Source organism: Microbacterium wangyouchuni (assembly GCF_054072595.1).
The window spans coordinates 1-55,883 of record NZ_JBSVRM010000007.1 but is presented as its reverse complement, the minus strand read 5'-3'; the positions used below and the strand labels follow the sequence as shown (position 1 = coordinate 55,883).

Below are 55,883 nucleotides of genomic sequence, written 5' to 3'. Positions count from 1 at the left end.
CCATCGAGAACTGGCAGCACGACATGAACATCGGGTCGATCGTGCGCAGTGCCAATGCGTTCCTCGCCGACACCGTGCACATCATCGGCCGCCGTCGCTGGAACAAGCGCGGTGCCATGGTCACCGACCGCTATCAGCACGTCGTGCACCATGAAGATGTCGCCGCGTTCGCCGCGTGGGCTGCGGGCGAGGGCATCCCGATCATCGCGGTCGACAACGTCGATGGTGCGGTTCCGGTGGACAAAGCCGATCTTCCTCAGCGCTGCGTTCTGCTGTTCGGTCAGGAAGGCCCTGGGCTCACCGAAGAGGCGATCGCCGCGGCATCCGGACACATCGAGATCACCCAGTACGGGTCGACCAGATCGATCAACGCGAGCGCGGCCGGAGCCGTGATCATGTACGAGTGGTGCCGCCGCTACGCGAGCTGAGTCGCGTGGTCATGCCGCCGCACCCAGCCACTTGCCCGTCTTCACACGCCAGCCCAACGTTGCCAACCGGGCGAGCAGGTAGACGCCGAAGAAGGCCACCGCGAGCCAGATGAGCCCGGCGGCGCCGCCGACCCCGATCATCGCGATGAGTAGGAGCGCTGGCAAGAACGGGATGAGGTTCAGACCACCGGCGATGGCCAGGTAGCGCACGTCTCCGGACCCCATCAGCACGCCGTCGAGGACGAACACGATGCCGGCGACCGGTTGTGCGAGGGCGAGCACGATCAAGGCCGGTTGGATGAGGGATGCCAGAGCCGGATCGCCCGTGAACGCGAGGCCGATCACTCCGGACAGCATCCCGATGAGAAGCCCGACGGCGACTCCGAACCAGGCGCCCCACGCGACGGTGCGCGCAAGCACCTGCCGGACGCCGGCCATGTCGCCGGCGCCGAGTCCCTTGCCGATCAGTGCCTGCGCGGCGATGGCCAGGGCATCCAGAGCAAAAGCGGCAGCCGAGAAGATCGTGAACACGACCTGCCAACCGGCGAGCTCATCGGTGCCGATTCCGGTGGCCACGCCGACCGTCAGCAGCAGCGCCGCCCGCAGACTGACCGTGCGCAGGAACAGCCAACCGCCCGAGCGGGCAGAGCCCCGCACCCCCTCGCGTTGCGGGCGCACCGACGCCTCGTGCTTGCGAGCGAGGCGTCCGACCACCACGACGTAGGCGGCGACCATGCCCCACTGAGCGGTGACGGTCCCGACGGCGGATCCGGCGATGCCCCAGCCGAAACCGTAGATGAACAGGAAGTTGAGCAGCGCGTTCGCGCCGAAGCCAGCACCGGCGATCCACAGCGGAGTCATGGTGTCCTGCATTCCGCGCAGAAGCCCGGTCGCGGCGAACACGATCAGCATCGCTGGCAATCCCCAGACGCTGATCACGAGATACGTGTCGGCTTGCTCGGCGACCTCGGCGGATGCCCCGAACAACGACACCAGCCATGGCGACGACATCGCACCCACCGCGGCCAGCACGGCGCCCAGCCCCAGCGCCAGCCAGAGGCCGTCGATGCCGACCGAGACGGCATCCTTGTGCTCGCCTGCGCCGAAGCGTCGCGCGACAGCGGGGGTCGTCGAGTACGCCAGGAACACCATCAGACCGACGATGGTCTGCAGTACCGCGCTGGCGATGCCGAGACCGGCCAGCGGAACGACACCGAGGTGGCCGACGAGCGCGGCATCCACCATCAGGAAAGCGGGCTCGGCGACCAACGCACCGAGCGCGGGGACCGCGAGCCGCAGAATCTCTCGGTTCAGGGTCACCCCGCGCGCACTCACAGTCCGAGCCTACGGGCAATGCCTCCGCCATCGAGAACACTCAGATCGCCGTTCCCGGCGCTGGTTGAGGGCGGTTTGCGCGTTCTCGACCAGAAGCGCGCGCGGGACAGCACCGACATAGGGTGGAGGCATGACAGATGTTCTCCCCGCAGGTCTTGCAACTGAAGAATTCAGCTCCGATGTCCGTCCGCAAGACGACCTCTACCGGTACGTCAATGGCGCATGGATCGATCGCACCGAGATCCCGGGGGACAAAGCCCGCTGGGGATCCTTCCACCTGCTCGCCGAGCAGGCAGAAGCCGACGTGCGAACGATTATCGAAGAGTCGCAGACAGCTGAAGTCGGCACCCTCGAGCGCAAGATCGGGGACCTGTTCGCCAGCTTCATGGACACCGAGCGCATCAACACCGATGGGATCACCCCGCTCGCCGAAACGTTTGCCGAGATCGATCGGATCGACAGCATCCCCGCTCTCCTCGCCGCCTGCGGCGCGTATGAGCGTGACGGTCGTGCGCACCTGATCGGGCTGTACGTCGACGGTGACCCCGGCAACCCCGAGCGTTATTTGCCCATCCTTGTGCAGTCTGCGCTCTCGCTGCCGGATGAGAGCTACTACCGTCTCGACAACTTCGCAGACACCCGCGCCGCCTACCGTGCGCATCTCGAGCGTCTGCTCGCGCTCGCCGAGGTTGCAGATGCCGCTGGCACCGCCGAACGCGCATTCGCGCTGGAGACCGAGATCGCCGGTTACCACTGGGACAACGTCGCCAGCCGCGATGCTGTCGCCACGTACAACCTCAAGAGCTGGGATGAGCTGCAGTCTCTTGCCGGTGTCGACCTCACGCCGTGGCGCGATGCTGTTGCGCCCGCTCAAGGCGCCAGCGCATTCGCTGAGACGGTCGTCGCCCAGCCCAGCGCCCTGGAAGGTCTCGGCACACTGCTGAGCGCCGAGCGGCTGGATGACTGGAAGGCGTGGCTGCGCGCGCAGGTCGTGCACGCAGCGGCGCCGTACCTGACCGACGACATGGTGCAGGAGAACTTCTCCTTCTACGGCACGGAACTCACCGGTGTGCCGACGATCCGTGAGCGCTGGAAGCGGGGCGTCTCCGTCACCGAGGGCGCCCTCGGCGAGGCGATCGGCAAGGTCTACGTCGAACGGCACTACCCGTCCACGGCGAAAGCGGCGATGGATGAGCTCGTCGCCAACCTCACCGAGGCGTACCGGCAGAGCATCACCACGCTGGAGTGGATGAGTCCCGACACTCGCGAGCGTGCGCTGGCCAAGCTCGACGCCTTCACGCCGAAGATCGGTCACCCCGAGGTGTGGCGCGACTACTCGACGCTCGAGATCGACGCGGCAGATCTGTTCGGCAACATCCGTCGGGCGTACATTTTCGAGCACGACCGCAACGTCGACAAGGTGGGTAAGCCGATCGACCGTGCCGAGTGGCACATGCCGCCGCAGATGGTCAACGCCTACTACAACCCGTCGATGAACGAGATCGTGTTCCCAGCGGCGATCCTGCAGTACCCGTTCTTCGATGTCTCGCGTGATGCCGCCGCCAACTACGGGGGCATCGGCGCGGTCATCGGCCACGAGATCGGACATGGCTTCGACGATCAGGGCAGCCGTTATGACGGCACGGGCAAGCTCGAGGACTGGTGGACGGATGCTGACCGCACCGCGTTCGAGCAGCGGACCAAGGCCCTGATCGCACAGTACGACGCCCTGGTCCCGGAAGGGCTGGCAGCGGAGCACCACGTCAACGGCGCTCTCACGATCGGTGAGAACATCGGTGATCTGGGCGGTCTGGGTATCGCCCTGAAGGCCTATGAGCTGTCGCTCGAGGGTGCCGAGGCTCCGGTCATCGACGGACTTACCGGTGTGCAGCGCCTGCTGCTGAGCTGGGCGCAGGTGTGGCAGCAGAAGAGTCGGGATGCTGAGACGATCCGATTGCTCACGATCGACCCGCACTCGCCGAACGAGTTCCGCTGCAACCAGATCGTGCGCAACATCGATGCCTTCTACGAAGCGTTCGACGTCACCGAGGCCGATGCGGCGTACCTGCCGAGTGAGCAGCGGGTGACAATCTGGTGATTGTTACCGAAATCGCGTGACGCGGGCTCGGGGCGGGGGTTACGATTGCGGTGCCGCTGGGGAGCGCTCCCGTAGAGGCACTCCCGAAGAAGTGATCGTCCTGGGAAGGACTACGCGTGGGCACTCCCCCCGAGCCCGTTGAAGAGACATCGCAGCCAACGCTGCGCCGATCTCGTGGCACCACCCGGCGTTTGCCGCGCCGTGCGGCGATCGGCAAGCGCACGTTCACGTCCACGATGCGCGCTCTCGAGCAGTTAGCGGATGCCGGAGCTCGGGTCTCCGTGCATGTCAGCGACCTCGACAATGGCGGCGAAGTGCTCGCCGGAGATGACCACGTGACGCTGCCGATGGGTGGGGTCGGTGTCGTCCCGCTGCTGATCGAGGTCGCCGCGGGATTCGAATCGGGAGCACTCGATCCGCTGGAGATCATTGATCGGAACTCGGTTGAGGCGGTGGCAGGTTCCGGACTGTGGCGAAACCTTCGAGCACCGGCGCTGCCGCTCTCTGACCTGGCCGTGCTGGCCGCCGCTACGGGGGACCCGCTCGCGGCGAACATCCTGCTGCGCCGGGTCGGGCATCACCGCGTGCTCGCACGCCTGGATTCGCTCGGCCTGGAGCGCACCACAGTGCTCGATCAGTTCCGAGACGAACGTGGCCCGGATGACGCGCCGCATGTCGCTGTCGGCACGACGCGGGAGCTGGCCGCGCTCTTCTCAGCCCTGGTGAACGCTCAGGCCGTGGATGCCGCGGTCAGTTCGCAGGTCGCCGAGTGGTTGAGTCTGAACCACGACCTCACTTTGATCGCTGCGTCGACGGGCCTGGACCCCTTCGCGCATGAGCACGACCGGCACGGGCTGCTGTTCATCAACAAGACCGGCCGCGAGAGCGGAGTCAGGGCCGAGGCCGGGGTACTGGCCGGGCCTCGCGCCGGCATCGCCTACGCCATGATCGTTTGCTTCGACGACCTCTCCATCGCCCACCGGCTGCGCGCGCACGATGCGTTCCGGATTCTGGGGTTGGAGCTCATGGAGTACACCCACTGAGCTGGCCCCCGTGAGGCCCGGTTTCGGTCCCGTTCGGCCCGTTTCCGCCCGCTTTCAGTACAGATGCAGACTGATCGTACGGATGCAGGGGATTCCTCGGCGTTTCGCCCTGCATCCGTGCTTCGGCCCTGCAGGTGTGTCGGGCCGAAGCGCGCCGGGCCGAAGAGCGCGGGCCGGGGCGCAGGGCCACGTCTCAGACGCGCACGCGCCGGGCGCCCTCGCCGAGTGATTCCAGCTTCGCCCAGGCGATGTCGGCGTGCACGCGTCCGCCCAGCCCGCAGTCGGTTGAGGCGATGACGCGCTCGGGGCCGACGATCTGCGCGAATCGTTCGATGCGCTGGGCGACGAGGTCAGGGTGCTCCACGACATTGGTGGCGTGGCTGACGACGCCCGGGACCAGGACGAGATCGTCCGGCAGGACAGCATCCCGCCATGCGGTCCACTCGTGTTCATGTCTAACGTTCGCGGCCTCGAATGAGACCGATCCGACATTCGCCTTGAGGATCGCCGGCAGAATCTTGCCGACCTCGACGTCGGTGACGTGCGGACCGTGCCACGAGCCCCAACACAGGTGCAGGCGCAGCAGCTCCTTCGGCAGTCCTTCGATCGCGTAGTTGAGCGCCTCGATGCTCTTCGCGGTGAACGCGAGGTAGTCCTCGATGCTGGGCTCGGGATTGATCTGGTCCCAGTTCTCAGCGAGCGAGGGGTCATCGAGTTGAACGATGAGTCCGGCGTCGGTGATCGCTTTGTACTCCTCGCGCAGAGCCTCGGCCCACGCCCACAGGTGCGCATCGTGATCGGAGTAGTGCTCATTCCACACCCGCGCGGCAGAGCCCGGTGCGATGGAGGTCAGAAAGCCCTGTTCGCCCTCAGCGAGTGACGCCTTCAGGTGGCGGATGTCGGCGGCGACAGCATCCTGTCCGCGATAGGCGAGCGGGCCGGTGGTGGTCGGGAACTCGGTTGCCGGCTTGCCCGCGAAGGCGCCCGAATGCGGGTCACTGTAGACAGCGGGGAACAGGTGGCGGTCGCGACGGTCGGCGAAGCTGGTCAGCTCGATACTCCCGGGGGTGGATACCGCGGTGGGTTGCGTGAACAGGTTGTTCTCGGTGAGGGAGAGGCCACTCACGCGCTGGAACGAGTAGCTCCACCATGCTCCGTAATCGACAGCGTTCGACATCGCCTTACCGAACTCGCCGTCGCCGATCTGGGTGATGCCGGCGGCACGCTGACGTGCGACGACATCGGTCACGGCATCCGAGACCAGAGCTTCGAACTCAGGTGTGGACTCGAGCGTGAAACCATCCTCGGCCACGGTGCGGGCGGCATTCGCGGCGATAAGGGCTTCGGTGCGGGGCAGGCTTCCGGCGGTGGTGGTGGCGATCGTGCTCATGTTCGTGATGCTATCCAGCGCCGCCGGCACCGACCGATTCGCATGACGAACCGTGACAGGTCAGAACGGTCCGAACCGACGCTGCGGGTCCAGTGCTTCGACGACGGGCTCGAGCGCATCTGCCAGTGCGGTCAGCGCGTCGGGATCGAGGCGATCGAGCACGAGCTCGTGCACCGTCTCGAAGTGTTTAGGCGTCGCGAGCACCAGCTGTCGGCGTCCCCGCTTCGTGATCGTCAGCTGCACCGCACGTCGGTCTTCGGGGTTCTCCTCGCGCCCGACCAGCCCGCGGTGCTGCAATCTGCTGACGACTTTCGATGCACGGGGGAGCGTCGCATTCGTCGCGGCGGCCAGATCGCTCAACCGCATCGCTCCGCTGCGCTGCAGTGCGCTGAGCAGGATGAACTCGTAATGCGTGAGGTCGGCATCGCGCTGAAGCTGGGCATCGAGAGCTGCGGGCAGCAGTTCGGCCGTCGAGATGAGCGCGAGCCAGGCGCGGGACTGCTGCGCGGTCATGCGGGTGAGGGGGACGGACATGGATCCATTCTGTCCGGAATAGTTGCCCAGGCAAGCACGCCGGCGCGGTGCGCGCGGCATGCGTACGATCGACGCATGGACGATTGGACACCGCACCGCCGCGACGACGGCGAGCTGCTCGGCTGGATCCACCCCGAAGGCGACGACTGGGTCGCCGTCGACGTGCTCGGCCGCCCCGTCTCGGGGGCCATGGAGTGGCTGGGCGCCGAGGCCGCCTTGGAAGCGCACGGCCTTGCCTGGCTCGCTGATCCGTGGATGCTGGAGGGGGAGGCCGAACGTCCGCTCCGTGTGCGTATGGTCGAGGTCGCCCCGGACCGTGATGGTACGCCTGGCCGTATTGTCGTGAAGATCGATGACTACGGAGACATGTCCGGGTATGCGCAGCAGCACGTATTGCCGTGGCCGTTGCCGGACCGGCTACGGCCACCGCGGGCTGGCGACCCGGACGGCTTCACCGTCTGATCAGCGGCGTCCGAGCCAGAAGTCACTCAGCTCGGCAGCGACGGTCGCGGTTCGATCGAGCGGTTTTTCGGGATGAGCAGCGACAGCACCAGGGCGATGATCCCGGCGACGATCGCGAGCCAGAAGCAGACGTCGAAGGCTTCCCGCGTGGGGATCGCGACGCCGTCGACCTCGACGCTCATCGCAGCCAGCACCCCGCCCATGACAGCGGAGGCGCTGGAGGTGCCGACCGAACGGAACAGGGCGTTTAGGCCGTTCGAGGCTCCCGTCTCATTAGCCGGCACCGAACGCATGATGATCATCGGCATGGCAGCGAAGGTGAACCCGATTCCGACGCCGATGATCGCATTGGCGATGAGGATGTGCATCCACTCGCTCGACCAGACCAGCACGAATACGTACGCGATGACGATCGCGGCCGCGCCGGCGGTGAACAGTGGTCGCGGTCCGATCGTCCGCTCGAGCCAGCCGGACAGCGGTGAGATCACCATCATGACCAGGCCTGCGGGCATGATGATGAACGCGGCGGTGACCATGTCGAGCCCGAAGCCTGAGCCCGTCTCCACCGGCAGCTCGAGCATCTGCGGGAACGTGACGTTGGACGAGAAGAGCGCGAAGCCCATCCCGATGGCGGCGATGTTCGTCAAGAGCACAGCGGGACGAGCGGCAACCCGCAGATCCAGCAGTGGGTCCTTCGTTCGCAGCTGATACCAGCCCCACAGCACGAGAACGGCGACACCGCCGATGACGAGGCTCAGCCCGATGGGTGAGGTCCAGCCCCACTCGGCCCCGCGCGATACGTACAGCAGCAGGCCCGTGAGGCCTGCGGCAAGGCCCAGGGCGCCGACAATATCCAGGCGTCCGGGCGCGAGCAGAACGTCCTCGGGGACGAAGAAGAAGATCAGCACCAGCCCGATCACACCGAGCCCGGCCGCGAGCCAGAACAGCGAGTGCCAGTCGGCATTGAGTGCCAAGTAGGCGGCCAGGGGCATCCCGAGTGCACCACCGACACCCATCGTCGCGCTCATCAGCGCGACGGCGGTGCCCAGATGATTCATGGGCAGGATGTCGCGCATGATGGCGATGCCCAACGGAATGACACCGGTGACAGCGCCCTGCAGCGCACGGCCGATGATCACGCCGACGATCGACGTCGACAGAGCCGCGATCACGGAGCCGATGATCAACAGCACCAGCAGGACGAACACGACGCGGCGCTTGCCATACATGTCGCCGAGACGCCCGGAGATCGGCGTGGCGATTGCGGCGACGAGCAGGGTGATCGTGACGACCCAGGTGGTGTCTTCGCGTGATGCGTTCAGTAGATGCGGCAGTTCGGCCTGCAGCGGCACGACGAGCGTGAACATGAACGCCGAAACCAGGCCGGCGAAAGCGAGCACGGCAACCGTCAGAGCGCGATTCGGGGAGCGGGAGAGTCGCTTTCTCGCTCGCTCATCACCGTCTCGCATCATCTCAGGCTATCGGTGTCCGAAGCGGCGTCGGTCCGTGACGCTGCAATCAGCTGATCAGTCCTGGCGCAGATTCGGTGGAGCGGTGGATGCGCGCAGGATGAGGGTCGGCTCCACGCGCGGCACTTCCCCCTGAGGTTCGGTGCCTTCGATCTCGGCGATGACACGGCGGGCCGCTGCCGCGCCCACCTCCTCGAAAGGCTGGCGCACCGTGGTGAGGGCAGGGGCCGCATAAGCGGCCAGCGCGATGTCGTCGACGCTCACAATCGAGACGTCCTCTGGCACGCGGCGGCCGGCCTCGTGGAGTGCGCGGATGACACCAAATGCCATCTCATCGCTGCTGACGAACACCGCGGTCGCGCCCGGGATCGCCGCGATCGTGCGTCCGGCGCGGTAGCCGGATTCGCTGGTCCAGTCCGCGGGGATCACGGGCGGGGGCTCAATGCCGTGGCTGCGCAGCACCTGCTCCCACGTCTCGCGGCGCTGGACGCTTTCGGTCCAGTACTCGTCGCCGGAGATGTGCCAGACGGTTTCATGACCGAGCTCCAGCAGATGCTCGACGGCCAGCCGGGCGACCTCGGTCTGATCGACGGCGAACGCGGCGTCTTCTTCGGGGGAGACGCGCACGTTGTGGGTCGATGGGGTGCGCTGTGTTCGCGCTCGCATTCCGGCATGATCGAGCGACACCGGAACGCCGAGGATGATGCCTTCTGCTCCCTGGCGCTCGAGGCGATCGAAGGCCGCGAGAATCTCTTCGATGGGGGCGTGATCCGACACGGATGCTGTGCTGACAGTGAAGTCGTTCTCGGCTGCGACGCGCTCGATCCCGACGCCGAGGGCGGCTGTGGAGTAGCGGTTCGTGCTCAGCACGATCACGCCGAGGACGCGGGTACGGCCGGATGCGAGTGAGGCGGCCGCCGCATGTACACGGTAGCCGAGTTCCTCCACGGCATTGAGAACTTTTCGTGCCGTGTCAGGGCGAACATTGCTCTGTCCCGACATGACGCGTGAAACGGTCTGCGCGGAGACGCCGGCGACACGGGCGACATCGTTCTGATTGGGAGCGCGATCAGCGGGATCCCGGCGGGGTGACATGCCCCCCATGCTAGTGATCGCGGGGCTCGAAGGCGAGGCGTTCCTTGGTCATTAGTGCAATAATGTGAACGCAAACAGTTTTTGTCATGCCAGACTGCGCAGTGACGCCTCTCGGGACGGAAGAGCTCTCCAGGTGTGTCGCGCGCAGCCTCGTGCGACAGGCATCCGTCCCCGCTTCGGAGAAATTCCGGATTGGGATAGTCACGCAGGAGTCCCTGATGAATCAAGCATTCTCGCCTTCCCCGGGTCTGAACCCGGCGATCGTCTGGCGGGACGGGCAGCTCTTCCGCAACGGACAGCCGCACCGCATCCTCTCCGGCGCAATGCACTACTTCCGCATCCACCCGGACCAGTGGGAAGACCGCCTCCGTCGACTCGCCGCTATGGGCGCAAACACTGTGGACACTTACGTGGCCTGGAACTTCCACGAGCGCGTCGAGGGCGACATCCGCTTCGACGGCTGGCGCGACCTGGAATCCTTCATCCGTCTGGCGGGAGACGTGGGCCTCGACGTCTTCCTGCGTCCGAGCCCGTACATCTGCGCGGAGTGGTCAAACGGTGGCCTGCCGTTCTGGCTCACCGGGCGCACCTCGGCGATCCGAACCAGCGACTCCGCGTACATCGCCGCAGTCGACCGCTGGTACGACGAACTGATCCCGCGGATGGTCCCTCTGCAGGCGGCCCACGGTGGACCGATCGTCGCGGTGCAGATCGAAAACGAGTACGGCTCGTTCGGCAGTGACAGTGAGTACATCCGCCAGCAGCGCGATGCGCTGACCTCGCGCGGCATCGTCGAGATGCTCACCACCGCCGATGGCACGCAGCGTGACATGGTTACGCACGGAGCTACCGAGGGTGCGATGACCACATTCACCTTCGGCACCGGCGTCGCCGAGGCTGAAGCCCTCCTTCCCGCCGGCCAATCACTGATGTGCAGTGAGCTGTGGGGTGGATGGTTCGATCACTGGGGCGAGCAGCATCACGTGCGTTCGGCCGACAGCATGATGAGCACAGTCGACGCGCTGCTTGCAGCCGGGGGCTCGGTCAGCATGTACATGGCGCACGGGGGCACAAACTTTGGTTTGTGGGCTGGCGCGAACTACGACCGCGTCGTGCAGCCGACGATCACGAGCTACGACTCGGATGCTCCGATCGGCGAAGACGGATCGACCAACGCGAAGTTCGACGCGCTGCGCGCCGCCTTCGCGCCGTTCCACGACGAGGAACTGCCTGCCGTTCCCGCGCCGAACCCGGTGCAGGCGGCACAGACCGTCGCGCTGACGGCGACCATCGGCCTGCGCGCGATGCTCGAGACTCTGCCCGCAGTCGGCGGGGCCTCCCCGATGCCGCAGACGTTCGAGCAGCTGGGCGTCGAGGACGGCATCGTCGTCTACCAGGCGCAGATCGACATCCCCGCGGACAGCAAGATCGACATCGACGGCCTGCGAGACCGTGCTGTCGTCTTCATCGATGACGAGCGCATCGGCGTCATGGAGCACGACGGTGAGCACGTGCTCACCGTTCCTGGCGGCGCGCGTCGCGGCATCCTGACGATCCTCGTCGAGAGCCTGGGACGCATCAACTACGGTCCTCTCACGGGCGAGCACAAGGGCATCCTGCGCGGCGTTCGCGTCAACGGTCGCCGGTACATCCACGGCTGGACGCACCGCGCGCTTCCGCTCGAGGTGCCGACGGCGACCGGAACCCCAGATACGGCGGGCCTCGCGACTGCGACCGTCGAGGTCGAGGCCCCGGCGGACTCCTGGCTCGCCTTCCCAGGCGGAGTCAAAGGCATGGTGTGGCTGAATGGCTTCCTGCTCGGCCGCTACTGGTCGCGGGGCCCCCAGCTCACGCTGTACGCACCCGCTCCGCTATGGAATGCCGGCGCGAACGAGATCGTCGTGCTCGACACGGATGCGCTCCCGACCGCCGTCGAGCTGCGCGAGACGCCGGAGTACGGCCCTGTCGAGGAATTCATCGGTTCCTGACCGGACACACATAAAGAGGGGGAAGACGCCAGCACGGCATCTTCCCCCTCTTCTGTGTTCTGGCGATCAGCCCTTGACCGCACCGGCGGCCAGGCCCGAGCGCCAGTAGCGCTGCAGGCTGAAGAACAGGATGATCAGCGGGATGACGCCGAGCAATGCGCCCAGCATGACCGCGCCCTTCTCCGGAGCGAAGTAGCTCATCATGCCGTACAGCCCCAGAGTCACCGGCTTCAACTCGGCGCTGGAGATCATCATCAACGGCAGTAGGAAGTTGTTCCAGGTGGCTACGAAGATGAACAGGAAGATCGTGACCATCGCGGGCGACAGCAGGCGCAGCACGATGGTGAAGAAGATCCGGGCCTCGCTCGCGCCGTCGATGCGCGCAGCCTCGAGCAACTCGGTCGGCACCGAGGACTCGGCGTAGACCATGCCGAGGAATACCCCGAACGGTGAGACGGCCGAGGGGATGATGATCGCCCACATGGTGTTCGTCAGGCCCAGGGCATGGAACTCCATGTACAGCGGCACGGTCAGCAGCGCGACGGGCAGCAACAGACCCGCCATGATGACGGTGACAGCGATCTTCTTACCCGGGAAGACGAACTTGGCGATCGCGTAGCCGGCCATGATCGCAAACAGGGTACCGATGACACCGGCCAGCGTCGAGTACAGGATGGAGTTTCCCACCCAGCGCCAGAACAGGTCCTGCGTCCAGCTCATGAGGCTGGCGTAGTTGGTGTCGAGGTTCCAGTTCGCGAACCAGAATCCGAATGTGTTCGTCAGGTCGGCGTTGCTCTTGGTGGATGCGACGAAAACCCAGTAGACCGGCATCAGGAAGTACACCAGGGCGAAGACGAGCGCGATGATGCCGAAGGTCTTGGCGACCGGGCCGGGAGCGATTGAACGCGGCGGCATGTCGCCGGACGTCGCCTTCAGCGGCTTGCGCTTGACCGGTGCGGTGATCAGAGAAGTAGTGCTCATATCAGTTCGCCTTCTTACGCTGCGCGAAGGAGTACACGACGGCGAGTGCGCCGGCGATGACTGCCATCAGCAGGGAGTATGCGGATGCGGGACCGCTGCCTGACGGCGAAATCTCGCCCATCATCGAGTTGTAGGTCAGCATCATGGGGGTGTAATCCAGGCCCATCCAGGAGTTCGCGCCCTCCATGATCATCGGCTCGTTGAAGAGCTGGATCGTGCCGATGATGGAAAGCAGGACGGCGAGCAACGCGGCGCCGCGCACCATAGGGACCTTGATCTTCATGGCGATCTGGAACCCGTTGGCGCCGTCGAGGCGGGCGGCTTCGTACAGCTCGCGCGGGATCGACTGGAGGGCTGCGAGGAAGATCAGGATGTTGTAACCGGTGAACGTCCACGTCGTCATGTTCGCCATCGACGCGAGGATCGTGCCCGGGGCCATGAAGTTCGTTCCCTCGGGCAGGAACTGCATGAACGGCGACACCTCGGGGGTGTACATGTACAGCCAGATCATGGCGGCGATGACGCCCGGGATCGCAAAGGGAAGGAAGAAGGCGAGGCGGAAGAACGCCGGGCGCCGCACGATGAATGAATCCAGCAGCAGCGCCAGCGCGAGGGCGACGATGATCATCACCGGGATCTGGAATGCGGCGTACAGGACGACGCGCCCCATGCCTGCCCAGAATGCGCCGTTGGTGGCCGCCGCGGCCAGATTGTCGAACCCGACGAACGTGTCGACCAGCTCGCCGCCACCGAACAGGCCACCACCGGAGGGAACCTGCGAGAAGAACGCCGAGCGCACCGAGATGATGATCGGAATGAGGAAGACCACGGTGAACAAGATGGCGAACGGGGCCATGAACAGCCAGCCGTTGCGCGCCTCCTGCCGAGCGCGGAAGCCCTTTCTCGTACGCGGCCGTTGGCCGATGGTCTCAGCGGTAGTGGTCACGGCGTGATCTCACCTTTCGGAAGAAATAGGTCCGGCGGAGGACACACTATCGTCGTGTCCTCCGCCGGAACTGGCTGCTCAGAGAGCGGGGGAGTTACTCGGCGACTGGCAGACCGAGGTCTGTCAGAGCCTTGACCGCGGTCTGCTGCGCGGTGGTGAAGATGTCCGCGACCTGCGCGTCGCCGGCGACGACGGCGGCTGCCGTCTCGTTCATGGCGGCGAGGGTGGAGAATCCGGGAGCGTAGGGGAAGTCCGGGTTCATGTTCGCGGTGGCCGTGGCAAGCTCAGCGAGTACGTCCTGGTCGCCGAACTGGCGCAGCATCTTCTCGCTGGTCTCGGGCGTGCCCTCGGCCGCGACGACGAGACCCTGCGAGGAGAGGTCGTCGATCTGCGTGTTGAACCAGTTGTTGTACTCCATGGCCTCGGCCGGGTACTCGCAACCCTTCAGGACTGCAACGCCGGATCCGCCGTCGGGGCCGGTCATGGCGCCGGCGCCAAAGTCGGGCAGCTGGGCGATGCGCCACTGGCCTTCGGCCGGGGTGCCATCGAGCGAGTCGAGCAGGAAGCCTGCCTCCCACGCTGCGCCGATGTGGCCAATCAGGCTGCCGTCGTTGAGCGCGATCGTGAAGGGCTCGCCCCAGCGGTCGGCCTTGAGGGTCTGGTTGGTGTCGAGCAGGTTCTGCCAGAAAGCGGCGACCGTCTGCGAGCCTTCGCCCTCAGCGTTGACGACCCACTCGTCGCCCTCGGTCGAGAACCAGGTGTCGCCGGCGGCAGCGGACTGCGCGGCGAGCCAGTGCGTGGCCTCGTCCGGCGAGAAAGCGGTGAGGTACTTGCCAGCGGCAGCTGCCGTGACCGAGTCAGCGGTGAGCTCTTCGATGTTTGCGGGAGCATCGAGGCCGAGAGCCTCGAACTCTGCCGCGTTGTAGAAGTAGACCAGCGGGCCGACATCCTGGGGCAGGCCCACGACGACGTCGCCGACGCGCATGCCGGCGTATGCTCCGCCGGAGAAGTTGTCTGCGTACTTCTCCGCCTCGGCGGTGACGTCTTCGAGAAGACCCTTCACATAGAGCTGAGGAGCCTCGGAGTAACCGACCTGCGCGAGGCACGGGGCGTTGCCGGCCTTCACATCGGTTTCCAGCTTGAGGATCATGTCGGTCGCGGCACCATCGAACTTGGTCGTCTTGACCTGGATATCGGGGTGCTCTTCGTTCCAGCGCTCGGTGATCTCAGCGACGGTAGCCATGTCAGCGCCGTTGTCGAGGCGGTGCATGTACTCGATCGTGATCGATTCGCCTTCGGCGGTGTTGCCACCGGAGCCGTTACCGGTGTCGGCCGAGCTGCACGCAGCGAGCCCGAATGCCGACATAGCGCCGACGGCGACGACGGCGGCCGTGCGTGTGATTCGTGTGGTTGCCATGAGGTGTTCTCCTCTTTGAGGGTCATGTGACTGACGGTCGAGACGGATGCTGTGACACAAGCGCCGTGGAACCATTAAACCTCGAAATGTTTGCGTTCACAAGCGAGGATTGCCGTGCTGTGACTGGACTGTAATCCAAAGATGTCGTGCGCTGACATTGCTGCCGCGGGGCCGGGATGGGCAGTTCGGGGTCTGTATTGGGTTTTGCGGGGCAGACTGGAGGCGTGCGAACCATACGTGATCTAGACACCGTTGAGCTCATCATTGAGGCGCAGTCCCTGCTGGATGCTATCCGCGGGCCGGAGCGCGTGATCGATGCGGGAACCCTCCGTGCGCTGGAGCAGTCCGGAAACTACGTCGTCGGATTCTTCGACGACGAATCCGGCGTGGAGCGCATGGTCGGAGCATCCATCGCCTTCTTCGGCGTTCCCGGCCAGCGCACGATGCACTCGCACATCACCGCGCTGCTGCCCGACTATCGCGGCCGCGGGTGGGGGCGTGAGCTCAAGGAACACCAGCGGCAGTGGGCGTTCTCGCGTGACGTCGGCAGAGTTACCTGGACGTTCGATCCGCTCGTTGCGCGCAACGCTCACTTCTTCCTCACGGTGCTCGGCGCACGGGTGACGGGATACTCCGTGAACAACTACGGCATCTTCGGCGGCGGCGACGCCGGCGACGAAAGTGACCGTCTGGACGTCGAGTGGATGCTGGCCGACATCGCCAAACGGCCCGCCGATGACACCATCGCTGCGACGCTGGAGATCCCCTCGGACGTCGAGACGATGCGCGCATCAGATCCGGATGCCGCCCACGAATGGCGTCTGCGCCTGCGCGGGGAGATGGAGGAGCTGCTCGGACGCGGACTTACCCTCTCCGGCTTCGACGCCGAGCGCGGGTACCTGTTCACCGATCCGTCCTGACGGCTTCTGCTTATATGGACGGATGACATCTGACGCGGAGTCCATGCAGCATCCAGCTGACACCGACTGGCATCGTTGGGCGCCGATCGGGCAGACGCTCGACACGAGCGGTGTACCGGGTAGCGGTCCCGCACCGAGCATCGCGGCGTTCGAACTGCTGGAGCTTGCGCCGATGCTGGTTCCCGAGAATCCGCGCCATGGCGAACTCGACCCCTCGCAGTGCCATCACTGCCGACCGTCCGAGTACACGATCTGGCAGGACGATGAGTGGCAGGTCGGCGGAGGCATGCAAGGGCCTACCGGGCTGCCGTTCGTCGGCGCGATCTCGCCGCGGCGGCACGTGACGCTCGAGGATGCCCCGCTCGAGGTGCTCGCCGGACTCGGACCTGTCCTGCGGCGGGTATCCGAGGCTACCAAGGCGATTCCCGCCGTGGCACGCTGCCACTTCTCGCGTTGGAACGACGGCTCGGCGCACCTGCACCTGTGGGCGTATGCGCGTCCGGCCGGCATGATGCAGGGACGAGGGGCGATCCTGCCCTACTGGGAGCAGAGCATGCCGGCGATGCCACAGCAGATGATGAATCAGTACCTTGCCATCGTCGCGAACGCGCTCGCTGCTGGCGGTGGAGAGGCTTTCCCGAACCGCTGAGCACCCGGGGCTGATCGTCAGCGACAGCGCGGATAGGATTGAATCGCCCGTATTCACGGGCGCAACCCCCGCCGCATCCGACCATTGGAGCCACCGTGGCCGAACAGTCCCGTCTTGACAAGGTCATTAGCCTCGCCCGCCACCGCGGGTTCGTCTTCCAAGCGGGTGAGATCTACGGCGGCTCCCGTTCGGCTTGGGACTACGGTCCTCTCGGAACCGAACTGAAGGAGAACATCCGCCGCCAGTGGTGGCAGACCTTCGTTCGCGGCCGCGGCGACATGGTGGGCCTGGACTCCTCGATCATCCTCCCGAAGCGCGTCTGGGAAGCCTCCGGGCACGTCGCCACTTTCAGCGACCCGCTCGTGGAGTGCCTGCAGTGCCACAAGCGTCACCGCGAGGATCACCTGCTCGAGGCGTTCGAAGCCAAGAAGGGCCGCCAGCCCGAGAACGGGATGGCCGACATCGCGTGCCCCGATTGCGGCACGCGCGGCAAGTGGACCGAACCGCGGTCGTTCTCCGGTCTGGTCAAGACCTACCTCGGCGTCGTCGATGACGAATCGGGCCTGTATTACCTGCGCCCTGAGACCGCGCAGGGCATCTTCGTGAACTTCGCGAACGTGCTCACCGCCAGCCGGAAGAAGCCCCCGTTCGGCATCGGCCAGGTCGGCAAGGCATTCCGTAACGAGATCACGCCCGGAAACTTCATCTTCCGCACGCGCGAGTTCGAGCAGATGGAGATCGAGTTCTTCGTCCCGCCGGCTGACGCGCAGGAGTGGTTCGAGCACTGGGTCGAGGCGTGCTGGGCATGGTTCGTCGACCTCGGAATCGATCCGACCAACATGCGTCGTTTCGATGTTCCCGACGATGAGCGTGCGCACTACTCGGCTGGCACCATTGACTTCGAGTACCGGTTCAACTTCCCCGGCTCCGAGTGGGGCGAGCTCATGGGTGTCGCCAACCGCACCGACTTCGACCTCAGCAGTCATTCCGAGGCATCCGGTCAGAGCCTGTCTTACTTCGATCAGGCATCCGGTGAGCGCTACACGCCGTACGTGATCGAGCCCTCGTTCGGTCTGACGCGCTCGATGATGGCGTTCCTCGTCGACAGCTATGTCGAAGAAGAGGTGCCCAATGCCAAGGGCGGCACCGACACCCGCACGGTGCTCAAGCTCGACCCACGCCTGGCTCCGGTCAAGGTGGCTGTTCTCCCGCTGTCGCGCAACGAGAAGCTTTCGCCGCTCGCACGCGAGGTCGCCGATTCTTTGCGCGGCCGTTGGGCGATCGACTTCGACGACGCCGGCGCCATCGGCCGCCGCTACCGTCGTCAGGACGAGATCGGCACCCCGTTCTGCGTCACCGTCGACTTCGATTCGCTCGACGACAACGCCGTCACGGTCCGTGACCGCGACACGATGTCGCAGGAGCGCGTTCCGGTTGCCGAGCTGAACGATTACCTCGCCGAGCGGCTGAAGGGCGCCTGACCGCGACAGCATCGTGGGACGATGGCGGGATGGAGACGACGACTTTCGCCGCGACCGACGGCTTCCCGCATACAGCCCTGATCGGCGTTACCGGCCCTGAGGCGACCCTGGCTGTGCAGGGGGATTCGCACACGGTGCTGCCTTTGGCATCCGTATCCAAACCCATCTCGGCCTGGGGCGTGCTCATCGCCGTCGAGCGCGGGCTCGTCGACCTCGATGAACCAGCCGGGCCGGAGGGTTCCACGCTGCTGAACCTGCTCGACCACACCAGCGGGCTGCCGTTCGAGGGTGAGCAGACGCAGGCGAAGCCTGGAACGCGCCGCATCTATTCGAATGCCGGGTTCGACGCGCTCGGCACGCACGTGGCCGAGGCCGTGGGCATGCCGTTCGATGAATGGATGACTCGTGAGGTCACAGGGCCCCTCGGGATGACTGACATTGAAGTGGTCGGTAGACCGTCGGCGGGTTACCGGGCATCGATCGCCGATCTACTGATCTTCGGTCGCGAGGTGCTGCGACCGAAGCTGGTTCCCGTCGAGCTGCGCGACCTCGCGCTCATGGTGTCGAGACCCGGGCTGCGCGGCGTCGTGCCCGGTTACGGCTCGTTCGACGACAACCAGTGGGGACTGGGATTCGAGATCAAGGGTTCCAAGAGTCCGCACTGGCTGAGCGACACGATGCCGCCCGAGACAGCCGGACATTTCGGGGGGCAGGGCAGCTTCTTGTTCATCGACCGCTCCCGAGACATCGCCGCGGCATTCCTCTCGGGGGTCGCCTTCGGTGACGACCATAAGCGCATCTGGCCCGCGCTCACCGAAGAGATCGTCGCGCGCCACGGCGGACGCTGACCGGCTTTCGAGCCGGTGAACGGCGGCGGGCGCGTCAGCCGGTGATAGTCAGCTCAACACCTTCGCTGCCCCCGGATTCCGTCCAAGCGAGCACATTCTCGAGGATGCCACGCAGTACCGTGAGGTCGACCGCCTCGAGATCTTTGATGTACAGGCACCCCTTGCCTGTAGTGTGCGGGCCTAGAAGCGCGAGCGCCTCGCCGTGCCGAGAGATGTCATCGAGGTAGAGCGTCGATGCCGTCTTGCGCGGCGCGAAGGCAAGCACGGGCATATCGCCTTCGCTGCCGGTCGGATAGCGGTAGTGGCAGCTGCCGAAGCCGATGATCGTTCCCCACAGCTCGGGCTCGCGTCCGGAGATCTCCTGCAGCACGGCCGTGAGCGTTTCGGCATCCCGGCGTCGTCCAGCTGGCGTGACATCTGCGATGAAGGCGCCGATGCTGCCTCCGGTCTGCTTCACTTCGCTGCCTTCGCGGCAGCCTTCATCGCTTTCTTGTTCTCGCGCACTTTCGTCAGTGACTCGACCGAGACGATATCGGCGACGCTGCGGAGCGAACCCTCCACACCGTAGTCGCCGGCCGCTTCGCGCCAGCCTGCGCCGGTGAAGCCGTACTGCTTGCCCAGAAGTGCGAGAAAGATCTTCGCCTTCTGTTCTCCGAAGCCGGGGAGCTTCTTTAACCGCTTCAGCACCTCGGGGCCATCGGGGTCGCCCGCCGTCCACAGTGCCGCAGCATCCCCACCCCACTCCTCAACCAGTACCTGGCAGAGCGTCTGCACCCGCGTCGCCATCGAACCGGGGAAGCGGTGAACAGCCGGCGTCTGACGGAATGCTTCGAAAAGGGCCTCGGGATCCATGCTGGCGATGGCGGCGGCATCCACAGCGCCGGTGCGCTGCTCGAGCTTCAGCGGGCCGGCGAACGCGGTCTCCATCGGAACCTGCTGGTCCAGCAGCATCCCGACCAGCAGAGCCAGCGGGTTGTCGGTGAGCAGCGTGTCGGCGGCGGTGTCTCCGGTGATGTGAAGGGCCATGTATCCAGTCTGCCAGGGGTGACCGCCGCCAGACCCCATGGGCTGATGCGCGTGATGGCGCTTCGTACATTGCAAGCGGGCGATGCTGCAGGGGGTGCTCGATGCCCGATTTCTCCCCTTTCCAGGGATCCATCGGCGCGATATCATCATGATATGAGCGAAATGTTGCGCGTGTTGCGCGAGCGGGCTGGACTTAGCCAAGCGCAGCTCGCGCTGCGTAGCGGTGTTGCTCAGCCAAACATCGCCGCTTATGAGTCCGGGCGGCGGAACCTGTCGGCGGCAATGCTCGATAGGTTGCGCTTGGCCATGCGTCCTTTGCCTCACGAGGCGCTCGAACAGCATCGTGACGAACTCAAAGCGCTCGCCGCGCAGTACGGACTGAACAACGTGCGAGTGTTCGGCTCAGCCGCGCAGGGCACGGACACCACGCAGAGCGACCTCGATATCCTTGTCACCCGCTCGCCGGACGTTGGATTGCTGACGATCGCCGAGTTCGCCTTCGCCGCCGAACGACTACTCGGCGTTCCGGTCGACGTGGTCACAGATGGAGGGCTTCCCGCTGATCATCCGATCCTCCGGTCTGCGGTGGCCGCGTGAGCGATAGGGATGAACGGTCGCTGCGTGAGATCGTGCGGTTGTGCGACAACGGCACCCGACTCGCCGGTCGAGGCCGCGAGTGGTACGTCTCGGATGATCTCAACACACCGGGGCTTGCGGCCGAATCGATCATCATCAAGATTGGTGAGAATGTCGCGCGGTTGAGCGATGAAACGATCGTCGCGAACCCGCAGGTGCCCTGGTCGAGCATCAAGCGCATGCGCGATCGGCTCGCGCATCACTACGAGGCGACCGATTATGACGCAGTGTGGGCCACCCTCAACGTCGATCTTCCCCGCGTGCGTGAAGCGATCGCATCGCTTCTCGCCGAAGCGGTCGATGATTGACCAGAGATCTGCATCGCCGGACGAACCCCATGGTTAGCGCATCTGCTGGTCGAGGACATCCCCTCCAACAGCATGAACGGGTCGTCGGTCAGTGGCGAATTGGCGGCGGTGATGTGTAGGACCGTGCATCCGGTGTTGCACTCGGCCGCGCTGACCGCAGGTCAGAATGGATACGGCGGCAGATCCCCCTCGCGGACGACGGCCTCGGTGCCTTCGTCCCAGGTGAAGGTCGAGGCTGCGGACTCGTAGGGTCCGGCGCCCGAGCCACCATCGGGAACCCACGACCGGATGATCTCGATCTCGTCCTCGGAGATGCGGGTGATCTCCGGAGCGCGTCCGTAGACCTCCTCGGTAGCTGTCTGCACGAACTCGCCCTTGTGGAAGAGCATGACCTCGTACGGGTAACCGCCCAGGCAGCAGCCCGTGAGCGGGACGACAATCCACGACAGCGTCGCGCAGGCATCGTAAGTCTCATCTGCCCAGCCCATCTCGTCCTTCAGATCCCACGTTCCGTTGGGAGCTGCGGCCAGTTCACCGCCCCAGGCAGCCAGCGCCTCACCGGCAGTGACGTCCGCGCAGGTTGCTGCGGTGATCTCCGGTGTCGCGACGCGCACGAGCATCGTCCCACTCTGTCCGTTCCAGACGCGGTCCGCGTCGGGCAGATCGGTGCCGGGGTAGTAATCCGGAGTGCCGCCAGCGATCTCTGTGCCCGCCGGGTAATAGGTACCGAACGGGGCATCGACGGTCGAGAATGAAAACCCGCCGTCCTCGGTTTCGGCGGGTGAACCGTGCTGGGCGATGTCGATGACGAAACCATCGTCACGGGTGGCGTTCGGGAGTGCGATGGTCACGCAGGGCTCGGTCGCGGGGCTCTCCGCTGTCGGGCACCAGCGGCCGTTGATGTCCTCTGCCGTGGGAGTCGGCTCCGCGGTGGGCTCGGAAGTCGCGGCCGCGGACTCAGCGGCGGGAAGCTTCTCTTCGGTCGCTGGGGACGCGCCGCAGGCCGACAAGCTCAGAGAGAACACTCCGACGGCAACGAGGGCGAGCAGGCGGGACGCGGGCGAGATCAAAGGCACGTGTTTCACTTCCATACGAGGTTCCGGTCGCAATTGGTGTCGCTCTAACCGCGGAATAGCAACATAAAGTGCGGCCGGAGCGGTGGGTGGTTGAGCGGACCGGTGGGTGGTTGACCGGAACGGCGCGGGCGGTCAGGCGGATGCCGCGGCCGCAGGGCCGGCGCCCGCAGCCCCAGCCGCAGCGGGGCTGATGCCGTAAACCGTCTCGAGGGCTGCGATGAACTCCGCACCACGCCCGTCGGCGGCGAGTTCGTGCGCCCGCGTCGTGGGGGTGTGGGTGAGCACTCCGGCCAGGTGGCGCATGGCCTGCTCGACCCTGCCATCCTCGTCACCGCGGGCTCGGGCACGTTCGATCTCGGATTCCATGAGCGAGAGGATGTGCGTGCGGAACGCGACCACTGCCGGCGTCACACTCTGCCGATCGCCGACGACGTTGAAGGTGTCGGCAGCTTCTCGCACGACGCTGCGCGCAGCATCCGTCGCCTGCAGTTCTTCCAGCGGTGCGTGCAGCCGAATGGTCTCGAGGTCGAGTAAGGCAACGCCCTCGAGGTGCGCCACGGCGGGGTCGACGTTGCGCGGCATGCCGAGGTCGATGACGAGCTGCGACGACTGATCGGCAGCGACCATCGGGCATCCGCCCGCGACAGCACCGGCTTGTGCTTGCAAATGCTCGGGACCGAGAACAGGCTCGGTCGCCGTGGTGCAGGTGATCAGCAGGCTCGATTCCGTGGCGACGCGGGCGTAGTCCCGTTCGGCCACCGCGACGATGTCGTGCTTCTTCGCGAAGAGTTCGGCGCGTCCTGATGGCGAGTACACCGAGATGTTCGTTGCGCCCCGTTCGCGGAGCGTGGCCAGGGTGACGGCTGCGTAAGCGCCGGTGCCGACGAGGAGAACGCGCTCAGTAGTCCAGTCCGCGATGCGGCTGTCGGCAAGTTCCAGCGAGAGGCGCACGAGTGAGCGGCCGGCCCGGCCGATCGCGGTGACGTTCTTCACTTTGCGCTGCGCCTGGCTCGCACGCTGGAACAGGCGCTCCAGCTCCGGAGACGTGGTGCCGTCCTCGCGAGCGACCTTCAGCGCACGCCGGACCTGGCCGGCGATTTCGCCCTCGCCGGGGACTACAGATTCGAGACCGGATGCCACGGCGAATAGGTGCTCGGCGACCCGGCGACCCGAATGCACGGCGTACGCACCCTCAAGATCGGATGCCGTGATGCCTGTGGACTGCTCGATCGCCTCGAGCACCGCTTCCACGCCCACGGCGCCGGCAGCAGTCACCGGCTCATCGACTTCGACATACGCCTCGAAGCGGTTGCAGGTCGACACCACGACAGCACCCTGCACGCACGGCGCAATACGCAGAAGATTCGGCGCAAGGTCGTCGGGGGTGCGGCTCAGTCGCTCGAGCATTTCAAAGGAGGCGGTCTTGTGACTCGCCGTCACGCACAGCAGCACACCAGCAGTTTACGTCGGGTGCTGAGGAGTCTGCTGAAAGGGCGGTTCGCGCTGGCTGGTGGGACAATAGCAGCATGCCTTCACCCACAGCCCCGCTGCTGCGCGCGCTCGCCGGAGATCGACCCGAGCACGCCCCCGTCTGGTTCATGCGCCAGGCTGGCCGTTCACTTCCGGAATACCGCGAGCTCCGCGTCGGCACCCGGATGCTGGATGCCTGCCTCACCCCGGATCTTGCCGCCGAGATCACGCTGCAGCCGGTGCGCCGTCACGGCGTGGATGCCGCGGTCTTCTTCAGCGACATCGTCATCCCGCTGCGTCTGGCCGGGGTCGACGTCGAGATCGTTCCAGGGCGTGGCCCGGTGTTCGCCGAGCCCGTGCGCACACGCGCCGATGTCGACCGCATCACGGCGATCGACCCGGATGATCTCGATCACACCGCGATCACCGCGGCCGTGCGCATCGTCATCGATGAGCTGGGGGAGACTCCGCTGATCGGTTTTGCCGGAGCACCCTTCACCCTGGCTGCGTACCTGATCGAGGGTGGCCCCTCGAAGGAGCACCTGCGCGCTCGGGCGATGATGCACGCCGACCCTGAGGCGTGGAACCGACTTGCCGACTGGCTCTCGCGCGTCTCCCGTCGATTCCTGCAGGCGCAGCGCGATGCTGGAGCGTCTGCGTTGCAGTTGTTCGACTCCTGGGCAGGCTCGCTCAACCCCGCTGATTACCGTCAGCACATCGCCCCGCACTCGAAGGCAGCTGTGGTCGATCTCGACGTGCCGGTCATCCACTTCGGTGTCGGCACCGGCCCCTTCCTCACTGACATGCGTCTGGACGGCATAGCATCCGCTGTCGGTGTCGACTGGCGTCAGCCGCTGGACGAAGCCGCCAGCATCCTGGGCCCCGACGTCACCGTGCAGGGCAATATCGACCCGGCCATGCTGCAGGCTCCGTGGGAGGTGCTCGAGCAGCACGTGCTCGACGTGCTCGCGCGCGGCCGTGCTGCGCGTGCGCACATCGTGAATCTCGGACACGGGGTGCCGCCCGAAACCGATCCCGACCAGCTCACCCGAATCGTGGAGCTTGTGCACCGCACGGCGTCATGACCACTGACCGAGACGAAGAAGCAACCGCTGAGCTGGCCGAACGGGCAGCCGAGCGCCACGTCGTCGTCGTCGGCGGCGGGATCGGCGGCCTGGTCGCCGCGCGGGAGTTCGCGAAGGTCGGCATTCGGGTGACCCTGCTCGAGTCGGCAGAAATGCTCGGCGGTGCGATCCGTCGCGCGGATCTCGCCGGACTGACAGTGGATGCCGGTGCCGAGAGCTATGCGACCCGCGGCGGGCACGTGCGCGATCTGATCGCCGAGCTCGGTCTCACCGACCGCATCGTGACTCCGAACCCTGCTGGTGCGTGGCTTGCCGGTGTTCCCGGAGTGAACCCGGCTCCACTTCCCAAAGGCGGCATCCTGGGCATCCCGGCGAACCCATTCGCTGAGGACGTGCGCCGGATCATCGGCTGGAGCGGGGCATGGCGTGCGTACGTCGACCGCTTGCGCCCGCCGCTGACGATCGGCAAGGAGCACAGCCTCGGCAAGCTCGTCGAATCGCGCATGGGGGCGAAGGTGCGCGATCGGTTGGTCACGCCGGTGACGGCGGGCGTGTACTCCGCTCACCCGAACGACGTGGACGTCGAAGTTGCCGCTCCCGGACTGAACGAGGCGCTCACCCGCACCGGCTCGCTCTCCGGCGCCGTCGCACAGCTGGTCGCCGACCGCGCTGATCGCGCGAAGTCCGCTCCCGGCTCGGCCGTCGAGGCATTGGCTGGCGGCATGAGCACGCTGGTGGATGCCCTGGCAGCTGATCTGGTCGATCTGGGTGGAGTCATCCGAACCGGCGCTGCCGTCACAGCCCTCGATCGCACAGGCGACGGCTGGGTCGTGTCGTTCACGACCGTGGACACCGACCCGGATAGTGACGAGTCCGAGTCCGAGCCCGAGCCCGAGCCCGAAATCATTGCAGCGGATGCCGTCATCATCGCCACGACCGAATCGGCTGCTCGCGCGCTGCTGCGTGAGCAGATCGATCTCGGTGCGGCTCCCGAGGCGCCGCAGATCGAGATCGTGAGTCTGCTCCTGGATGCGCCGGCGCTGGATGTCTTCCCGCGCGGGACGGGAGTGCTGACCGCACCGGGCAGCCTCGTCGCCAAGGCGCTGACGCATGCGACGGCGAAATGGTCCTGGTTGCGGGAGGCCGCTGGAGGCCGCCACATCGTGCGTGTTTCCTTCGGCTCGCAGGGTGAGCTGCCGGCAACCGCGGAGCTTGACGAGGAGTCCTCGGCCCGCCTGGCGTTGCAGCAGGCTTCGGCGATGCTCGGCGTAGCGCTGCCCTCATCGGCCCTCATCACCGCTCACCGGGCGCGTTTCACCCAGTCTCAGCCGTCATCCCTGATCGGGGCAGGTGAGCGGCGTCGCGCCGTGCGGGCTGCTGTGGAGCAGATCGATGCTCTGGCGGTCGTCGGTGCCTGGGTCGCCGGAACCGGGCTCGCACAAGTCATCCCCGATGCGAAGCTCGAGGCTGACCGCCTGCGCCGCGCTCTGATCTGGGTGTGAATGCTGGGTTGTCAAGCCCCGCTGTTGTAGATGCCGATTTCGGCATATAGCGTTACGCTGGAAACCCTGGCCGACGGCGGCAACGCCAGCGGCTCGACCGGAACAACGTGAGGAGACCCCATGAAGGGGAAGATCGGACTCGTCGTCGGGCTCGGCGTCGGATACGTACTCGGCACACGAGCCGGACGTGAGCGTTACGAGCAGATCAAGACGCAGTGGTTGAAGGTTTGGCACCTCGATCCAGTGCAGGAACAGGTCACCAAGGTCAAGGGCTACGTCGGCGACAAGGCCGCCGCGGTTCCGGGCGCAGTCTGGAACGGTCTGGTGAAGGTCGCGAAGGCCGCAGGCAACGCAGACACCCCGGGCAAGAAGCTCGATTCGGCGATCGCCACCGGCCGCAAGGTCGCGGATGATCTTGAGGATGCCGTAGAAGACGCGGTGGACGAGGCCAAAAAGAATGCCGCGGCCGCGAAGAAGACCTCCACCGGTTCGACCAGCAAGGCCAAGCCGGCTGCCAAGAAGCCCTCGACGAACGGAAAGTGACATGGTTCGCGGCTATCGTGACCGTGCCGATGACAGCCTTCTGACGCTGCTCGGCGATCTTCCGGAGCTCGTCAGCAAACTCGTCAAGGCAGAGATCGACGCGGCGAAGGCCTGGGTGTCTCGCACCGCGAAGGACGCCGGCATCGGCAGCGTATGGTTCCTCATCGCGCTGTTCTTCCTGTTCTGGCTCGTACCGATGATTCTCGTCTTCGCCGTTGCGGGACTGTCATCATGGTGGCCGGTCTGGTTGTCCGCACTGGCGGTGCTCGGGTTGCTGCTGCTGTGCATGGCAGCGTGCGTCCTCCTGGGACTGCTGAAATTCCGTAAGGCGCTGCGCCGGGAGAACCCCGGGCAGGCCGTTGCCACCGATATTCGACTTGTGAAGGAGGCCGGTGATGACACTGTCTGAGCAGAGCCTGCCCCGTACTGCTGTTCCCGCCGGAATCACCGATCCCGTGGCATCCGCGCGGGCAGAGCTGAAGGCTGCGCTGGCAGCAATCGAGATCAAGGGCAACGTCCCGCGCCGCATCGAGAAGGCGTCCGTGCGCGGAGCCGCCCGGGCTCGTGCGTTCGCCGATCGGAACCCGCTGGGGGCGGTTGCAGCATCGGTCGGCGTTGCCGCCGTGGCCGGTGCGCTGGTGTGGGCGATCGCTCGCGCGATCTCTCGCTGACCCCGCTCGGTCGCACGTTTCGCTCCCGCCTCCAGAAAGAGGCACACTGGAAGCATGTCCGATGCAACCGAACAAAACCCTTCTGGCTTCACACTCTGGGCGGTCTGGCGCCGTAATCCGGACGCGCCCGTCACCGAGACCGATGCGACCGAGCTCGAGACGATCTCCGGTCACATCGAAGACTCCGGAGTCACGATCCGCGGCTTCTACGACGTCTCCGGTCTGAAGGCTGACGCGGACCTGCTGGTCTGGCTGCACGGCGACACCGCCGAAGACCTGCAGAAGGCGCTGCGTCGCCTGCGCCGCACCGAGCTGCTGCGCACCCTGCTGCCGGTGTGGAACGTCATGGGCGTGCATCGCGATGCCGAGTTCAACCGTGCTCACGTTCCCGGGTTCCTCCGCGGCGTCGAGCCCAAGGGCTGGCTGTGCCTGTATCCGTTCGTGCGCACCCCCGAGTGGTACCTCGCACCGGAAGAAGAGCGCCGCGCGATGCTCGCTGATCACGGTCGGAAGGGCGCCGCCTTCACGGGCGTCATCGCGAACACCGTGGCATCCTTCGCCCTGGGCGACTACGAGTGGCTGCTGCCGCTGGAAGCAGACGATGTCACTGAACTCGTCGACCTCATGCGCGACCTTCGCTACACCGAGGCTCGCCGTTACGTGAAAGAGGAAGTGCCGTTCTACACGGGTCGGCGCTTGCGCTTTGACGAGATCGCGGACGTTCTGCAGTAGGTCATGATGAACACTCCTATTCGTCTCGGCACTCGCCGCAGCGCCCTTGCCCAAGCCCAGTCCGGACACGTCGCCGCAGCGTTGGAGAAGATCTCCGGCCGGAAGGTCGAGCTCGTCCCGATCGTCTCGGAGGGTGACACGAACCGTGCATCCCTCTCGGAGATCGGTGGGCTCGGCATCTTCGCCACCCGCTTGCGCGAGGCGCTGCTGGCCGGTGAGTGCGACATCCTCGTCCACTCCCTCAAAGACCTTCCCACGGCCATGCCAGCCGGGCTCGTGATCGGCGCGACCCCGGTCCGGGAGGCGGCGCATGATGTCGTCATCACGCGCGACGGCACACCGCTGCATCAGTTGCCCGCCGGCGCGAAGGTCGGTACCGGCTCGCCCCGCCGCATCGCGCAGGTGCATCGCCGTGCACCCCAGGCCGCGGTGGTCGACATCCGCGGGAACGTCGATTCGCGCCTGGCGAGGGTCGAATCCGGCGAGCTGGATGCTGTCATCCTCGCGGCAGCCGGCCTCTCGCGACTGGGATCTGACACGCCACTCTCCCGTGAAGAGCTGGATCTGACCACCTGGCCCACGGCTCCTGGCCAAGGCTCGCTCGCGGTGGAGACGACCTCCGACGCGCCGGCCGAGCTGCGCGGCTTCCTCGCCCGGCTCGACGATGAAGACACTCGTCTGGCGATCTCCGTGGAGCGCGGAATCCTCGAGGGATTGGATGCCGGATGCCAGGCGCCGATGGCCGCTCATGCGGTCGTCGCCGGTGATGCTGTTCGAGTGCGAACGGCTGTCTACGCACCCGAAGGAGAGCGTGTGATCGACCTCGACGTCACGGAATCCCTGAACCGGGGGTATATTCGTGTGAACGGCAGTGGCAACGGAGCGGATACTGCCGATGGTGCGGACCCGAATCACGCAGCACGCGAGATCGGACTTTCTGTCGCCCGTCGGCTGCTCGATCAAGGGGCGGCCGGACTCGTCTCCTGAGAGCAATTCAATGATCAGCACACCCGAAACGAAGCAAGATAAGCCGTTGACCGGCTGGCGCGTCCTCGTTCCGCGAGGGGGCCCCTGGGGCGACGGTGTCGCCGCGAGCCTGCGTGCGCAGGGAGCAGTTCCTGTCGTCGCGCCACTGATCAACTTCGGCCCGACCAACGACCAGGCAGCGCTTGACGCTGCACTCGCGAAGCTGGCTGCCGGAGAGTTCGACTGGCTGACCGTCACCAGTGCGACGACGGTGGACGTTCTCTTCGCGCACCGCGCCGAGGTTCCCAAGTCGACCAAGATCGCCGCAGTGGGTGAAACCACGGCCGCAGCTCTCCAGGCGGTCGGATACGAAGTCACCCTGGTACCCGAACGCGACAATTCCGCTGCCGGCATGGCACAGCAGCTGATTGCCCTTGAGCCCGAGCCGCGCCGGATCCTGACGCTGCGCAGCGAGATCGCGAAGCCCGTACTCACCCGCTCGTTGATCGAAGCCGGGCACGACGTATCGAGCGTCGTCGCGTACCGCACCGTGGGCGTGCCGGTCACCGATCGCATCCGTCGTGACGTCGACAGCGGGCGCATCAACGCGATCCTCATCACGAGCGGATCCGTCGCGCAGCAGGTGCGCGAGCAGTTCCCTGACATCCCTGATGACACGCTGCTCGCCGCGATCGGACCGCGCACCGCAAGTGATGCTCGTAAGGCCGGTCTTCCGATCACCGTGGTGGCCGACAAGCAGACGGTTGACGCGCTGATCGACGCGGTCTCGCACTTCACGCTTCCGCATGCCGCTGACGAGTTCGCACCGTGAGCTTCCCCGAGGTTCGTCCGCGTCGGCTTCGCACCAGCCCGGCCGTTCGTGCTCTCGTTCGGGAGACTTCGCTGGAAGCACGACAGCTGGTGCTGCCGATGTTCGTGCGCGAGGGGATCGCTGAGCCGACGGCGATCTCATCGATGCCTGGCATCGTCCAGCATTCGATGGACTCGCTGCGCCGAGCGGCAGTGGAGGCGGCTGAATCGGGCGTCGGCGGGGTGATGCTGTTCGGCGTTCCTGCGGTGCGTGATGCTCAGGGATCCGGAGCGGATGACGCCAACGGCATCCTGAACCGCGCCACCGCCGCGCTGATCGACGAGGTCGGCGACGCGCTCGTCGTGCAGACCGACCTGTGCCTGGACGAATTCACCGACCACGGTCACTGCGGCGTGCTCCGCCCTTCGACCAGCTCAGGGGGCGATCCCGTCATCGACAACGATGCGACGCTGGAGCGCTACGTGTCGATGGCGCTTGCGCAGGCTCGCGCAGGCTCCCACCTGCTGGGACTGTCCGGCATGATGGACGGCCAGGTCACGGCAATTCGGCAGGGGCTGGATGCTGCCGGCTTCACCGACACGCTACTGCTCGGGTACGCGGCCAAGTACGCCAGCGCGTTCTACGGCCCGTTCCGCGAAGCCGTCGACTCGCAGCTGCAGGGCGACCGCCGCACCTATCAGCTCGATCCCGGCAACCGCCGCGAGGGGCTGCGCGAGGCGCTGATCGATGAAGCCGAAGGTGCTGACGTCGTGATGGTCAAACCCGCGATGGGCTTCCTCGACGTGCTGCGCGAGGTGCGCGATGCCGTACACGTTCCGGTCTGGGCGTACCAGGTCTCCGGCGAGTACGCGATGATCGAGGCCGCGAGTGCGAACGGCTGGATCGATCGCCGGGCCGCCGTGCTGGAATCGCTGCTGTCGATTCGCCGCGCGGGCGCCGATGCGGTTCTGACGTATTGGGCGACCGAGGCCGCTGAGTGGCTTCGGAACTGATCCGGTTTCCTGGCTGAGGAGCTTCTGATGACTGATCGCAACGATGACCTCTTCACCGCCGCGCAGGCGGTCACTCCCGGAGGGGTGAACTCACCGGTACGCGCCTACGGTTCCGTCGGTGGGACGCCCCGGTTCCTGGCATCCGCACAGGGCCCCTATGTAACGGACGCCGCCGGCACCGAATACGTCGACCTCGTCGCCTCGTGGGGTCCGGCCCTGCTCGGGCACACGCATCCAGAGGTTGTCTCCGCGGTGCAGGACGCCGCCACGCGCGGCCTGTCGTTCGGCGCACCCACCGCGGGTGAGGTCCAACTCGCCCGCGTGATCGCGGAGCGCGTGCGGCTGGGTGACCTCGCACCGATCGAGCGGGTGCGTCTGGTCTCCACTGGCACCGAGGCCACGATGACGGCGATCCGATTGGCTCGGGGCGTTACCGGACGCGACCTGCTGGTGAAGTTCGCCGGTCACTATCACGGGCACTCCGACGGCCTGCTTGCCGAAGCAGGATCTGGAGTTGCGACCCTGGCGCTTCCTGGGTCGGCCGGAGTGCCGGCGCCGATCGCCGCGCAGACGCTGGTGATCGAATACAACGATCGGGATGCCCTCACCGCCGTCTTCGCCGAACACGGCGACCGCATCGCCGCCGTCATCGTCGAGGCTGCTGCGGCCAACATGGGCGTCGTGGCTCCTGACCCGGGGTTCAACCGCTTCATCGCCGACACTGTGCACGCGCATGGCGCACTGATGATCCTGGACGAGGTGCTCACCGGCTTCCGGGTGCATCACGCCGGATTCTGGGCATTGCAGGCCTCGCTGGGCGAGGAATACCTGCCCGACATCATCACCTTCGGCAAGGTCGTCGGCGGAGGGATGCCATTGGCAGCCCTCGGCGGACGTGCCGAGGTCATGGACCAGCTCGCACCCGTGGGCCCGGTCTATCAGGCGGGAACGCTGTCGGGGAACCCGCTGTCGGTGGCCGCGGGGCTGGCCACGCTGCGGCTGGCAACCCCGTCCGTTTATGCGCGGGTGGATGCCGCGGCGACACGCATTGCGAACGCTCTGGATGCGGCCCTCACCGACGTCGGAGTCATCCACGCGGTGCCGCGGGCCGGCAACCTGTTCGGGGTCGCCTTCGCGCCTGCACCTCCGCGCACCTACGCCGAGGCGCTGGCGCAGGAGTCGTTCCGGTACCCGCCCTTCTTCCACGCCATGCGTGAGCAGGGCGTTGCGCTTCCGCCGAGCGTTTTCGAAGCCTGGTTCCTTACCGCCGCACATGATGACGCGGCGCTGTCTCGCATCGAGGCGGCGTTGCCCGCTGCGGCTGCGGCCGCGGCATCCGCTCGTCCCTGACTGATTGTTGTGGCACTGTGAGCAAGTTGCCGACAGATTTGCGGCTACCGCTGGCAGACTGGATGCATGGTGACGCTGCTTCTGGATCAGACACAGCTGGAAGTTGTGCTCTCCCCGCTTGAGCGGGCCGCGACGTTTCACCGTGACAACCTGCGGATCTCTCGCGAGACGATCCAGAAGGTTCAGTTGACCGACGACGCCTGGACGTGGTTGCGTGGCGTGCCGGGCCCAGGCACGCACATTCCCGGAATCGTCGCCGCCGGCACCTGGAAGGCCGCGGCCACCACCGACTTCGTCATGGTCCGTGGGCGTCGCCCGAGCGTGGTCATCGACCTGCACGGCGATGAGCAGTTCCACCGGCTGATCCTCACCACCCGGCACGGCCTCGCCCTCACACAGGCGCTGCGGCTCGATGTCTCAGAAGATCCCGTCGATGTCGTCGAGATTGCCAGCACCGCACCGATTCCGGTGGTGAAGGGGCGTCAGCGTCCGGTGATCCGGCCGCGCCCGGCCTGAGGTCAGCGCTGCTCGGCCGCAGAATCTTCTGCGGCTGGTTCGTCTGAGGTGGGTTCGTCTGCCGTGGGTTCGTCTGCAGTCTGCTCGGCGGACACAGTTTTGTCGTGGCCCGGGGCATCGCTCTCGGGTACTGCGGCCGGCTCTGGCGTGTTGAACGCGCTGGCCATCGCGGCGAGACCCGCAAGGCCGGGGAGCGGACGATCTTCTTCTGCGGGGGCGGCCGCAGGCGCTTCGACTGGTTCGGGCTCGGTGACCGGCTCAGGTTCGGTGACCGGCTCAGGTTCGGTGACCGGCTCGGGCTCGGCGACCGGAGTCGCCAGCGGGGCCTGGTAGCGGTCGTTCACGAGGTCGAGGAAGACGTCCTCGAGAGTCGGTCCCCGCTGCTGCAGCGTGGTCAGTGCGACGCCGGCACGGGCCGTCAGGCTGCCGATGGTGGCGGCATCGCTGCCGCGCACAGTGAGACCAGAGCGCAGCACCTCGAACTCATAACCCGCGCCGCTCAAGGTCTCCGACAGCGCGGAGCGGTCTTCAGCATCCACCACGACCGGGCCGGTCCGCGGGTCGGCGAGATTCTCCATGGTGTCGGCGAATTTCAGCTTGCCGTTCGCGATGACGAGGATCTCGTCGGCCGTCTGCTCGATCTCGGAAAGGACGTGCGATGACACCAGCACGGTGCGTCCCTCAGCGGCCAGGCCGCGGATGAGCGTACGCATCCACCGGATGCCTTCGGGATCGAGGCCGTTGGCCGGCTCATCGAGAATGAGGACGCCCGGGTCGCCGAGCAGAGCGGTGGCCGCGCTGAGCCGCTGGCGCATGCCGAGCGAAAGCGCCGAGATGCGTGTGTCGACGTCGCCGCCGAGACCGACGAAAGCGATGAGTTCGGCCACCCGCGAGGAAGAGATGCCGTTGGCCTTGGCCGCAGCGGTGAGATGACGCTCGACCGTGCGCCGAGGGCGGAAGCCGGGATCCTCCAGCATGGCGCCGACCACGCGAGCGGGATTTCGCAGTTCCGCGTAGCGCGTGCCGCCGAGGGTGGCGGTTCCCGAGGTGGGCTTCTCGAGTCCGAGAAGTACGCGCAGAGTGGTCGTCTTGCCGGCACCGTTCGGGCCGAGGAACCCTGTCACGACACCGGGATTGACGCGCGCAGAGAAGTCGGAGACGGCGGCGACAGCGCCAAAGCGCTTTGTCACGTGGTCGAACTCAATGAGCTGTCCGTCGGGCATCCGAGGCCTTTCCTGCATGGTCGTTCCCCCTATCCTGCCGGAAAACGCACAGAATCTCGCCTTTCGTGGGTGCAGAACGACCAGATCAGCCGTTGTAACGTGGCTTTCGTGACTGACATCGACGAGGCATCCGCCGTTCTGATCCGCACTGAGGGATCGCTGGGGTGGCTCACCCTGAACCGGCCGAGGCCGATCAACGCACTCAATCTCGCCATGATCCAGCAGCTCACCGCGGCACTCGAGGCCTGGCGGTACGACTCCGACATCGACATCGTGCTCATCGACGGAGCCGGCGAACGGGGCCTGTGCGCCGGGGGTGACGTGCGGATGCTGTACGACGAGATCACCGCGGGGCGACCGGAGAGCACAGCCACGTTCTTCCGCGCCGAATACACCCTCAACCGGATGATCGCCGAGTACGCGAAGCCGGTCGTGGTCTTCGCCGACGGCATCACGATGGGCGGCGGCATCGGCCTTGCCGGCCATGCCGCGATCCGAATCGTCACCGAGCGTAGCCGCCTGGCGATGCCCGAGACCCGAATCGGCTTCACCCCCGACGTCGGCGGCACGCTGCTGCTCGGCCGGGCCCCGGGACGGCTCGGCGAGTATCTCGGACTGACCGGCACCACGATGAGCGGAACGGATGCCATCTACGCCGGGTTCGCCGATCACTTCGTGCCCTCACAGCACCTGCCCGAGCTTCGCGAGGCCCTGGGCAAGCGCGCCGATCCGACCAGCCCGTCTGAGCTCGTCCTCCTGTTCGACGAGACGCCGGAGCCGTCAGCGCTCGCCGATGAACGGGCCTGGATCGACGAGGTGTTCGCGGCCGACTCCGTCGGAGAGATCATGCAGCGGCTGTCCGAACGGTCTGAGCCCGCGGCATCCACCACAGCCGAGACACTTCGAGAGCTATCACCCACGGGTCTCGCCGTCACGCTCGACGCCGTCCGTGAGGCCCGCGAGGGTGATCTGCGCGACGCGCTGAGCGGCGAGTACCGCCGGGTGATGTGGTTCGCTCACGAGCACCCCGATCTCGTCGAGGGAATCCGAGCGCAGCTGGTCGATAAGGACCGCACACCGAAGTGGCAGCCGGCCACAATCGATGAGCTCGAGACCGACGCCGGAGCGGCCGCTCGTGCCTATGCTCCCGAGCGGGCGCTGTGGGAATAATCAGACCGTGACCTGCGAATCGTTCGCCCTGAGCGGATAATCGCACGCGGGTATTTCGAATGTCTGAGGTTCGTGACAACCTGTGTTGTGGCCGATTCGGCCCCTCTCTGTCAAGGACACCTTCATGCTCGGAAAACTTCTCTTCCGTTACCTCCGCAAATACCGCTGGCTCCTGGTCGGCGTACTTGTTTTTCAGTTCGCCAGCGCACTGGCAACCCTCTATCTGCCGCGCCTGAACGCCGACATCATCGACAAGGGCGTCGCTCAGGCCGATACCGGCTATATCTGGCGCACGGGCGGCTTCATGCTCGTGGTGTCGCTCGGCCAGATCGTCTGCTCGGTCATCGCGACGTACTTTGCGGCGAAGGCGGCGATGAGTGTCGGTCGTGACATTCGCGCCGACGTCTTCTCGCGGGTGAGTGGCTTCTCCGAACGCGAGGTTTCGCAGTTCGGCGCGGGGTCGCTGATCACCCGCAACACGAACGATGTGCAGCAGGTGCAGATGCTGGCGATGATGGGGGCGACGATGTTCGTCACCGCGCCGCTGCTAGCCATCGGCGGCATCATCATGGCCGTCCAGCAGGACGTCGGGCTCAGCTGGCTGATCGGCGTCTCGGTGCCGGTGCTGCTGGTGGTTGCCGTGATCATCATCAGCCGGATGGTGCCGCTGTTCCGACGTAACCAGGCCAAGCTCGATGCGATCAACCGGATCATGCGCGAGCAGCTCACCGGCGTTCGCGTCGTGCGGGCATTCGTGCGCGAGCGGATCGAAGAAGAGCGATTCCGCGGTGCGAACACCGACCTGATGATTCTGGGCCGCAAGATCGGGTCGCTCTTCGTGCTGCTGTTCCCGCTGTTCATGCTGATTCTGAACGTCACGGTCGTCGCGGTGATCTGGTTCGGCGGCATCGAGATCAACGCCGGGAACGTCGAGGTCGGCACGCTGTTCGCGTTCATGCAGTACATCGGCCAGATCATGATGGGCGTCATCATGTCGAGCTTCATGGCGATGATGATCCCCCGCGCTGCTGTTTCCGCTGAACGCGTGGGCGAGGTGCTGGATGCCGAATCAGGGTTGGAGCGCCCCGAGAACGGTGTCGTGGATTTCCCGGCACCCGGCACCATCGACCTGAAGGATGTCGAGTTCACCTATCCGGGCGCCGAAGCGCCAGTGCTCTCGGGGGTGACGTTCTCCGCAGGCAAGGGGGAGACCCTCGCGATCGTCGGCTCGACCGGCTCCGGAAAGACGACGCTGGTATCGCTGCTGCCGCGGCTGTTCGACGTGACGGGCGGCTCGGTCAGTGTCAATGGCACCGACGTTCGTGCCGCTGACGTCGAAGCACTGTGGAAGAGCATTGGCCTCGTGCCGCAGCGGCCGTTCCTCTTCACCGGCACTGTCGCATCGAACCTGCGGTACGGGCGCGAGGAAGCCACCGATGAAGAGCTGTGGCATGCGCTCGAGATCGCCCAGGGTCGCGACTTCGTCGAAGAGATGCCCGATGGGCTCGAATCTAGGATTTCGCAGGGCGGGACGAACGTGTCCGGAGGTCAGCGTCAGCGCCTGGCGATCGCCAGGGCCATCGTGCACCAGCCAGAGATCCTCGTGTTCGACGACTCGTTCTCCGCGCTTGACCTCACCACCGATGCCCGGTTGCGGCAGGCGCTGTGGCGAGAGCTGCCGGAGGTGACGAAGATCGTCGTTGCGCAGCGTGTTTCGACGATCGCCGATGCTGATCGCATCGTCGTCCTCGAAGGCGGCACCATGGTCGGTGTCGGCACACACGACGAGCTACTGGAAACCAGTAAGACCTACCGCGAGATCGTTGAGTCGCAGCTGGGAGTGGACGCATGAGCGATGCGACGAACGAAGCGGCCGTTTTGACCGCCGAAGAGCAGTACGAGGCAGAACTCGCCGACGCTGCGCGCCTGGAGGCCGGTGGTTGGGATGCTCCCACCCCCGGCAAGGCCGATAACTTCGGCAAGAGCTTCGGCCGGATGCTGGGGCTGCTGAAGCCGTCGGCGATCTGGCTCGTCATCGTCTCGATCCTCGGTGCGATCGGTGTCGTGCTCATGGTCGCAGCGCCCAAGGTGCTCGGCGAGGCGACCAACATCATCTACGAGGGTTTCATCTCGCGGATGCTCGCCGACAACGGCGTTCCTGCTGGCACGTCGCAAGCCGATGTCGTTGAGTTGCTGCGCTCGCAGGATCAGAACGACTTCGCCAACATGGTCGCAGCCTTCAGCGACTTCGAGGTCGGTGCCGGTATCGACTTCGAGCGCCTGCGGTGGATCATCATCGGCGTTCTGGCCATCTACGTCGGTGCTGCGCTGCTGAGCTGGATTCAGGGCTACGTCATCAACGTGATCATGGTCCGCGCGATGTGGCGGCTCCGCGAAGACGTTGAGGCGAAGATCAACCGGCTGCCGCTGGCGTACTTCGACAAGGTGCAGCGCGGTGAACTGATCTCGCGCGTCACCAACGACATCGACAACATCACCCAGACGATGCAGCAGTCCCTCTCTGGGGCATTGACCTCGGTTCTGACCGTGGTCGGCGTCCTCGTGATGATGTTCTCGATCTCTTGGCAGCTGGCGCTGGTGGCTCTTGTCGCGCTGCCGCTCATGGGCGTGATCTTCGGGGTCATCGGACCGCGCTCGCAGAAGGCCTTCGGCATGCAGTGGCGCAAGGTTGGCCGTCTCAACGCTCGGGTGGAGGAGGCTTTCTCCGGCCACGCACTGGTCAAGGTCTACGGCCGCGAGCAGGATGCTCTCGACAAGTTCCAGGCCGAGAACGAAGAGCTGTTCCAATCGAGCTTCAAAGCACAGTTCCTGTCCGGCATCATCATGCCGGCGATGACGTTCATCGGCAGTCTCACCTACGTCGGCATCGCGGTTCTTGGCGGCCTGATGGTCGCCAGCGGACAGCTGCGCCTCGGTGATGTGCAGGCCTTCATCCAGTATTCGCAGCAGTTCACACAGCCGCTGAGCGAACTAGGCGGCATGGCAGCAATCGTGCAGTCGGGTACGGCCTCCGCAGAGCGGGTGTTCGACTTCCTCGATGCTGATGAGCAGGAGCCCGACGCCGAAGACGCGCCGACTCTGCCACGGGGTGAGGCGGCTCAGGGCGTCATCGAGTTCGAAAATGTGTCGTTCTCGTACACGCCGGAGCGTCCGCTGATCAACGACCTCTCCTTCCGGGTGGAGCCGGGGCAGACCGTTGCGATCGTGGGCCCCACCGGGGCCGGCAAGACGACACTGGTGAACCTCATCATGCGGTTCTACGAGCTGAACTCGGGCCGGATCCTTCTCGATGGGCAGGACATCGCCGAGGTGACGCGTGATGATCTGCGCTCCCGCACCGGGATGGTGCTGCAGGACCCGTGGCTGTTCGCGGGCTCGATCCTGGAGAACATCCGCTACGGGCGCGCAACAGCCAGCGATGAGGAAGTGCTCGACGCCGCCAGGGCGACCTACGTCGACCGATTCGTGCACGCGCTGCCGGATGGCTACGACACCGTGCTCGAAGAAGACGCCGCCAACGTGTCTGCGGGTGAGCGACAGCTCGTGACGATCGCGCGTGCGTTCGTGGCGAAGCCGTCGATCCTCATCCTGGATGAGGCCACCAGTGCCGTCGATACCCGCACGGAGCTCTTGCTGCAGCATGCGATGGCCGCGCTCAGACAGGGCCGCACATCGTTCGTGATCGCGCACCGGCTGTCCACGATTCGCGATGCCGACCTCATCCTGGTGATGGAGCATGGTGACATCGTCGAGAAGGGCACGCACGATGAGCTCATTGCGGCGCAGGGCGCCTATTGGCGGCTCTACCAGTCGCAGTTCGAGCAGGCCGCGACCGACATCGACGCTGAAGAGGCGATGACCGGCGCTATCGGTGTGGTCGCCTCGGAAGAAGCCGAGGTCGTGGTCGACGAAACACCGTGAGCAAGAGATGAGGGCCGGCTGCATGGGTAGCCGGCCCTCGTCGTCTGCTGGCCCTCTTTATCTGCGGGCGAAGATCAGTTCGCGGAGTCGAGCCCGAGTAGTTCGAGCGGATGCGTCAGCCGCCACAGCGGACTCGGGCCGGACAGCTCCTCGGCCAGCGAAACACTGATCTCTTCAGCATCCACGGGGCCGGTGACTGTCAGCGTGCCGATCTCGCCGGTGCGCTGATCGGTCAGATCAAAAACCACGTTCGAGGCCGCGGCAGCGCCGTTCCACAGCACCACCTCGGCGTCGGCATCCGTGACGACATCGACGCTCGCGCCCCACGGCGTGCTGACTGCGCCGACGACCGTGCCCTTCGCGACAGCGGGGGAAGCCGCAGCCAACGAGGCCTCCACGCCGGAGAACAGCGACCGCGTCACGGCAAGTCGTTCGTCGTTGTCGCCCTGGTTCAGCACCGCGGCGTACAGGCGAACCGTTGTGCCATTGACCGTGATGTCCTTCGCGGTGAGCAGGCTCCAGCCGACGAGGGTTCCGGTCTTGATCCCGACGACACCCGGGTCCGCCAGCATCCCGTTGGTGTTCTCGACGAGTCCGGCGCCGGGCAGTTCTACGCTCGGGGTGCCGACGATCTCGGCGAAGACCGGGTTCTGCATCGCCCGCTCGGCGAGCCGCAAGAGAGCCTCCGGGGTGGCGACGTTGTCCTCATCGAAGCCCGACGGCGTCACGATCGTGATGTCATCCAAGCCGCGGTCCGCGAGCCACTTCTCGGCAGCTTCGGCGAATCGACGATCGGAACCCCAGATCTCACGGGCAAGACGGTCGATGTAGTTATTGGCTGAGCCCAGCAGCGTGCCCTGAAGCAGTTGGTATTCGTTCAGCACGCCGCCGACAGGAACATCCAGTGCCGACTGATTGGCGCGGCGGTAGTCCCAGTAATCGACGGTGTCGCTGTACCTGAAGCCGTACTCCGGCCCGGTCTCGCCCGGCTGCAGCGGCAGCGCGTCCAGCACCATCAGACTGCTGACGACCTTCGTCACGCTGGCGATCGGCACGGCGGCCGCATCAGAGGCCATCGATGAGACTCCGGCCACGCTCACACCGGCACTGCCGATGGTCGGCCAGGACACTGTCGCCGGTTCGGACGCCACCGGCTGGAAATCGGCTGCCTGCACGGTCGGTGCCACCTCGTGCAACGGCCACAGCAGCATGGTCGCCGAGTAGGCCACCGCGAGAGCGGCCAAAGCGCCCAGAGGCGGCAGCCAGGTGCGTGCCGCACCGGAGCGAAGTGCAGCCCCGGCGAGCAGATCCGGACCGGGCTCGTGCATCGTTACCGCATCGAGATCGGCTGGACGGGTCCCCGCCGCCACGGCTTCGGAATCGAGCCAGGTGAGAGCGGAACCCGAACTGCCGGCGTCAGCCCACCGCGCCTGCGGCGACGGCTCCGCCAGAGCCGTCTCGATCGCGTTCAGCTCAGCATCGAAATCGAAAAGACCGACCGGAGGTGCCGGCGGCTTTTGAGCATCCGTGGACGGTGACTGCGCAGCATCCGACAGTATCGGCGCGGAGACGGATCCCTGTTCTGTACTCTCGCTGGGCGGCTCCGTGGGGGAGTGTTCAGCATCGCGCTTGTGGGCGCGTGCACGCAGTGCTCGGCGGCTGAGCGTGCCCGTCTCGGGCGTGGCATCGTCAGGGGTCACCCATCTACGCTACCGAATCCGCTCGCACTCTGCGCTGAGTCCGGCTGCGGTTGCAGACGGGTATGATCATCAGCACAACCACGGGAGCCCGAATGTCGGGCTGAGAGGGAGCGAACCGCGCTTCGACCGTCGAACCTGATCTGGGTAATGCCAGCGCAGGGAGGAGTTCAAATGAGTACATCCATGTCCACTTCAGGATCTGTCGGATCGGCCACGTCCACAGCCACGGGATTGCGCCGCTCGGAGCTGTGGCGTTGGCGCGTCGTCGACATCGTCGTCGCCAGTGTGATCGCCGTCGCCTGCGCCGTCATCTTCCTGCTCTGGAACGTCGGCTATGAGGCACCGAGCGCGCTGCTGAAGCCGCTGCTTCCCGGCGTGCAGGGGCTTCTCGCGGGCCCCTGGCTGCTCGCCGGCGTGCTCGGCGGGCTGATCATCCGCAAGCCGGGCGCCGCGATCTACACCTCGGTCGTCGCGTCGGTCATCTCCGCTCTCATCGGCAACCAGTGGGGGCCGCTGACCATCGCGTCCGGCATCGTGCAGGGATTGGGCGCGGAGATCATCTTCCTGCTGTTCCTCTACGGCGTCTGGCGCCTGCCGGTGGCTGTTCTCGCCGGTGCCGGTGCCGGTGTGGCTTGCGGCATCAACGACCGCATCCTCTGGTACCCCGGTGCCGATGTGCTGTTCACCAGTGTGTACATCGCATCGACCACGATCTCCGGCGCCGTCATCGCCGGCCTCGGCGGATGGTTCATCGCTCGCGGGCTCGCCGCCACCGGTGCGCTGGGCCGTTTCGCCTCTGGGCGCGCGGCAACCCCGAGGGTGTGACAATCGGCACCGGTGCGACGTCGACCCCAGCCGCGCTTTCGGCGTACGGCTGGGGTTGGCGTTACGCCTCACGCCGACGCTGGGCGTTGCGCGATGTCACTCTGAACATCTCCGCCGGTGAGCGGGTTCTGTTGCTGGGCGCATCCGGATCGGGCAAGTCGACCCTGCTGCAGGCGTTCGGCGGTGTGCTCGGCGGCGCCGACGAGGGCGAAGAGATCGGCGAGCTGCACGTGGACGGCCTGCCTGCGGCACAGGTGCACGGCCGTGTTGGGATGGTGCTGCAAGACCCCGATACCCAGACGATCCTGGCGCGTGTCGGTGACGATGTGGCTTTCGGATGCGAGAACCTCGGAATACCGCGCGAGGAGATCTGGCCGCGAGTGGATGCTGCGCTCGATGCGGTCGGCCTCGATCTGCCGCGGGACCGCTCAACCGCCGCGCTCTCGGGTGGGCAGAAGCAACGGCTCGCACTCGCCGGTGTGCTGGCCATGCGCCCCGGGGCGATCCTGCTCGATGAGCCGACCGCGAACCTTGATCCCGCCGGGGTTGAGGAGGTGCGCGATGCGGTCAAGAACGTGCTGGATGCAACCGGAGCGACGCTCGTGGTCATCGAGCACCGCATCGATGTGTGGCTGCCGCTCGTCGATCGCGTGATCGTGCTGGGCGTGGAAGAGGACTCGACGGTCGTTCTCGCCGACGGCACACCGGAGGCTGTGCTCGGCGCCCGCGGCGAAGAACTTGCCGCGGCGGGCGTGTGGGTTCCCGGGCATCCGCCGGCTTCTCCGCCGGCGCCAGTCGCGGCGCCGGGTGAGGAGCTGCTGCAGGCTCAGCAGCTCGTAGTTTCACGACGTCGGGGTATGCCAGTCGCCGGCCCTGTCGATGTCGGCGTGCGCGCGGGTGAGGTGCTCGGAATCGTCGGGCGCAACGGCACCGGAAAGTCCACGCTCGGGCTGACGCTGGCTGGGCTCATCGATCCCGAAAGCGGGCGGGTCACGGCATCCGCTTCGCTGGCATCCGGTGAAAAAGCCAACCCCGGGAAATGGTCTTCTCGCGCGCTGCTCACCCGCATCGGTGCGGTGCTGCAGAGCCCGGAACATCAGCTGCTCGCCAGAACCGTGCGCGAAGAGCTGTCGATCGGGCCGCGTGCCCTTGGCCTCGATGAGGGCGAGGTCACGGCCAGGGTTGATGACCTGCTCGTCCGGTTGCGGCTGAGCGCGCTGGCTGAGGCGAACCCGTACACGCTCTCCGGCGGTGAGAAGCGACGACTGACGGTGGCCGCCGCGCTTGCCACCCGGCCGCACGTGCTCATGCTCGATGAGCCGACATTCGGACAGGATGCCGTGACCTGGGCGGAGCTCGTCGCGATCATCGCGGGCCTGCGCGACCAGGGCGCGGCGATCATCGTTGTCTCGCACGATGAGGACGTGATGAAGGCTTTGCATGCGCGTCGGATCGAGCTCGGATCGTGAGCGCGTTCGCCATTGATACCGGCCGGGTGCCGAGAACCGGGCCCATCGCTCCGCGCAGTGCACTGGCGAAGTTGGCGACGGCGTTGCTGATCAGCGTCCCGCTGATCCTTACGATCGATGTGCTGTCGGCGGCTGTCGCGCTGGTGCTGGAGATTCCGCTGCTGCTGCTCGCCGGGCTGAAAGCGCGGGAGTTCTGGCTGCGCACCGCGGTGCTGTGGATTGCCGCGCCGCTGAGCGCCGTAACGATCGCGCTGTATGGCGAGGCGAGCGGAACCGTCTATTTCGAGTGGTTCGTCATGCGCGTCAGCGATGGTTCATTGGCGCTCGCGGCGGCAACGGCGGTGCGCGTGCTGGCCATCGGGCTGCCGGCGATCGTGCTGTTCGTCACCGTGGACCCCACCGATCTGGCCGATGATCTGGCGCAACGAGCGCATCTTCCTGCCCGCTTCGTGATCGGCGCGCTCGCCGGAATGCGGATGCTCGGATTACTCGCTGATGACTGGCGTGCGCTGGCGCTGGCCCGTCGAGCCCGCGGCGTCGCCGATCAGGGGCGGATCCGGCGGGGGATCGGGATGGCGTTCGCCCTGTTCGTCCTGGCGATCCGGCGCGGGTCATCGCTGGCGACCGCGATGGAGGCGCGCGGCTTCGGCGGCCCGGCAGCGCGTACCTGGGCTCGCCCGTCGCCGTGGGACCGCGGCGATACGGTGCTGCTCATCATCGGGATGCTGATTCCCACCGCTGCGCTGACCGCCGCCGTGGTCTTCAACGCCTGGAACTTCATCCTGGGCCCCACCTCTTAACCGGCTTGCGAGTGGCCGGTTGTGGCTCAGTTTCCGCGCGAAATCGGGCCACAACTACCCACTCGCAATCAGAGGGTGTGGGTCATGTGCTCGCCATTTTGGGGGAGTGCGCGGACCTTTTCTGCAGCATCTGCGAGGGAGATTCCGGTGAAGGCCATCGGAATGCCGATCCCTGTCCATGGCGAGGCGCGATCCATGAGCTGAGCATGCACATGAGGCTCGCTGGTGTTACCCGAGTTGCCGCAGCTTCCCAGCTGCTGCCCCTCGCGAACCGTCTCGCCGACGCGAACGATCACCGACCCGCGTTGCAGGTGCGCGACCATGGCATGCACGCCATCCGCGCCGCGGACCGTGACGTGGTTGCCGATGGCGAACCCCGGCCCGCCCAGCTCCCGGAACGCACCTTCGATCATCATGTAGATCACTGCGAGCGCACTGGAGCGCGCTCGGTGATCCCGTCGCCAGTCGGATGCGCGCACCACCACTCCGTCGCACATGGCGAGCACTGGCGCGCCGAAGGCCGGATACTCCGACGGGTCACGCATCGCCGAGCCCTCGCCGAAGGTCGGACGGACCTCATCGACTGGCTCACTGACGAGATCGATCGCGTACGTCTGACCGTATGCACGAACTCCGTGACTGGGGACTTTCGACGCGGGGCTGTTCATCGCGAGCCATCTCCCGTGTACCGGAGAGGAGACCAGCACCGTCGATGAGTCGGGGAGAAAGGCGGGGGCGACGAATGCGAGCACGATGCACAGCGCCAGCACGCACACCGCGATCAGCGACAGGATGCCGCGAGCCTGACGCACGGTTTCGCCCAGAGTTAAGAATGTGGACAGAGCGACGGCGAGGAGGGTTGCGGTCGCGGCGTAGTACCCGGGCACGCGAAAGCGATAGACCGCAGCGAGCGTGTGCCTCATCGCTCGGCTCCGAGCACGCACGCCAGCAGAGGGACGATCCGCGCCGCCGGGATCTCGTAGTTGCCGCGCCCACTCTGACGCACCCATCCGGCGCTGAGCAGTTGGCGCAGATGGTGGTGCAGCTGGCCCGTCGTCCCGAGTGCCTCGATTGACGCCAGGTCAGCTGTCGCATGCACGCCGGAGAGGATGTGCCGGAGAAGTTCCATCCGAACCGGATGCCCCAACGCCGCGAACGCCGCCGCGCGCTCCGTCCATTCCGTCTCCAGCATTCCCGTGGTTCCAACGCTCTGCTGCCATGACACCGGAGCGCCGGTGGGCAGAGTCAGCGACCCCACGAGCATCACGGCACCGTCCGCGGTCGAGGGAGCATCCGCGAGACGTGACTGCATTCCGGTCAGGGCCCAGAACGCATCGCCATCAGCAGGTGATTCATCGACCGCGTGAGCGGTCTGCTGCTGAGCGTCGAGGGTGTCGACTCGTTCCGTCAGGACACGCACCGCTTCGCGCAGTGCTGCTAGTTCGTCATCCATACCGCAATAATACGTTAATACGTACTACTGAACAATGTCGGGTGGCTGCAGCTCATCGAGCGCTCGGATCAACCGTTTCGACGCGGTGGCCCGGTACGACGCATCGATGAGCTCTGCGATCTCCCGCCAATCGGTCGCCTCGTCGAGATCTATGCCGAGCCATCCAGACGGACCCAGATATGCCGGTACCCAGAAGCGGGCGTCCTGACGGAGCGCCGGCTCGTCGAGGGGATCCGGGCGCACCATGATCGCGGCATCATGAGCGACCCACTCGTCGTCGACGCGCTGCGAGCCGCCGAAATAGCAGAACACCTTCTTCGTGAAGAACGCCGGGCGCCCGTGGCTGACCTTCTCGGCGGCCTCCGGAAATGCGAGCGCGATGGCACGCACCCGGTGCAGCAACGGGTCGCCGTCCGTGAACATGAGTGGATGAGCCATCAGCTCGCGTTCCACAGTTCTCGGTAATAGGCCAGGCGTTCGCGGTCGGGTGCGACGCCGTATGCCTCGATGAGGGTTTCCTCCCAGCCGGGGCCATAGTTCCACAGTGTGCTCATCGATGCCACGGCGATATCGGCCCAACGATCGGCGGTGCCCAGGGCTGCGAGATCGACGTGCGCAAGCGGAGTGCCGTCCTCGTCGAGGAGGGTATTGGGCGCGCAGGCGTCGCCGTGGCAGACGACGAGCCGGTCGACCGGCGGCGGGTCGCGCAACACATGCGGAACGCGGATGCCCCGGGCCTCGGCCTTCGCGATGCGGGTGGGTACCCTCCAGCTCCACGGACTTTCATCGACCGGCAGCGCGTCATGCAGCATCCGCAGGCCTTCGCCGATTGCGCGCACGGCGCTGGCCGGTTCGGCGATCCACCGTGGGGAGACCGCGCTCTCGCCAGGAAGAGCCACGGTGACTAGCCATTCGTGCGTCGCATCCTGTCCTTGCGCGATCACCTCGGGAACGCGCGTCCACCGGGAGGCCCACCGCATCCGTTCCCCTTCATCGCGCATGTTCGCCTCGGAGTCGTGCGGTCCCCACTTGATGAAGCGGCCGTCGTCGCTGCGGAACGTCAGCCCGCCGATGCGGTTCGCCCACACCGGGGTCAGTGCCGCGCCGCCCGCCAGACGCATCACCTGCGCTGGTACGGCGATGTCGGTGGCCGGAATCGTCACAGTCCCACCTGCTTCCCGTTCATAACTCCTGAAGAATGGCCGCAGAAGCCGGGAAACACTGCCAGATCGGGCCGCTGCGCGTGGTTTCTCAGGAGTTGTGCGCGGGGGACGGCCATCACAGCAGCTCGCGCAGCGCCGCTTCGAGCACGATGGCGTGATTGTGCCGCTCGTCGTGGGCTGCGTAGACAAGGGTGACAACGTCGTGGTGCTTCAGCTCTGCTGCCAGCTCGCCCAGCGCCCCGGCGCTTTCATTCGCGAGTTCCGCTCGGTAATGCTCGGCGTAGACGCCCCAATCGTCGTCGGATGCCGCATGCCAGTCCTTTCGCAGTTCCGGACTCGGCGCGGTGTCCTTGGACCACAGGTCAATGGCCGCGTGCTCCTTCGAGACGCCTCGGGGCCACAGTCGATCGACGAGAACGCGGAATCCATCGGCCTGTTCGGCGGTATCGTAGGCTCGCTTGCGACGCAGTTCCATGACTACAGCCAACACCTCCCTAGGCGCAGCCGCCAGGGGTGACACTGAGAACTGCGTATGCTGGGACTCAGTTGCAAACGGTTCGAAGGAGAACGCATGCAGATCCAGGGATCTGGGGCATTGATCACCGGCGGGGCTTCCGGCCTCGGTCTGGCAACGGCTCGGATGCTTGCCGCTGCGGGCGCCCATGTCACACTGATCGACCTCCCCTCCTCTGACGGCGCGACCGTGGCCGCCGAGCTGGGCGGCACGTTCGCCGCCGCCGACGTCACGAACGTTGATGAGGTGCAGGCTGCTGTCGCTACGGCGAATGAGAAAGCACCGCTGCGCATCGTCGTCAACTGCGCTGGCATCGCACCGCCCGCGAAGGTACTCGATCGTGACGGGAACCCTGCCGTGCTCGCCGACTTCGAGCGCGTCGTCCGGATCAACCTCGTCGGCACGTTCAACGTGATTTCGCAGGCATCCGCAGTGATGGCCAAGAACGACCCTTCGACCCCGGAGCCGGTCGAAGGCTCAGGGAACGTCGACAGTGCGCGCGGCGTCATCGTGAACACTGCATCCGTCGCCGCATTCGACGGCCAGATCGGCCAGCCCGCCTACTCGGCGTCAAAGGGCGGCGTGCACGCGATGACGCTTCCCATTGCGCGAGAGCTTGCCCGCCACGGCATCCGGGTCTGCACGATCGCGCCCGGAATCATGGAGACACCGATGCTCGCCGGCCTCCCCGAAGCCGCGCAGGAATCTCTCGGGCAGCAGGTGCCGTACCCCGCGCGCCTCGGACGCCCCGGCGAATACGCCGCGCTCGTGCGGAGCATTGTCGAAAACGACTATCTGAACGGTGAGACCATCCGCCTGGACGGCGCGATCCGGATGGCTCCGAAGTAGACACTCGAACCCAGGTTCACGGAGCGCAAATGGCTCCGGATCCGGTCGAAACAGAACCATTTGCGCTCGTCGAACGGGTGCTGGGAAAAGGAGATCCGATGACACTGGCAGGAAAAACCATTCTGATGTCGGGCGGCAGCCGCGGCATCGGCCTCGCCATCGCGCTGCGCGCAGCAGCGGACGGCGCGAACATTGCGATGCTGGCGAAGACCGACACCCCGCATCCGAAGCTCGAGGGCACGATTCACACCGCCGCCGAGCAGATCCGCGCGGCGGGCGGCAATGCGCTGCCGATCGTGGGTGACGTGCGTGAGGATGACGACATCACCGAAGCGGTCATGAAGACTCAGGGCGAGTTCGGCGGCATCGACATCGTCATCAACAACGCCAGCGTCATCGACCTGTCGCGCTCTCTCGATCTCGGCGCGAAGAAGTATGACCTCATGCAGGACGTCAACGTGCGCGGGACCTTCATGCTGTCGCGCGCGGCGATTCCGCAGCTGCGTGAGGCCGAGAACCCGCACATCCTGTCGCTGTCGCCGCCGCTGAACCCGACGCCGGAGTGGCTCGGGGCACACACCGGATATTCGCTGGCGAAGTTCGGAATGACGATGGTCACGCTGGGGCTTGCTGCCGAATTCGGTGGCGACGGGATCGCGGCGAACACACTGTGGCCGCGCACGACGATCGCGACCGCCGCGGTGCAGAATCTGCTCGGCGGCGACAAGGTGATGGCCGCGAGCCGGACGCCGGAGATCTATGCGGATGCCGCGTACGCCGTTCTCACGAAGGAAGCAGCGTCGTATTCGGGCCAGAGCCTGATCGTCGAGGACGTGCTCGAGGCTGCCGGTGTCACTGATTTCTCCGGCTACGCCGCGGTTCCCGGCACTCCCGACGACCGTCTGTTCCCCGATATTTTCCTCGGCTGAGGTCGCCTGGCCCGCCGGGCCGAGATTCGTGCGTGCCGAATCCCAGACGGGGTCGGCGTGTCGAGCGACCGAGGCCGGCGACACGCCGCGACCCAGGCCGGGCGTCTGGGATCCGGCACGGCGCGGTCCGACAAGTGCGCTTCAGAACAACAGGTACGTCGCCCCCACGATTGTGAGAACGATCACGATGCGGTCGAACACCTGCTGATTCATCCGGCGTGCCAGCCGCAATCCGGCGAGGGCGCCGATGACCACGAGCGGTGCGAGGGCCGCATCCATCAACAGCACGGGCTGGGTGAACAGTCCGAGCCCTGCCAGGAACGGTACTTTCACGAGGTTCACGATCGCGAAGAACCACGCGGAGGTGCCCAGGAACACCTTGACCTGAGCCCGCGTGGCGATGAAGTACATCGACATCACCGGTCCGCCGGCATTGGCCACCATCGTCGTGAACCCGCCGAGTGCGCCGTACGCCGTCGACAGCAGCACGCCACCGTGAGCGGATGCCGGGGCATCCGTCTTCGCCTCGCGCCACCGTCGCCACAGCGTGAGCCCGATCATGATGAGCAGGATCACGCCGATCGCGCGACGGACGACTCCGTCTCCGGCGAGTGCGAGGAACCCGAACCCGGCGAGGAGCCCGGCGGCAACCGCCGGCGCGAGCCTGACCAGCGTCGGCCAGTGTGCGTGTCGACGGTAGGCGATCAGCGCGAACACGTCGCCGACAATGAGCAGGAGAAGCATCGCCGCGGTGGAAGTGCGCGCCGGCAACACCGCGGCGAACAGTGCTATGGCCAGGATGCTGCCACCGGGCAGCGCCGTCTTCGAGATGCCGATCGTCACAGCCGCGAGGGCGAGGAGTGCCCACGCCCAGGGCGGCAGATCAGGCATCGAACAGCGGGTTCAGCTGCGGGTGGCAGTGAACGCGGCGGCGAATCTCTCGGCCCGTCGGGTGAGGTCGGCCCAGTCCCCGGCCTTGATCGATGCGGAGTTTGCCAGGTCTCCGCCGGCGCCGACAGCCACCGCGCCGGCCGCGAACCAATCGGCGAGGTTGTCGGGGCTCACGCCGCCGGTCGGCATGAGCGGAGCGTCCGGGAACGGGCCGCGCAGCGCGCCGAGGTACGACGGCCCGCCGAGGGACGCCGGGAAGATCTTCACAACATCGACCCCCAGTGCCAGAGCGCCCATGACCTCGGTCGGCGTCATCGCCCCGGTCATCACCACCCGGCCCGTGTCGAGCATCGCGCGGGTGAGGTCGGGCAGGGTGCCGGGACTGACGAGGAACGCGGCCCCCGCATCCGCCGCGGCAACGGCCTGCGCCACAGTGGTCACGGTGCCGGCGCCGACATAGGCCGCATCGCCGTGGCGAGCGATCAGTTCGCGGATGACGGCCGGAGCATCCGGGGTCGAATAGGTGACTTCGATGCCGGCGACACCGCCGCGAATGATCGCGTCGGCCGCGTCAAGCGCCAGTTCGGCGGAGGGTGCGCGGAGTACGGCGAGGACGCCGGTGGTGCGGGCGCGGGCAAGACGGTCGGTCATGAGGCTCCTTCATCGGGGTGCGCTCTCATTGTCCCGGATTCACACCTGTAATTACAAGTGTGAATCAGTGTCGCCACCGCTCTTCGTCCGTGAGAGGAACAAGCGTCGGTCGCTCCGCCGTCGTGGTCACCTCGATCCGTCGACCGATCCGAGCCGACTCCATGAGCGACGTCATGATCTCCAGCACGTGCAAAGCAATGGTGCCGTCTGCGCGCCCGCCACCCGCGACGAAATCGAGCAGCCCGATACCGCGGCCGCCGTTGACGTACCCGGCACGAGGTTCGACCGGCATCCATTCCTTCTCGCGGGGCCGGCGCAACCGCACATCGCCGGAGAACTGATTCGGATCCGGCACCGAGAGTGAACCGGTCTCGCCGTGCACCTCGAGAGGCGCGGCATCCGTCGCTGCGCCGTCGAAGCTGAACGTCACGGTCGACACCGCGCCGCCGACATGCTCGAGCACACCGGTCACATGCGTGTCGATCTCCACGGGAATCTCTTCGCCCACCCGGGGTCCCGAGCCGATGCGTCGCACCGCCTTCGGCCGCGACGATACGCCGGAAACGCGCGCGACAGGGCCGAGGAAATGGATCAGCGAGGTGAGGTAGTAAGGCCCCATGTCGAGCAGGGGGCCGCCGCCTTCGCGGTAGTAAAAATCGGGGTTCGGATGCCACGACTCATGCCCTGCCGAAACCCAGGTCGCTGTCGCAGCGACGGGACGCCCGATCACACCCTCATCGATCGCGGCGCGCGCGGTCTGGATGCCGGTGCCGAGCACCGTGTCCGGGGCACAGCCCACCCAGGCCGAGCCCGCAGCGTCGATGATGCTCTGGGCTGCGGCAAGGCCCGGGGCGAGTGGTTTCTCGCCGTAGACGTTCTTGCCGCGTCCGAGAGCCGCCAGCGCGACCTCGGCGTGGGCGGCTGGCACCGTCAGATTCAGTACGGTCTGCACGCCGGGGTCGGCGACCAGTTCATCGACGGTCAGGGCGCGACAGCCCGGGATGCCCGCGGCGACTTCTGCTGCGCGTTCGACGTTCAGATCGGCGACGGCGATAATCTGCACGCCGGGGTGCGCGCGGAGCGTTTCGAGGTACTGGGCGGAGATGACTCCGAGGCCGACTATTCCGATACCGTGCGGCTCGCCCACAGCATTCCCCTCTCGATGATCGTGCGTACGTTGTCGTCGCGCAGCACCGCGGGATCGTGTCCCGGGGTCGCGACGAAGATGCGTCCCTGCCCCCATTCGCGCGTCCACACGGCCGGTGACACGATCGGTCGGTGCCACGGATGGTACGGCTGCGCCGGATGCGTCGTCGTGGCGAGCACATCGTTGAGGTCGTCGGCGAGCACCCAGTACTGCTCGGTGTTCAGGGTGAAGTCGTCCAGCCCGGCCGTGATCTCATGCGCGCGGCCGAGTTCGGTCAGCTCCACCGTGTACGGGAGGAAGTTGTCTGCTTCGCCGCCTTCGCGGGCATCCGGATGCTTCGCTGGATGAGTGGCGAACTGGCCTCCGATCAGCTGCAGGTAATCGGAGCTGTTGCGGTAGGAATCAGCGATGCCCCCATGCCATCCCGCCAGACCGGTGCCCCGCTCGACTGCCCGGCGCAGCCCCTTCAGCGCTTCGGCGGAGATCGTCGACATCGTGACGGACTGGACGATGAGGTCGACGGCATCCATCACCGCAGCATCCGCGTAGATTTCGTTGGACTCCTCGATCTGCACCTCGAACCCGTTCGCCGTCAAGAACGGCAGGAACAGCTCGGTCGCCTCGATCGGGTGGTGCCCTTCCCAGCCTCCGCGGACGACCAGTGCCTTGCGCGTGCTCATGAGCGTGCTCCTTCTACAGGGGTGTATCGGCTTTCGGAAGCGGCGCTGGTCTCGACGGCTGCGAGAACCCGCTGCACCTGGGCGGCTTCTTCGAAACTCGGATGCGGGGTGCGCCCCTCGGCGACCGCCCGCACGAAATCGACGGCCTGATGGGTGAACAGGTGCTCGTAGCCGAGGCCGTGGCCCGCGGGCCACCAGGCTCCGGCGTAGGGATGCTCCGGCTCCGTGGCGTCAATGCGGCGGAAGCCCTGCTCGTGGCTCGGCAGCGTCGCGTCGTGGAACTGCACCTCATTCATGAACGAGAAGTCGAAAGCGACCGAGCCGCGGTCGCCGTTGATCTCGATGCGGTTGGCGTTGCGGTGGCCTGCGGCCATCCGGGTTGCTTCGAAGACGCCGAGGGCGCCGTCCGCGAAGGTCGCGGTGAACGCTGCGGCATCGTCGACGGTGACGGCTTCGCGCGGCGCATCCGCACTTCCGTGTCCGCCGAGGCCCACACGCTCGTCCAGCCGCGGGCGTGAGGTGACGAACGTGCGCAGCATCGCCGAGACACCCGTGATCGTCGATCCGGTCAGCCACTGTGCGGTGTCGATGCTGTGCGCACCGATATCGCCGAGCGTGCCGGATCCGGCACGCTCGCGATCGAGGCGCCAGGTGAACGGGGCATCCGGACTCGTCAGCCAGTCCTGCAGATACTGGGCGCGTACGTGGCGGATCTCGCCGAGCCGGCCGGTGTCGATGAGCTGCTTCGCCAGGGCCAGCGCCGGGGTGCGACGGTAGCTGAACCCGCACATGCTGAAGACTCCGCGCCGGGTGGCAGCTGCCGCGGCTTCGGCCATCTGCTCGGCCTCGGCGACATCGTTGGCCAACGGCTTCTCACACAGCACATGCTTTCCGGCGGCGAGGGCTGCGAGCGCGATCTCCGCATGCGTATGGCCGGGCGTGCAGATGTCGACGATGTCGATGTCATCGCGCGCGATCGCCGAGCGCCAGTCGTCGGAGGATTCCGGTATGCCGAACTCGGCCGCGGCGAGCGCGGTGCGCGCTGCGTTGCTGCCGACGAGGAGAGTAGCGGTCGGGGTCACCGGTAGGTCGAAGAATCGTGGTGCGGTCCGCCAGGCATGGGCGTGCATCCTGCCCATGAATCCGGTTCCGATGATCGCTACGCGCAGCGCCGCCATAGATGCTCCTTCGCCGTCGATGGTGTTTGCAAAAACATTGCCAGGTGCACTGGCAGAAGTCCCAGAATTTGCGCAAAATAGATGGATGCCCTCAACCGCCCGTGTCACGCTCGCTCGCGTGGCAGCGGATGCTGGCGTTAGCGTCTCGACCGCATCACGCGCGCTTCGCGGCCGAGGCGACATGGCAGCGGATACGCGAGCCCGCGTGCAGCAGGCGGCCCGCACGCTCGGGTACACGGTTGCCGGCGAATCGCGTGGCCGTCCGCGCGGGGGGATGTCACGCGTTTTCGATCTGGTGCTGAGCGGATTCCACGACCCGTACACGGACGAGGTCACCGCGGGCGCCCGCACGGCGGCGGCGAAACTGCGCTACGACCTCGTGCTGACGACCGAGCGCGACGACCCCGATGACGACTGGCCGCAGCGGATCCGCTCGCGCGGCACAGCTGGAGTGATCCTCGGACTCATCGTCCCGACCGCGGCCCAGCTCGCGCCGATGCGCCGAGCCGGCATTCCCGTGGTGTTGCTCGAACCGCGATCAGAGGCGCCGCTGAAGCTGCCCAGCATCCGCAGCACTGACCATGCCGGCGGTGCAGCCGCGGCCGAGCACCTCATCAGCCGGGGCGCTCGCCGCTTCATCCTCATCGGCGGAACGCCGTCATACCGGTACGGGCGCGGACGCGCAGAGGGTTTCCTCGAGACGCTGGCCAACCTCGCGCCCGGCGCCGAACGGGTGCGCGCCGACGCCGACTGGAGCGCGATGGGAGCATGGCGTTCCTGCGCCCGCGCACTGTCTCAGATCAGCGGGTCGGGTCCGATCGGTCTGTTCGCCTGCACGGATGAGATGGCTGCCGGAGCGTATCGGGCGATCGCCGAGGCCGGATTGTCGATCCCGAACGACGTGCTCGTCGTCGGCTTCGATGATGTGCGCGGTGCCCGGTGGATGCATCCACCGTTGAGTACTATCCGACAGCCGATTCGCGCGATGGCGGCTGCCGCTGTTCATGCCCTCGCGGCAGCGGTCGCCGGTGCCGAGATCGATGACGAACGGATCGAGCTTCCGACCGAGCTGGTTGAACGGGCATCCACCCGTACCCCAGCCGCTTCCCACCTGTCACCGCGTACCCTGGATATATGACTGAGTCCTCCGCCATCCGCTCGACGGGTCCCGCTAAACCGCAGGTGCGTCCGCGGACCGAGGGCTGGACGCAGAAGAAGGACGCCGAGGGGCGCCCGCTGCTGCAGTTCGCGAGCCCGAAGCGCGGCAAGCCGCCCGTTCATCTTGCGGACCTCACGCCTGCCGAGCGCACCGAGAAGGTCAAGGAGCTCGGACTTCCGGGCTTCCGTGCCAAGCAGCTCTCCACGCATTACTTCACGCACTACACGTCCGACCCCGCCGAGATGACTGACCTTCCCGCCGCGCAGCGGGACGAGCTCGTCGCCGGAATGCTCCCGCCGCTGCTCACCGAGGTGCGCCGGCTGGAGACCGACAAGGGCGACACAATCAAGTTCCTGTGGCGCCTCCACGACGGGGCTCTCGTCGAGTCGGTGCTCATGCGCTACCCCGGCCGCATTACGCTCTGCGTGTCTTCGCAGGCCGGATGCGGCATGAACTGCCCGTTCTGCGCGACCGGCCAGGCGGGGTTGACCCGCAACATGTCGACGGCCGAGATCATCGAGCAGATCGTCCGCGCGAACCGGCTGATCGCCGAGGGTGGCCTCGGGGGCAAAAAGAGCGACGACCACTCGATGGAGCGCGTCTCCAACATCGTCTTCATGGGGATGGGCGAGCCGTTGGCGAACTACAAGCGGGTGATGGATGCTGTGCGCATCATGGTCGCCGCGCAGCCGGACGGACTCGGTATGAGCGCCCGTGGCATCACCATCTCGACGGTCGGCCTCGTGCCCGCCATCCGCAAGCTCGCGGACGAGAACATCCCCGTCACGTTCGCACTCTCGCTGCACGCCCCCGACGACACCCTGCGCGACGAGCTCATCCCGGTGAACTCAAAGTGGAAGGTCGACGAGGCACTGGATGCCGCGTACAACTACTACGAGAAGACCGGTCGTCGCGTCTCGATCGAGTACGCGCTCATCAAGGATATGAACGACCACGCCTGGCGTGCGGACCTACTGGCGGAGAAGCTCAACCAGCGTGGCCGCGGTTGGGTGCACGTGAATCCGATCCCGCTGAATCCGACGCCGGAATCGGTGTGGACAGCATCCACCCGTGAAGTGACGAACGAATTCGTGCGCCGACTCAACGATGCCGGCGTGCCGACGACTCTCCGCGACACACGTGGCAAGGAAATCGACGGGGCCTGCGGCCAGCTTGTGGCGACGACCGAAGACGAAGTGGCGGCCGCGGCGCTGTAACGGCCTGCTCCACCCCAACCCCCGCTCCACCACAACCCCTGCTCCGGTCGCACTTCGTGCTGCTAAAACGGCGGCGGATTCATATGGTGGGAGCAACGCTCTGATTGAAGGAGCTGTTCATGGTCACGTTGTTT

General features: G+C 66.2%; 56 protein-coding genes and 1 riboswitch (1 of these 57 running past the window's edge). Of the genes, 32 read left to right on the top strand and 24 right to left on the bottom strand.

The annotated features are described in order from the left end of the window. Positions 1-428, top strand: the 3' portion of a protein-coding gene (locus tag ACW5CM_RS12935; protein ID WP_438252757.1) for a TrmH family RNA methyltransferase. 190 nt of this gene lie to the left of the window's left edge; the window shows 428 of its 618 coding nt (coding positions 191-618); its start codon lies beyond the left edge, outside the window; the stop codon is at positions 426-428. Positions 429-437: 9 nt separating this feature from the next. On the opposite strand, the gene ACW5CM_RS12930 is transcribed toward ACW5CM_RS12935, so the two are convergent. Beyond that, entirely contained in the window at positions 438-1,763 is a 1,326-nt protein-coding gene (locus ACW5CM_RS12930; protein WP_439256432.1) for an MATE family efflux transporter, read from the bottom strand. A gap of 130 nt (positions 1,764-1,893) precedes the next feature. On the opposite strand from ACW5CM_RS12930, the gene ACW5CM_RS12925 reads away from it, so the two are divergent. Together ACW5CM_RS12925 and ACW5CM_RS12920 are read left to right on the top strand one after the other, a co-directional pair. Beyond that, positions 1,894-3,861 carry a M13 family metallopeptidase gene (locus tag ACW5CM_RS12925; protein WP_438252759.1) on the top strand — a complete coding sequence of 656 codons (1,968 nt, stop codon included), beginning with the start codon at positions 1,894-1,896 and terminating at the stop codon, positions 3,859-3,861. Between the two features lie 116 nt (positions 3,862-3,977). Next, on the top strand, positions 3,978-4,904 hold the full coding sequence (locus ACW5CM_RS12920) for a serine hydrolase (RefSeq protein ID WP_457125229.1): 927 nt from the start codon (positions 3,978-3,980) through the stop codon (positions 4,902-4,904). Between the two features lie 193 nt (positions 4,905-5,097). On the opposite strand, the gene ACW5CM_RS12915 is transcribed toward ACW5CM_RS12920, so the two are convergent. Both ACW5CM_RS12915 and ACW5CM_RS12910 read right to left on the bottom strand, forming a co-directional pair. Continuing rightward, positions 5,098-6,294 (bottom strand): cobalamin-independent methionine synthase II family protein, encoded by a 1,197-nt coding sequence (locus ACW5CM_RS12915; protein ID WP_457125228.1) that lies wholly within the window; start codon positions 6,292-6,294, stop codon positions 5,098-5,100. 60 nt (positions 6,295-6,354) lie between these two features. Further along, on the bottom strand, positions 6,355-6,828 hold the full coding sequence (locus tag ACW5CM_RS12910) for a MarR family winged helix-turn-helix transcriptional regulator (protein WP_457125227.1): 474 nt from the start codon (positions 6,826-6,828) through the stop codon (positions 6,355-6,357). Between the two features lie 75 nt (positions 6,829-6,903). Here ACW5CM_RS12910 and ACW5CM_RS12905 point away from each other — a divergent pair, with 75 nt between their 5' ends. Then, positions 6,904-7,290, top strand: coding sequence for a hypothetical protein (locus tag ACW5CM_RS12905; RefSeq protein ID WP_457125226.1), 387 nt, complete (start codon positions 6,904-6,906; stop codon positions 7,288-7,290). Between the two features lie 26 nt (positions 7,291-7,316). On the opposite strand, the gene ACW5CM_RS12900 is transcribed toward ACW5CM_RS12905, so the two are convergent. Further along, the gene (locus ACW5CM_RS12900; RefSeq protein ID WP_457125225.1) at positions 7,317-8,759 is read right to left on the bottom strand and encodes an MFS transporter; all 1,443 of its coding nucleotides are present in this window, start codon (positions 8,757-8,759) and stop codon (positions 7,317-7,319) included. A gap of 57 nt (positions 8,760-8,816) precedes the next feature. Then, positions 8,817-9,854: a LacI family DNA-binding transcriptional regulator gene (locus ACW5CM_RS12895; protein WP_438252765.1), complete on the bottom strand. Its 1,038-nt coding sequence runs from the start codon at positions 9,852-9,854 to the stop codon at positions 8,817-8,819. 218 nt (positions 9,855-10,072) lie between these two features. Here ACW5CM_RS12895 and ACW5CM_RS12890 point away from each other — a divergent pair, with 218 nt between their 5' ends. Then, entirely contained in the window at positions 10,073-11,842 is a 1,770-nt protein-coding gene (locus ACW5CM_RS12890; RefSeq protein WP_439256439.1) for a glycoside hydrolase family 35 protein, read from the top strand. Between the two features lie 66 nt (positions 11,843-11,908). Here the strand turns inward: ACW5CM_RS12890 and ACW5CM_RS12885 are convergent, their stop codons facing one another. The 3 genes from ACW5CM_RS12885 to ACW5CM_RS12875 form a co-directional block, all read right to left on the bottom strand. Continuing rightward, positions 11,909-12,823 carry a carbohydrate ABC transporter permease gene (locus ACW5CM_RS12885; RefSeq protein WP_438252767.1) on the bottom strand — a complete coding sequence of 305 codons (915 nt, stop codon included), beginning with the start codon at positions 12,821-12,823 and terminating at the stop codon, positions 11,909-11,911. Position 12,824: 1 nt separating this feature from the next. After that, positions 12,825-13,769 carry a carbohydrate ABC transporter permease gene (locus ACW5CM_RS12880; RefSeq protein ID WP_457125224.1) on the bottom strand — a complete coding sequence of 315 codons (945 nt, stop codon included), beginning with the start codon at positions 13,767-13,769 and terminating at the stop codon, positions 12,825-12,827. 94 nt (positions 13,770-13,863) lie between these two features. Beyond that, positions 13,864-15,186, bottom strand: coding sequence for an ABC transporter substrate-binding protein (locus ACW5CM_RS12875; RefSeq protein ID WP_438252769.1), 1,323 nt, complete (start codon positions 15,184-15,186; stop codon positions 13,864-13,866). Positions 15,187-15,410: 224 nt separating this feature from the next. Between ACW5CM_RS12875 and ACW5CM_RS12870 the strand changes: the two genes are divergently transcribed. The 4 genes from ACW5CM_RS12870 (at position 15,411) to ACW5CM_RS12855 (ending at position 19,084) form a co-directional block, all read left to right on the top strand. Further along, positions 15,411-16,106 (top strand): GNAT family N-acetyltransferase, encoded by a 696-nt coding sequence (locus tag ACW5CM_RS12870; protein WP_438252770.1) that lies wholly within the window; start codon positions 15,411-15,413, stop codon positions 16,104-16,106. Between the two features lie 22 nt (positions 16,107-16,128). Next, positions 16,129-16,755, top strand: a complete 627-nt coding sequence (locus ACW5CM_RS12865) for a hypothetical protein (protein WP_438252771.1) — start codon at positions 16,129-16,131, stop codon at positions 16,753-16,755. A gap of 95 nt (positions 16,756-16,850) precedes the next feature. Continuing rightward, complete coding sequence (locus ACW5CM_RS12860; RefSeq protein WP_438252772.1) at positions 16,851-18,236, top strand: glycine--tRNA ligase; 1,386 nt, start codon at positions 16,851-16,853, stop codon at positions 18,234-18,236. A gap of 29 nt (positions 18,237-18,265) precedes the next feature. Then, on the top strand, positions 18,266-19,084 hold the full coding sequence (locus ACW5CM_RS12855) for a serine hydrolase domain-containing protein (protein ID WP_439256443.1): 819 nt from the start codon (positions 18,266-18,268) through the stop codon (positions 19,082-19,084). A gap of 34 nt (positions 19,085-19,118) precedes the next feature. On the opposite strand, the gene ACW5CM_RS12850 is transcribed toward ACW5CM_RS12855, so the two are convergent. Then, on the bottom strand, positions 19,119-19,541 hold the full coding sequence (locus ACW5CM_RS12850; RefSeq protein ID WP_457125223.1) for a DUF1801 domain-containing protein: 423 nt from the start codon (positions 19,539-19,541) through the stop codon (positions 19,119-19,121). Next, positions 19,538-20,110, bottom strand: a complete 573-nt coding sequence (locus ACW5CM_RS12845; RefSeq protein WP_457125222.1) for an HhH-GPD-type base excision DNA repair protein — start codon at positions 20,108-20,110, stop codon at positions 19,538-19,540. The genes ACW5CM_RS12850 and ACW5CM_RS12845 overlap by 4 nt, the downstream gene beginning before the upstream one ends. Positions 20,111-20,263: 153 nt before the next feature. Here ACW5CM_RS12845 and ACW5CM_RS12840 point away from each other — a divergent pair, with 153 nt between their 5' ends. Both ACW5CM_RS12840 and ACW5CM_RS12835 read left to right on the top strand, forming a co-directional pair. Then, positions 20,264-20,707, top strand: a complete 444-nt coding sequence (locus tag ACW5CM_RS12840; RefSeq protein WP_457125221.1) for a helix-turn-helix domain-containing protein — start codon at positions 20,264-20,266, stop codon at positions 20,705-20,707. Further along, positions 20,704-21,054: a HepT-like ribonuclease domain-containing protein gene (locus ACW5CM_RS12835; RefSeq protein WP_438252778.1), complete on the top strand. Its 351-nt coding sequence runs from the start codon at positions 20,704-20,706 to the stop codon at positions 21,052-21,054. The genes ACW5CM_RS12840 and ACW5CM_RS12835 overlap by 4 nt, the downstream gene beginning before the upstream one ends. A 161-nt stretch (positions 21,055-21,215) precedes the next feature. Here the strand turns inward: ACW5CM_RS12835 and ACW5CM_RS12830 are convergent, their stop codons facing one another. Then, positions 21,216-22,130: an LppP/LprE family lipoprotein gene (locus ACW5CM_RS12830; RefSeq protein ID WP_457125220.1), complete on the bottom strand. Its 915-nt coding sequence runs from the start codon at positions 22,128-22,130 to the stop codon at positions 21,216-21,218. Between the two features lie 132 nt (positions 22,131-22,262). Beyond that, the gene (locus tag ACW5CM_RS12825) at positions 22,263-23,570 is read right to left on the bottom strand and encodes a glutamyl-tRNA reductase (RefSeq protein WP_457125219.1); all 1,308 of its coding nucleotides are present in this window, start codon (positions 23,568-23,570) and stop codon (positions 22,263-22,265) included. 86 nt (positions 23,571-23,656) lie between these two features. Between ACW5CM_RS12825 and hemE the strand changes: the two genes are divergently transcribed. The 11 genes from hemE (at position 23,657) to ACW5CM_RS12770 (ending at position 32,789) form a co-directional block, all read left to right on the top strand. Next, the gene (hemE, locus tag ACW5CM_RS12820) at positions 23,657-24,685 is read left to right on the top strand and encodes a uroporphyrinogen decarboxylase (RefSeq protein WP_457125218.1); all 1,029 of its coding nucleotides are present in this window, start codon (positions 23,657-23,659) and stop codon (positions 24,683-24,685) included. Then, the gene (locus ACW5CM_RS12815; RefSeq protein ID WP_457125217.1) at positions 24,682-26,187 is read left to right on the top strand and encodes a protoporphyrinogen/coproporphyrinogen oxidase; all 1,506 of its coding nucleotides are present in this window, start codon (positions 24,682-24,684) and stop codon (positions 26,185-26,187) included. The genes hemE and ACW5CM_RS12815 overlap by 4 nt, the downstream gene beginning before the upstream one ends. A 120-nt stretch (positions 26,188-26,307) precedes the next feature. Next, positions 26,308-26,730: a hypothetical protein gene (locus tag ACW5CM_RS12810; protein ID WP_438252783.1), complete on the top strand. Its 423-nt coding sequence runs from the start codon at positions 26,308-26,310 to the stop codon at positions 26,728-26,730. A gap of 1 nt (position 26,731) precedes the next feature. Further along, a complete protein-coding gene (locus tag ACW5CM_RS12805; RefSeq protein ID WP_439256450.1) occupies positions 26,732-27,139 on the top strand; it encodes a phage holin family protein in 408 nt (135 codons plus the stop codon). Continuing rightward, positions 27,126-27,401 carry a hypothetical protein gene (locus ACW5CM_RS12800; protein WP_438252785.1) on the top strand — a complete coding sequence of 92 codons (276 nt, stop codon included), beginning with the start codon at positions 27,126-27,128 and terminating at the stop codon, positions 27,399-27,401. Before ACW5CM_RS12805 ends, ACW5CM_RS12800 begins: the two co-directional genes overlap by 14 nt. 54 nt (positions 27,402-27,455) lie before the next feature. Beyond that, a complete protein-coding gene (gene hemQ / locus ACW5CM_RS12795) occupies positions 27,456-28,133 on the top strand; it encodes a hydrogen peroxide-dependent heme synthase (RefSeq protein WP_438252786.1) in 678 nt (225 codons plus the stop codon). Between the two features lie 6 nt (positions 28,134-28,139). Continuing rightward, a complete protein-coding gene (hemC, locus tag ACW5CM_RS12790) occupies positions 28,140-29,120 on the top strand; it encodes a hydroxymethylbilane synthase (protein ID WP_457125216.1) in 981 nt (326 codons plus the stop codon). Between the two features lie 10 nt (positions 29,121-29,130). Continuing rightward, positions 29,131-29,931: a uroporphyrinogen-III synthase gene (locus tag ACW5CM_RS12785; RefSeq protein WP_438252788.1), complete on the top strand. Its 801-nt coding sequence runs from the start codon at positions 29,131-29,133 to the stop codon at positions 29,929-29,931. Then, on the top strand, positions 29,928-30,923 hold the full coding sequence (hemB, locus tag ACW5CM_RS12780; protein WP_439256453.1) for a porphobilinogen synthase: 996 nt from the start codon (positions 29,928-29,930) through the stop codon (positions 30,921-30,923). The genes ACW5CM_RS12785 and hemB overlap by 4 nt, the downstream gene beginning before the upstream one ends. A 27-nt stretch (positions 30,924-30,950) precedes the next feature. After that, positions 30,951-32,273, top strand: a complete 1,323-nt coding sequence (locus ACW5CM_RS12775; RefSeq protein ID WP_457125215.1) for a glutamate-1-semialdehyde 2,1-aminomutase — start codon at positions 30,951-30,953, stop codon at positions 32,271-32,273. A 66-nt stretch (positions 32,274-32,339) separates the two neighbouring features. Further along, positions 32,340-32,789, top strand: coding sequence for a hypothetical protein (locus tag ACW5CM_RS12770; RefSeq protein ID WP_438252791.1), 450 nt, complete (start codon positions 32,340-32,342; stop codon positions 32,787-32,789). Between the two features lie 2 nt (positions 32,790-32,791). On the opposite strand, the gene ACW5CM_RS12765 is transcribed toward ACW5CM_RS12770, so the two are convergent. Next, entirely contained in the window at positions 32,792-34,030 is a 1,239-nt protein-coding gene (locus ACW5CM_RS12765; RefSeq protein WP_457125214.1) for an ABC transporter ATP-binding protein, read from the bottom strand. A gap of 90 nt (positions 34,031-34,120) precedes the next feature. Between ACW5CM_RS12765 and ACW5CM_RS12760 the strand changes: the two genes are divergently transcribed. The 3 genes from ACW5CM_RS12760 (at position 34,121) to ACW5CM_RS12750 (ending at position 39,124) form a co-directional block, all read left to right on the top strand. Next, positions 34,121-35,182, top strand: a complete 1,062-nt coding sequence (locus ACW5CM_RS12760) for an enoyl-CoA hydratase/isomerase family protein (RefSeq protein WP_457125213.1) — start codon at positions 34,121-34,123, stop codon at positions 35,180-35,182. 124 nt (positions 35,183-35,306) lie between these two features. Further along, positions 35,307-37,034, top strand: coding sequence for an ABC transporter ATP-binding protein (locus tag ACW5CM_RS12755; protein ID WP_439256456.1), 1,728 nt, complete (start codon positions 35,307-35,309; stop codon positions 37,032-37,034). Then, positions 37,031-39,124 (top strand): ABC transporter ATP-binding protein, encoded by a 2,094-nt coding sequence (locus ACW5CM_RS12750; protein WP_438252796.1) that lies wholly within the window; start codon positions 37,031-37,033, stop codon positions 39,122-39,124. Before ACW5CM_RS12755 ends, ACW5CM_RS12750 begins: the two co-directional genes overlap by 4 nt. Positions 39,125-39,198: 74 nt before the next feature. On the opposite strand, the gene ACW5CM_RS12745 is transcribed toward ACW5CM_RS12750, so the two are convergent. Continuing rightward, positions 39,199-40,824, bottom strand: coding sequence for a D-alanyl-D-alanine carboxypeptidase family protein (locus ACW5CM_RS12745; protein ID WP_457125212.1), 1,626 nt, complete (start codon positions 40,822-40,824; stop codon positions 39,199-39,201). 70 nt (positions 40,825-40,894) lie between these two features. Beyond that, positions 40,895-41,005, top strand: a riboswitch (TPP riboswitch). Between the two features lie 2 nt (positions 41,006-41,007). Here ACW5CM_RS12745 and ACW5CM_RS12740 point away from each other — a divergent pair. The 3 genes from ACW5CM_RS12740 to ACW5CM_RS12730 are packed head-to-tail and all read left to right on the top strand — an operon-like array spanning position 41,008 to position 43,918. Then, entirely contained in the window at positions 41,008-41,649 is a 642-nt protein-coding gene (locus ACW5CM_RS12740) for an ECF transporter S component (protein WP_457125211.1), read from the top strand. Next, positions 41,568-43,118: an ABC transporter ATP-binding protein gene (locus ACW5CM_RS12735; protein WP_457125210.1), complete on the top strand. Its 1,551-nt coding sequence runs from the start codon at positions 41,568-41,570 to the stop codon at positions 43,116-43,118. The genes ACW5CM_RS12740 and ACW5CM_RS12735 overlap by 82 nt, the downstream gene beginning before the upstream one ends. Beyond that, positions 43,115-43,918, top strand: coding sequence for an energy-coupling factor transporter transmembrane component T family protein (locus tag ACW5CM_RS12730; RefSeq protein WP_457125209.1), 804 nt, complete (start codon positions 43,115-43,117; stop codon positions 43,916-43,918). The genes ACW5CM_RS12735 and ACW5CM_RS12730 overlap by 4 nt, the downstream gene beginning before the upstream one ends. 68 nt (positions 43,919-43,986) lie before the next feature. Here the strand turns inward: ACW5CM_RS12730 and ACW5CM_RS12725 are convergent, their stop codons facing one another. From ACW5CM_RS12725 to ACW5CM_RS12705, 5 genes are all read right to left on the bottom strand, one after another. Then, positions 43,987-44,841, bottom strand: a complete 855-nt coding sequence (locus ACW5CM_RS12725; protein ID WP_457125208.1) for a M23 family metallopeptidase — start codon at positions 44,839-44,841, stop codon at positions 43,987-43,989. Then, the gene (locus ACW5CM_RS12720) at positions 44,838-45,371 is read right to left on the bottom strand and encodes an ArsR/SmtB family transcription factor (protein ID WP_457125207.1); all 534 of its coding nucleotides are present in this window, start codon (positions 45,369-45,371) and stop codon (positions 44,838-44,840) included. The genes ACW5CM_RS12725 and ACW5CM_RS12720 overlap by 4 nt, the downstream gene beginning before the upstream one ends. A gap of 24 nt (positions 45,372-45,395) precedes the next feature. After that, positions 45,396-45,809 carry an MmcQ/YjbR family DNA-binding protein gene (locus ACW5CM_RS12715; protein WP_457125206.1) on the bottom strand — a complete coding sequence of 138 codons (414 nt, stop codon included), beginning with the start codon at positions 45,807-45,809 and terminating at the stop codon, positions 45,396-45,398. Continuing rightward, a complete protein-coding gene (locus ACW5CM_RS12710) occupies positions 45,809-46,534 on the bottom strand; it encodes a phosphotransferase (RefSeq protein ID WP_457125205.1) in 726 nt (241 codons plus the stop codon). Before ACW5CM_RS12710 ends, ACW5CM_RS12715 begins: the two co-directional genes overlap by 1 nt. Positions 46,535-46,649: 115 nt before the next feature. Beyond that, on the bottom strand, positions 46,650-47,009 hold the full coding sequence (locus ACW5CM_RS12705) for a DUF488 domain-containing protein (RefSeq protein WP_438252805.1): 360 nt from the start codon (positions 47,007-47,009) through the stop codon (positions 46,650-46,652). Positions 47,010-47,105: 96 nt separating this feature from the next. On the opposite strand from ACW5CM_RS12705, the gene ACW5CM_RS12700 reads away from it, so the two are divergent. Further along, positions 47,106-47,897, top strand: a complete 792-nt coding sequence (locus ACW5CM_RS12700; protein WP_457125204.1) for an SDR family NAD(P)-dependent oxidoreductase — start codon at positions 47,106-47,108, stop codon at positions 47,895-47,897. 98 nt (positions 47,898-47,995) lie between these two features. Then, the gene (locus ACW5CM_RS12695) at positions 47,996-48,826 is read left to right on the top strand and encodes an SDR family oxidoreductase (protein ID WP_438252807.1); all 831 of its coding nucleotides are present in this window, start codon (positions 47,996-47,998) and stop codon (positions 48,824-48,826) included. Positions 48,827-48,967: 141 nt separating this feature from the next. On the opposite strand, the gene ACW5CM_RS12690 is transcribed toward ACW5CM_RS12695, so the two are convergent. From ACW5CM_RS12690 to ACW5CM_RS12670, 5 genes are all read right to left on the bottom strand, one after another. Beyond that, on the bottom strand, positions 48,968-49,717 hold the full coding sequence (locus ACW5CM_RS12690) for a sulfite exporter TauE/SafE family protein (RefSeq protein ID WP_457125203.1): 750 nt from the start codon (positions 49,715-49,717) through the stop codon (positions 48,968-48,970). 12 nt (positions 49,718-49,729) lie between these two features. Beyond that, positions 49,730-50,368 carry a bifunctional 4-hydroxy-2-oxoglutarate aldolase/2-dehydro-3-deoxy-phosphogluconate aldolase gene (locus ACW5CM_RS12685; protein WP_457125202.1) on the bottom strand — a complete coding sequence of 213 codons (639 nt, stop codon included), beginning with the start codon at positions 50,366-50,368 and terminating at the stop codon, positions 49,730-49,732. Positions 50,369-50,432: 64 nt separating this feature from the next. After that, on the bottom strand, positions 50,433-51,515 hold the full coding sequence (locus ACW5CM_RS12680) for a Gfo/Idh/MocA family protein (RefSeq protein WP_457125201.1): 1,083 nt from the start codon (positions 51,513-51,515) through the stop codon (positions 50,433-50,435). Beyond that, the gene (locus ACW5CM_RS12675; RefSeq protein ID WP_438252811.1) at positions 51,488-52,195 is read right to left on the bottom strand and encodes a ThuA domain-containing protein; all 708 of its coding nucleotides are present in this window, start codon (positions 52,193-52,195) and stop codon (positions 51,488-51,490) included. Before ACW5CM_RS12675 ends, ACW5CM_RS12680 begins: the two co-directional genes overlap by 28 nt. Beyond that, a complete protein-coding gene (locus tag ACW5CM_RS12670; RefSeq protein ID WP_457125200.1) occupies positions 52,192-53,373 on the bottom strand; it encodes a Gfo/Idh/MocA family protein in 1,182 nt (393 codons plus the stop codon). Before ACW5CM_RS12670 ends, ACW5CM_RS12675 begins: the two co-directional genes overlap by 4 nt. A gap of 85 nt (positions 53,374-53,458) precedes the next feature. On the opposite strand from ACW5CM_RS12670, the gene ACW5CM_RS12665 reads away from it, so the two are divergent. Together ACW5CM_RS12665 and rlmN are read left to right on the top strand one after the other, a co-directional pair. Continuing rightward, positions 53,459-54,511 carry a LacI family DNA-binding transcriptional regulator gene (locus tag ACW5CM_RS12665; protein ID WP_457125199.1) on the top strand — a complete coding sequence of 351 codons (1,053 nt, stop codon included), beginning with the start codon at positions 53,459-53,461 and terminating at the stop codon, positions 54,509-54,511. Then, a complete protein-coding gene (gene rlmN / locus ACW5CM_RS12660) occupies positions 54,508-55,749 on the top strand; it encodes a dual-specificity RNA methyltransferase RlmN (protein ID WP_439256472.1) in 1,242 nt (413 codons plus the stop codon). Before ACW5CM_RS12665 ends, rlmN begins: the two co-directional genes overlap by 4 nt. The last annotated feature ends 134 nt before the right edge of the window (positions 55,750-55,883 follow it).

Coding starts and splice junctions, on each gene's coding strand:
- ACW5CM_RS12925 (WP_438252759.1), top strand. CDS start 1,894: ATGACAGATGTTCTCCCCGCAGGTCTTGCAACTGAAGAATTCAGCTCC.
- ACW5CM_RS12915 (WP_457125228.1), bottom strand. CDS start 6,294: ATGAGCACGATCGCCACCACCACCGCCGGAAGCCTGCCCCGCACCGAA.
- ACW5CM_RS12910 (WP_457125227.1), bottom strand. CDS start 6,828: ATGTCCGTCCCCCTCACCCGCATGACCGCGCAGCAGTCCCGCGCCTGG.
- ACW5CM_RS12905 (WP_457125226.1), top strand. CDS start 6,904: ATGGACGATTGGACACCGCACCGCCGCGACGACGGCGAGCTGCTCGGC.
- ACW5CM_RS12900 (WP_457125225.1), bottom strand. CDS start 8,759: ATGCGAGACGGTGATGAGCGAGCGAGAAAGCGACTCTCCCGCTCCCCG.
- ACW5CM_RS12895 (WP_438252765.1), bottom strand. CDS start 9,854: ATGTCACCCCGCCGGGATCCCGCTGATCGCGCTCCCAATCAGAACGAT.
- ACW5CM_RS12890 (WP_439256439.1), top strand. CDS start 10,073: ATGAATCAAGCATTCTCGCCTTCCCCGGGTCTGAACCCGGCGATCGTC.
- ACW5CM_RS12885 (WP_438252767.1), bottom strand. CDS start 12,823: ATGAGCACTACTTCTCTGATCACCGCACCGGTCAAGCGCAAGCCGCTG.
- ACW5CM_RS12875 (WP_438252769.1), bottom strand. CDS start 15,186: ATGGCAACCACACGAATCACACGCACGGCCGCCGTCGTCGCCGTCGGC.
- ACW5CM_RS12865 (WP_438252771.1), top strand. CDS start 16,129: ATGACATCTGACGCGGAGTCCATGCAGCATCCAGCTGACACCGACTGG.
- ACW5CM_RS12855 (WP_439256443.1), top strand. CDS start 18,266: ATGGAGACGACGACTTTCGCCGCGACCGACGGCTTCCCGCATACAGCC.
- ACW5CM_RS12845 (WP_457125222.1), bottom strand. CDS start 20,110: ATGGCCCTTCACATCACCGGAGACACCGCCGCCGACACGCTGCTCACC.
- ACW5CM_RS12840 (WP_457125221.1), top strand. CDS start 20,264: ATGAGCGAAATGTTGCGCGTGTTGCGCGAGCGGGCTGGACTTAGCCAA.
- hemE (WP_457125218.1), top strand. CDS start 23,657: ATGCCTTCACCCACAGCCCCGCTGCTGCGCGCGCTCGCCGGAGATCGA.
- ACW5CM_RS12815 (WP_457125217.1), top strand. CDS start 24,682: ATGACCACTGACCGAGACGAAGAAGCAACCGCTGAGCTGGCCGAACGG.
- ACW5CM_RS12810 (WP_438252783.1), top strand. CDS start 26,308: ATGAAGGGGAAGATCGGACTCGTCGTCGGGCTCGGCGTCGGATACGTA.
- ACW5CM_RS12805 (WP_439256450.1), top strand. CDS start 26,732: ATGGTTCGCGGCTATCGTGACCGTGCCGATGACAGCCTTCTGACGCTG.
- ACW5CM_RS12800 (WP_438252785.1), top strand. CDS start 27,126: ATGACACTGTCTGAGCAGAGCCTGCCCCGTACTGCTGTTCCCGCCGGA.
- hemQ (WP_438252786.1), top strand. CDS start 27,456: ATGTCCGATGCAACCGAACAAAACCCTTCTGGCTTCACACTCTGGGCG.
- hemC (WP_457125216.1), top strand. CDS start 28,140: ATGAACACTCCTATTCGTCTCGGCACTCGCCGCAGCGCCCTTGCCCAA.
- ACW5CM_RS12785 (WP_438252788.1), top strand. CDS start 29,131: ATGATCAGCACACCCGAAACGAAGCAAGATAAGCCGTTGACCGGCTGG.
- ACW5CM_RS12775 (WP_457125215.1), top strand. CDS start 30,951: ATGACTGATCGCAACGATGACCTCTTCACCGCCGCGCAGGCGGTCACT.
- ACW5CM_RS12770 (WP_438252791.1), top strand. CDS start 32,340: ATGGTGACGCTGCTTCTGGATCAGACACAGCTGGAAGTTGTGCTCTCC.
- ACW5CM_RS12765 (WP_457125214.1), bottom strand. CDS start 34,030: ATGCAGGAAAGGCCTCGGATGCCCGACGGACAGCTCATTGAGTTCGAC.
- ACW5CM_RS12755 (WP_439256456.1), top strand. CDS start 35,307: ATGCTCGGAAAACTTCTCTTCCGTTACCTCCGCAAATACCGCTGGCTC.
- ACW5CM_RS12750 (WP_438252796.1), top strand. CDS start 37,031: ATGAGCGATGCGACGAACGAAGCGGCCGTTTTGACCGCCGAAGAGCAG.
- ACW5CM_RS12740 (WP_457125211.1), top strand. CDS start 41,008: ATGTCCACTTCAGGATCTGTCGGATCGGCCACGTCCACAGCCACGGGA.
- ACW5CM_RS12735 (WP_457125210.1), top strand. CDS start 41,568: ATGGTTCATCGCTCGCGGGCTCGCCGCCACCGGTGCGCTGGGCCGTTT.
- ACW5CM_RS12725 (WP_457125208.1), bottom strand. CDS start 44,841: ATGAGGCACACGCTCGCTGCGGTCTATCGCTTTCGCGTGCCCGGGTAC.
- ACW5CM_RS12720 (WP_457125207.1), bottom strand. CDS start 45,371: ATGGATGACGAACTAGCAGCACTGCGCGAAGCGGTGCGTGTCCTGACG.
- ACW5CM_RS12715 (WP_457125206.1), bottom strand. CDS start 45,809: ATGGCTCATCCACTCATGTTCACGGACGGCGACCCGTTGCTGCACCGG.
- ACW5CM_RS12705 (WP_438252805.1), bottom strand. CDS start 47,009: ATGGAACTGCGTCGCAAGCGAGCCTACGATACCGCCGAACAGGCCGAT.
- ACW5CM_RS12700 (WP_457125204.1), top strand. CDS start 47,106: ATGCAGATCCAGGGATCTGGGGCATTGATCACCGGCGGGGCTTCCGGC.
- ACW5CM_RS12695 (WP_438252807.1), top strand. CDS start 47,996: ATGACACTGGCAGGAAAAACCATTCTGATGTCGGGCGGCAGCCGCGGC.
- ACW5CM_RS12690 (WP_457125203.1), bottom strand. CDS start 49,717: ATGCCTGATCTGCCGCCCTGGGCGTGGGCACTCCTCGCCCTCGCGGCT.
- ACW5CM_RS12685 (WP_457125202.1), bottom strand. CDS start 50,368: ATGACCGACCGTCTTGCCCGCGCCCGCACCACCGGCGTCCTCGCCGTA.
- ACW5CM_RS12675 (WP_438252811.1), bottom strand. CDS start 52,195: ATGAGCACGCGCAAGGCACTGGTCGTCCGCGGAGGCTGGGAAGGGCAC.
- ACW5CM_RS12670 (WP_457125200.1), bottom strand. CDS start 53,373: ATGGCGGCGCTGCGCGTAGCGATCATCGGAACCGGATTCATGGGCAGG.
- ACW5CM_RS12665 (WP_457125199.1), top strand. CDS start 53,459: ATGCCCTCAACCGCCCGTGTCACGCTCGCTCGCGTGGCAGCGGATGCT.
- rlmN (WP_439256472.1), top strand. CDS start 54,508: ATGACTGAGTCCTCCGCCATCCGCTCGACGGGTCCCGCTAAACCGCAG.